The sequence below is a fragment of the Streptomyces lomondensis genome (genome assembly GCF_014651035.1).
Lineage (GTDB): Bacteria > Actinomycetota > Actinomycetes > Streptomycetales > Streptomycetaceae > Streptomyces > Streptomyces lomondensis.
This window is the reverse complement of record NZ_BMWC01000001.1, coordinates 1,305,600-1,362,514: the sequence shown is the minus strand read 5'-3', so window position 1 is coordinate 1,362,514 and position 56,915 is coordinate 1,305,600. Positions and strand designations below refer to the sequence as shown.

Sequence of the window (56,915 nt, the reverse complement as noted above, 5' to 3'; positions counted from 1 at the left end):
GCAGGTCGGGCAGGCCGGCCTCGGTGTCGTCGGCGGCGTTGAGGTAGTCGGCGCGGTGCCGCAGGGCGGTGAGGTCGCGTGTGTCCCGGACGGCGAGGAGGCCGGCGGCGACCGGTTGCCAGCCGAGTTTGTGCAGGTCGAGGGTGACGGTGTCGGCGGTGTCGAGGCCGGTGAGCCGGGTGCGGTGTTGGTCGCTGAAGAGGAGGCCTCCGCCGTAGGCGGCGTCGATGTGGAGCCGGGCGCCGTGGGCGGCGCAGCGGGCGGCGATCTCGGGCAGCGGGTCGATGAGCCCGGCGTCGGTGGTGCCGGCGGTGGCGGCGACGAGCGAGGGCCGGGGCAGGTGGGTGAGGGCTTCGTCGAGCCCGGCGGGGTCGAGTGTGCCGCCCGGGGCGGGTACGACGACGGGTTCGGGCAGTCCGAGCAGCCAGGCGGCGCGTGGCAGCGAGTGGTGGGCGTTCGCCCCGGTCACGAGCCGTACGGTGCCGCCGCACGCCTCGCGGGCGAGGAGCAGGGCGAGTTGGTTGGACTCGGTGCCGCCGGTGGTGATGAGGGAGTCGGGGGTTGCGGTCTGCCCGGTCTCGTAGATCTCCCTGGCCAGGGTCTGCGCGACCATCGTCTCCAGTTCCGAGGCGGCCGGGGCCTGGTCCCAGGAGTCCAGGGAGGGGTTGAGGGCGGAGGCGGCGAGGTCGGCGGCGGTGGCGACGGCGAGGGGCGGGCAGTGCAGGTGGGCGGCGCACAGGGGGTGTGCCGGGTCGGCGGCGCCCTCGGCGAACGCGTGGACCAGGGCGTGCAGGGCGTGCGGGTCGCCCTGGTCGGGCAGGATTTCCCCCACCGTCTCCCGCAGGCGCGCGGCGACCACGCCCGGCCCGCCCGCGGGCAGTGGCCCGCCCCGGGCCCGGGCGCCGGTGTCCAGCGCGTGGAGCACGGTGTCGAGCAAGGGCCGCAGGGCGCTCGGGCCTTGGGGTCCTGAGGCGAGGGGCGGCGTGCTCATGGGCTGTCCTCCGGGGCGCGGGGCGGTGCGCCCGGATAGCCCAACGACGGGACCCGGGTGGAGGTACGTCCGTACGGGGAAAACGTGTCGGAGCCGCGCGGCCGGTGCCCCGGGCGGGGTCTCCGGCCGCCGGTGTCGGTTCTCGGTTCTCGGTTCTCAGTTCTTGAAGTCGGCCGCGTGGTCGGCGGCCCAGGCCGCGAAGGGGCGGGCCGGCCTGCCGGTGATCTCCTGGACCGTGCCGGTGATCTCCGGGGGCTGTCCGACGGTGGCGGCGAAGGTCTTCAGCAGGTCCTGGAGCATGGCCGGCGGGACGTGCGGGAACAGTTCGGGGCCCGCTTCGTCCGGGGGCAGTTCGGTGAAGCGCAGGTCGCGGCCGAGGGCCCGGCCGATGGCGGCGACCTGCCCGGCGTTGGTGATCGCCGCGGGTCCGGTGAGGCGGTGGGCGGCGCCCTCGTGGCCGTCGTCGAGGAGGGCGCGTTCGGCGACGGCGGCGATGTCGTCCTCGTGGACGGGGGCGGTCCGGCCGTCGGCGAAGACCCCGCGGACGGTGTCGCCGGCGCGGATCTGCGGGGCCCACTGGAGGGCGTTGGTGGCGAATCCGCCGGGCCGCAGGAACGTCCAGGCCAGGCCGCTGTCGCGGACGTGTTGTTCGGCGGTGGCGTGCATGACGTGGATGGGGTGGTTCTCGTCGGCGCCCGAGTCGATGATCGAGGAGGACAGCAGGACCACGTGGCGCACCCCGGCGGCGCGGGCCGCCGCCAGCAGGCCGGGGGTGCGGTCGCCGCCCGCCTGGACGTACAGGAACAGCTGGGTGGCGCCTTCGAACAGGGCGGCCGGGTCGTCGTGCTGGAGTCGTACCGCCTCGGCGCCGGCGGGCAGGCGGGCCCGCTGCGGGTCGCGGGTCAGCGCCCGCACGGGCCGGCCGGCGGCGACGAGGCGTTCGACCAGGGCGCGGCCGACGTTTCCGGTGGGACCGGTCACTGCGATCACGAAGGGCTCCTCGGGCTTGATCGTCCACTCCGGCCCGAGGCTAGGAGGGGCGACCGGCCCGCCACATCGGCGTAAGGGACCAGTTGCCCCGCCCGTGCCCTACGCCTTCGGTCCTAGGGCCTGTCGTTTGGATCAGGTCGCAGGGAAGTGACGGTGCTGTTCAGTGCCGGTGAGCGGGGTCTGGTGCGTGCAGCTGCAAGGCGGAGGAGGGAGTCGACGCGGAGCGTCGGCAACCGACGACAACGCGGCAGATGCGCGTGCCAGACCCCGCGTCTGCGGCGTGATCCAAACGACAGGCCCTAGACCTCCCGGGCCCTTTGGACCCGCAACGCCCGTGCCAGGTCGTCGAGTTGGTCGACGAGCTTGCGGCGCAGCGCCGGTGTCGGTGCCGCGTCGCGCAGGCACTCCTCGCCGAGGCGGAGGTTGTCCTCGTCGACGGCGTGGGCGGGGAAGGCGTCCCGGCCGGCGGCCACGGCCATGGCGGGGCCGCGGCGGTCGGCGACGGCGACCGCGTCGGCGTAGTAGCGCGGCACGTACTCCCGTACCAGCTCGGCCTGTTCGGGCTGCCAGAAGCCGCGGGCGGTGGCGGCGAAGAGGTAGTTGGACAGGTCGTCGGAGCCGAACATCGCCTCCCAGGCGCGGGCCTTGGCCGCCGGGTCGGGCAGGGCGGCCCGGCAGCGGGCGGCGCCCTCCTGGCCGGTGGCGCTGGGGTCGCGGTCCAGTTCGGCGGCGATGGCGGCCTCGTCGGTGGCGCCGAGGACGGCGAGCCGGGCGAGCACGCGCCAGCGCAGCTCGGGGTCGAGCTCCGGGCCGCCGGGGACGGTGCCGTCGGCGAACCAGGCGGCGATGGTGTCGGGGTGGGCGGCCACGTCGATGCGGTGGCGTACGGCGATCAGGCGCAGGCCGGGGTTGTCGCCGTCCTCGGTGCGGCGGATGAGGTCGCGGCACAGCTCGGAGAGGGTGGCGAGCGCGGCGGGCCGCTCCTCGGGGGTGACGTAGCGGGCGGCGATGTAGGTGGACGCGAAGGCGAGGACGCCCTGGACGATCGCGAGGTCGGTTTCGAGCGGGAGGTGGGCGCGGGCGGTCTCCAGGTAGGCGCCGGGCGCGAGTTCGCCGTCGCGGACGGCGTCCCTGAGGGCGTTCCAGACGACCGCGCGGGTGAGCGCCTCGGGCAGGCCGGACAGGTCCTTGCGGACGGTCTCGAAGGACTCGGGGTCGAAGCGGACCTTGGCGTAGGTGAGGTCGCCGTCGTTGAGGAGGAGCAGGGCCGGTCGCTTGCCGATGGGGTGGGCGGCGGTCTGCGGCAGGTCCAGGTGGAGGCGTTCGCGCAGCACGAGGTGGCCGCCGTCGTCGCCGAGGTCCCGGTCGTACAGGCCGGCGGCGATGCGGTGCGGGCGGCTGCCGGCGCGGTCGACGGTGAGGGCGCAGGTGCCGTTCTCGCCGGGGGCGACGCGCGGGGTGAGGGTGTCGACGCCGGTGGTGCGCAGCCAGGCGTCGGCCCAGGCGTGGACGTCGCGTTCGGTGGCGCTCGCGAGGTTGTCGATGAAGTCGGCGAGGGTGGCGTTGGCGAACTTGTGCCGGGCGAAGTGGTTGTTGATGCCGGCGAGGAAGTCCTTCTCGCCGAGCCAGGCGACCAGTTGCCGCAGGGCGCTGGCGCCCTTGGCGTAGGAGATGCCGTCGAAGTTGAGCAGGGCGGAGGCGGTGTCGTCGACGGCTTCGGGGGCGACGGGGTGGGTGGAGGGGCGCTGGTCGGCGTCGTAGCCCCAGGACTTGCGGGTGACGCCGAAGTCGGTCCAGGTGTCGGTGAAGCGGGTGGCCTCGGTGAGGGTCTGGTAGCCCATGTACTCGGCGAAGGACTCGTTGAGCCAGATGTCGTCCCACCACTTGAGGGTGACGAGGTCGCCGAACCACATGTGGGCCATCTCGTGGGCGATGACCATGGCGCGGGTCTGGCGTTCGGTGTCGGTGACGGCGGAGCGGTAGACGAACTCGTCGCGGAAGGTGACCAGTCCGGGGTTCTCCATGGCGCCGGCGTTGAACTCGGGGACGAATGCCTGGTCGTAGGAGTCGAAGGGGTAGGGCTCGTCGAACTTCTCGTGGTAGCGGTCGAAGCAGGCGCGTGTGACGTCGAGGAGTTCGTCGGCATCGGCGTCCAGGTAGGGGGCGAGGGAGCGGCGGCAGTGCAGGCCGAAGGGCAGGCCGCGGTGCTCGGTGCGCACGGAGTGCCAGGGGCCGGCGGCGACGGCGACGAGGTAGGTGGAGATCAGCGGCGTGGGGGCGGCCCGCCATACGCCGTCGGCCCGTTCGGTGACGCTGTTGGCGAGGACGGTCCAGTCCTCGGGGGCCGTCACCGACAGCTCGAAGACGGCCTTGAGGTCGGGCTGGTCGAAGGCGGCGAAGACACGCTGGACGTCGTCCAGGAACAGCTGCGTGTAGACGTAGGTCTCGCCGTCGGTGGGGTCGGTGAAGCGGTGCATGCCCTCGCCGGTGCGGGAGTAGCGCATGGCCGCGTGCACGCGCAGTTCGTGCTCGCCGGCGGTGAGGTTCTTCAGGGGCAGCCGGTTGCCGTCGAGGGCTTCCGGGTCCAGGGGTTGTCCGTCGAGGGTGACGGAGTGCAGCTCGGCGGGCTTGACCTCGACGAAGGTGTCACCGTCCGCGCGGGCACTGAACCTGATCAGGGTGCGGGAGTCGAAGGTCTCGTCCCCGCCGTTCAGGTCGAGTTCGATCGTGTAGCGGTGGACGTCGAGGAGCTCTGCTCGGGTCTGCGCTTCGTCGCGCGTCAGTACGGACATGCAGGACATGCTGCCTGATGGCAAGGGCATGGCACAGAGGCGGATCGGTATGCGACCGATGTCCGGTCTACGTGCGGTCTTTTTCGAGCTCCCCGGCGTGCGCCCCCATGGGCCGCTGGGTTGGCACGCGGGCCTCCGGATGGGGCAGTCCGGGGCGCGGGGGGTGTGCGGGGGTCTCGGTGTGCTCCCGGACGGCGGCGCGCAGCCGGCGCACCTCCCGTTCGAGGGCGAGGTGGCGCCGGTGGGTGTCGTAGAGGTAGCGGACCTTGGTGCGCAGGGCCCAGGGGTCCACGGGTTTCAGGACGAGGTCGGCGACGCCGAGCCGGAAGGCGGCGGTGGTCAGTTCGTGGTCGGCGCCGAAGCCGGTGAGCAGGATGACGGGGATGTGCTGGGTCTGTTCGACGCGCCGCATGTAGCGCACCACCTCCAGTCCGCTGACGCCGGGCATGCGCACGTCGAGCAGGAGCAGGCCGACCTGGCCGCGCAGCACCTGCTTGAGTGCCTCGTCGCCGCTGGTGGCCCGGCCGAGCAGATAGCCCAGCGGGGCCAGGGCGCTCTCCAGCGCGTACAGCGTGTCCTCGTGGTCGTCGACGATGAGGATCCTGGTATCCGACGGCATGGCCCGACGCCCCTCCCTCGTGGAGGACCAGAGTAAGTGCGGGACACTGACGCGCAGTGCTCGTCAGCTGACATGCTGTGCACAGCGCAGCATGCCGGGCGCGGGCCGCCGTGTCACTCCCCCGAGGTCAGTTACCGGCGGTCGCGGAGCCGTTGAGTGCCTCGTCGGCGATGCGCTCGTGGTGGCGGATCACCTCGGCGACGATGAAGTTCAGGAACTTCTCGGCGAAGGCCGGGTCCAGTTTGGCGTTCTCGGCGAGGGCGCGCAGCCGGGCGATCTGGCGGGCCTCGCGGGCCGGGTCGGCGGGCGGCAGCTGGTGCCGCGCCTTGAGGTGGCCGACCTGCTGGGTGCACTTGAAGCGCTCGGCGAGCATGTGGACGACGGCCGCGTCGATGTTGTCGATGCTGTCGCGCAGCCGTGCGAGCTCCTCGCGGACGGCGGGGTCGACGTCACCGGTGGCGGTGTTGCTGGTGGTCATGAGGGGTCAGCCTAGAGGCTGGTGGCCGGGCGGCCGCAGGGCGTCTCACGCATCGGCCGGGCCGAGGCGCTTGTGGAAGTGGACGTCCTCGTGGCCGCCGGGCACGCCCTCGATACGGGCCCGTTCCCGGTAGCCGAGCCGGGGGTAGAAGGCGGGCGCCTGGAAGCTGTACGTGGAGACGATCATGTCCGTGCAGCCGCGCCGGACGGCCTCGGCCTCCGCGGCGCGCATCAGCCGGCTGCCCCAGCCGGCGTGCCGCTGGTCCTCGCGCACCCAGAGCATGTCCACCGAGCACAGGCTGCCCCAGGTCCAGGCGGTGAGGCCGCCGACCAGGTCGCCGGAGTCGTCGGTGGCGCGGACGGAGAGGGCCTCGATGGGGATGCCGTCCGTGGCGGCGGTGTTGAAGGCGGTGAGCTCCTCGTCGAGCCGCTTGTCGAGGTCGTCGTCCTCGCCGCCCACCTGGAGCGAGGCGGCGACGGAGCGCTGTTCACTGGTCACGGCCCGGATTCTGCCGGAGGTCCCGGGCGGTGACGACCGGTTTTCGCGGCGCTGCGGCGGGTCCGCGGCGTGGCACACCCTCGTACAGTGGAACCGGGTTCTGGGGCGTCTTGGGGGTGAGGCGTGGCGAACGACGGGCCGGTCGAGCACGGCTACCCGCATCTGGAGACGGTGCGGGCCGCCATCACGGCGCTGTACAAGCGGCTGTCGTACGACACGATCCAGACGTTCGCGACCAGTGTCCTCCCCGCCGACGTGGCGTTCTGCGACACCGACGACCTGTACCTGGGGGCGCAGCGAGTGGCGCGCGAGCTGGTGCGGCACTACCGGCTGCCGGACGCGCGGCTGATCGTGAGCTTCCGGGAGATGCGGCACGCCGCGAACGTCGAGCTGGCGGCCGGGCCCGAGTACTTCGTGGAGCTGAACGACCGGTTCCGTACGCATCGGCGGGACATCGGGGCGGCCCTCGCCCACGAGGTGATGCATGTGTACCTGCACCGCCTGGACCTGTCCTTCCCGGGCGTGCGGGACAACGAGATCCTGACGGACACGGCGACGACGTATCTGGGCGCGGGGTGGCTGCTGCTGGACGCGTACCGGGAGGACGGGGCGTCGTCGCAGAAGCTGGGGTATCTCACGCCGGAGGAGTTCGGGTACGTGCTGGCCAAGCGGGCGCTGGTGTTCGACGAGGATCCGTCGGTGTGGTTCACCAGTCCGCAGGCGTACACGGCGTACGTGAAGGGGAGGGAGCTGGCCCGCCGCGACGGTCAGCAGCCGCCGTTGACCGCGGCGGGGTGGGCGGGGCGGCGGCGGTACGCGCGGGACCGGCGGCATGCGGCGGCGGGGCCGCAGCCGGGTGTGCGCTACGCGTTCTCCCCCGACGGGGTCGGGCGGTTGCGGGTGTCGTTTCCCTGCCCCACGTGCCATCAGCGGATCAGGGTGCCGGTGACGGGGCGGGTCCGGGCGCGGTGCGCGCTGTGCCGGAGTGTGCTGGAGTGCGACACGTGACGGGCGCCGGGGACTCCGGCCCGGTCAGTGGTGGTGGTCGCCGCTGGTGATCTCCCGGTACTCCTCCACCGTCGGCTTCTCGATCCGCGCGTCGGGCCCGAACATGGCCTTCGCCAGCCGGGCGCGCAGCCGCTCGGAGCGCTTGACCTTGCGGCGGACGCCGCCCGCGTCGACCTCGGGCCCGACCTCGTACGGCGGGTTCTGCTCGTGCTGGGTGAGGGTGAACAGCTCGGCCTGCGAGAGGGGCTCGTGCACCTCGGTGTACTCGCCGGTCGGCAGCCGTTTGATGGTGCCCGTCTCCCTGCCGTGCAGGACTTTGGCGCGGTCGCGGCGCTGGAGGCCCATGCAGATCTTCTTGGTGACGATGAAGGCGACGACCGGCAGCACGAAGGCGCCGATCCGCACGAACCAGGTGATCACGTTGATGGACAGATGCAGATGGGTGGCGACGATGTCGTTGCCGCCGCCGATCAGCAGCACCGCGTACAGCGTCAGCCAGGCCACGCCGAGGCCGGTGCGCACGGGCACGTTGCGCGGCCGGTCCAGGATGTGGTGCTCGCGTTTGTCGCCGGTGATCCACGCCTCGATGAAGGGGTAGGCGCCGATGGCGAGCATGACCAGCGGGAAGAGCGCGAACGGGATGAACACGCCGAGCGCCAGCGTGTGGCCCCACAGGTTGATCTCCCATCCCGGCATCACCCGGATCAGCCCCTCGGAGAACCCGAGGTACCAGTCGGGCTGGGCGCCCGTGGTGACCAGGTCGGGGCGGTAGGGGCCGAACGCCCACACGGGGTTGATCTGGGCGATCGCGCCCATGATGGTCAGGACGCCGAAGACGAGGAAGAAGAAGCCGCCCGCCTTGGCCATGTAGACCGGCAGGAAGGGCATCCCGACGACCGTCCGCTCCTTGCGTCCGGGGCCCGGGAACTGGGTGTGCTTGTGGTAGAAGACCAGGATCAGATGGGCGGTCACCAGGCCCAGCATGATCCCGGGCAGCAGCAGCACATGGACCGGGAACAGGCGCGAAATGATGTCGTCGCCCGGGAACTCCCCGCCGAAGAGGAAGAACGCCACGTACGTCCCGACGATCGGGATGGACAGGATGGCGCCGTGCGCGAAGCGCAGGCCGGTGCCGGACAGCAGGTCGTCGGGGAGGGAGTAGCCGGTCAGGCCGGTGATGATGCCGAGCATCAGCAGGGTCCAGCCGAAGACCCAGTTCAGCTCGCGCGGCTTGCGGAAGGCGCCCGTGAAGAACACCCGCATCATGTGCACCATCATGCCGGTGATGAAGACCAGCGCCGCCCAGTGGTGGATCTGCCGTATCAGCAGCCCGCCGCGCACGTCGAAGCTGATGTCCAGCGTGGACTCGAACGCCCTGGACATGAGCACGCCGTTGAGCTCCGTGTAGGAGCCGTGGTAGACGACCTCCTGCATGCTCGGCTCGAAGAACAGGGTGAGGTAGACGCCGGTGAGGATCAGCACGATGAAGCTGTAGAGGGTGACCTCGCCCAGCATGAAGGACCAGTGGTCCGGAAAGACCTTGCGCATGTTGGCCTTGGCCAGCCCGTAGAGACCGAGCCGCCCGTCCGCCCAGTCGGCGAGCTTCTCGCCCTTGCCGGCAGGAGGCCTCCTGCGGGCGGATGCCGTCCCGTACACCCGTCGTGCGCCGTCGTCGCCCATGCGTCGTCGCCTCCCCGTCGGATCCTTCCCAGCGTGGCACGGCTGCGCGGCGGTGCAAACGGGGCGTGGGGGCGGCTGGGCCAAGGGGGCGAGCGGACGGCTCAGCGGCTGCCGGGATCCCGCACGATCCCCTGGGCCCTGGCGGCCGCCAGCCACTGGGGGAACTCCCCCACCAGCCGGTCGTACAGCTCGGCGTCCGAGACCTTCGTCGGCTCCTGGCCCGCGTGGAAGAACCCGGCGTTGTCGACGGCCCGCTTGTCGGGCACGGCCAGCTCGTCCAGCTTGCGCAGGAAGTCGAACTGCTTGCTGCCCGGGTCGCCGAAGCCGATGAACTGCCAGAACAGCGGGAGCTTCGCCGCCTTGCACAGATACCGTTCGGCGGCGAGCTTGTTGATCGGCCCGCCGTCGGTCTGGAAGACCACGAGGGCCGGCTCGGCCGTCCCGCTGTCGAGGTAGTGGTCGATGACGGCGTCCATCGCCAGGTGGTAGCTGGTCTTCCCCATGTGCCCGAGCCCGGCCACGATCCGGTCGATCCGGCCCTGGTGGCCGGCCAGGGCGATCTCGGTCTCGGCGTCGACGTCCGTGGAGAAGAACACGACCGGCACGCTGCCGTCGTCGTCGAGATGCGCCGACAGCCCGAGCACCCGGTCGGCCAGCGCCTGCACGCTGCCGTCCTTGTAGTACGGCTTCATGGACCCGGAGTAGTCGACCACGAGGTAGACGGCGGCGCGCATGCCGTCGAGGCCGTGCTTCGTGAGGGAGGCCCCGGCGCTCTTGTAGAGGTTCACCAGCGCGGGAGCGGTCTCCTCGACCTTGCTCAGACTGATCGCGACCATGGCCCCCACCCTCTCACCCCTCGACGACCACTCCGTCGCTCAGCTCCAGCACGCGGTCGGCAAGGCCGAGGAGTTGGGGGTCGTGGGTGGCGACGAGGGCCGTGACGCCCTCGCTGCGGACCACGGCCCGCAGCAGTTCCATCACCGCCAGGCCGGTGGCGGCGTCGAGCTGGCCGGTCGGCTCGTCGGCGAGCAGCAGGGCCGGGCGGTTGGCGAGGGCCCGGGCGATGGCGACGCGCTGCTGCTGCCCGCCGGAGAGCTCGGCGGGCCGCTGCCTCTCGTGGCCGGTGAGTCCCACAGGGCCAGCAGCAGCGCCACCCGCTCCTCCCGTGCGCGCGGCTCGGCCCGGCGCAGCCGCAGCGGCACGCCCACGTTCTCGGCGGCGGTGAGGATGGGGATGAGCCCGAAGGACTGGAAGACGAAACCGATCCGGTCGCGGCGCAGTGCCAGCAGCTCGCTCTCGCTCAGCGCCGACAGGTCGGTGCCGCCGACGACGACACGGCCGCGCTGCGGGGTGTCGAGGCCGCCGATCAGGTGGAGCAGCGTCGTCTTGCCGGAGCCCGAACGGCCTTTGAGGGCGACCAGTTCACCGCGCCGGACGGCGAAGGAGGCCCCGCGCAGCGCGTGCACGGCCGCGGCGCCCGTGCCGTAGGAGTGGTGCACGTCCGCCACCCGCAGCATCGGCTCACCGGACGCGTCGTCGGCGAGGGCGGCACCGGGCCCCGGGCTGGTGTTCTCGGTCATCACCGCATCCCATCCGGAACCGGTCCGGACGGTCAAGAGCGGAACGACCCGGGTTCGAACGCGTGTGCCTGGCGGTTAACTCCGTGATATGCATGCCGAGTTGGGGCAAGAGGGCTCGGCCGACGGGGTGGGGGCGGAAGAGTGACGGGGTTACTGCTGCTGCGCCTGCGGGCGCATCGGCTGCTCCTCACGGCCGCCCTGCTCGCCGTCCTGCTGACCGCCTCGGTGCTCGCCGCCCTCACGGCCTTCTCCGGCTCCGTCGGGGACGCGGCGCTGCGCACCACCCTGGGCGGCCGGGCCGCGGCCTCGGCCTCCCTCGTCGTCGAGGCGGACGTGCCCCGGCAGCGGCGGGACGCGGCCCAGCGGGCCGTGGTGCGCGGGGCGCGGGAGGCGTTCGGCGGACTGCCGGTGACCGTGCGGAGGCTGGAGCGGTCCGGGCCGTACGCCCTGCCCCGTTCCCTCCAGGACGCCGACGCCCGCGCCGGGGAACCCGACCTCACGCACCTCGCCGCCCTCGACCGGTCCCGGATCCGGCTGGTCTCAGGCACCCTGCCGGGGGCGGCCCCGGCCGCCCGCACCGCCGCCGTGCCCGTCGCCCTGCCCGAGACGGCCGCCGAACGGCTGAGGCTCCGGCCCGGAGCGCGCCTCACGCTCACCGACCGGCTGGGCGGCGAGCCGCTCCGGGTGCGGGTGACGGGCGTGTACCGGGCGGCCGACAGCTCCGATCCCTACTGGCAGGCGGACACGCTCGGCGGCCAGGGCGTGCGCACCGTCGCCTTCACCACGTATGGGCCGCTGCTGGCCGATGGGTCGGTGCTCGCCTCCGGCCGCACCTCCGGGGACGGCACCGGCTGGGTGGCGACGGCCGACTACCGGACCTTCACCACCGACGGCATCGGCGCGCTCCGCGCGGCGGCCCTGCGCGCGGCCGGGGCGCTGCGCGCGGACCCGGCACTCGGGGGCGAGGCGGACGTGCGCACCGCGCTGCCCGAGGTGCTCGACCGGACCGGGCGGGCCCTGCTGGTGTCCCGGTCCACCCTGGTGATCGTCTCCGTGCAGCTGGTGCTGCTCGCCGGCTACGCGCTGCTGCTGGTGGCCCGGCTGCTGGACGGCGAGCGGGCGGGCGAGACCGAGCTGCTGCGGGCCAGGGGCGCGGCGCGCGGCCGGATCGCCGCACTCGCCGCGCTGGAGGCGCTGCTGCTGGCGGTGCCCGCCGCGGTCGGTGCCGCGTTGCTGTCCGGCCCGCTGGCCCGGCTGCTGGCCCGGTGGTCCTCGCTCGACCGGATCGGGCTGCGGCTCGACGCCGCCCCGTCGGGCCCGGTCTGGCTGGTCGCCGCCGGGGTGGCGGTGGCGTGCGCGGCGGCGGTCGTGGCGCCCGCGCTGGCGGCTGCGGCGGGCACTGCCGTGAGGCTGCGTCGGGTCCGGGCCGCCGCGTCGGCCGTGCCCGTGCGCGCCGGAGCCGATGCCGGGCTGCTGCTGATCGCGGGCGTGGCGTACTGGCAGCTCGACCGGCAGGCCGGCGCCACCGGCGGTGGGGTGCTCAGCCGGGACCGGGCCGGGCAGCTGGGCATCGATCCGCTGCTGGTCGCGGCGCCCGCGCTGGCGCTGCTGGCGGGCACGGTGCTGACACTGCGTCTGCTGCCGCTCGCGGCCCGGCTCGCCGAGCGGCGGTCCGCGCGCGGGCGGGGGCTGCCGGCGGCGCTGGCGGGCTGGCAGTTCAGCCGGCGCCCGCTGCGCGGGGCGGGGCCGGTGCTGCTGCTGGTCATCGCCGTGGCGACCGGGATGCTGGCGATCGGGCACGGCGCGTCCTGGGACCGGTCGCAGGACGACCAGGCCGACTTCCGGACGGGCGCCTCCGTGCGGGTCCTCGACCACCGGCCGGGCAGCCCCGGGCAGACCGGCCTCTACACCGCGCTGCCCGGGGCCCGGGACGCCGCTCCCGCGCACCGCGCCGCCCTGGGTCTGTCCGGCGGCCGCGAGGCGACGGTCCTCGCCCTGGACACGGCCCGCGTCGGGAACGGGATGCTGATGCGCGGCGACCTCGCCGACGAGCCCCCGGCGAAGCTGCTGCGGGCCCTAGCGCCGCCCGCGCAGGACAAGGACCGGCCCGTGCTCCTTCCCGACGGCACCCGGCGGCTCGCCCTCGACGTGCGGATCACCGACGTACGGCCCCGGACGGGACGTTCCCCCTCCGGCCGCGCGCCCCTGCTCACCGTGGTCGTCGAGGACCGGTACGGCATCGCCTACCGGCTGGGGGCCGGGAACGTCCCGGTGGACGGCCGGGTCCACCGCACCACGCTCGACCTGGACATGACGGCGACGGGCCGTCGTGCCGCCCCGGCCGGACCGCTGCGGCTGACCGGACTTCAGCTCGACGACACCTCCCCCGTCGGCCGTCCCGAGGGACACCGGTTCACCGTCGAACGGCTGCTCGCCACCGGCCGCGACGGCTCCGCGCGGACCGTCGCGGTGCCCGCCGGGACGCGCTGGCGGGGCGACCGGACCGTGACGGAGAACGGCACCGTCCTCGCCCGTACGGCCGCGCAGCCCGCCGTGTCGGGGACCGCGCCGCTGACCGTTTCGTACGGCACCGGCGCCGGCAGCGACGACGGTTACGGCGCGGCGCCGATCTACACCGTCCGCGTCACCACCGCCGGGGACGGGCCGCCGCCGCGCCTGTCCGCCGTAGCCACCCGGGACTTCCTGCGGGCGGCCGGGGCCCGGCCCGGCGACACCGTCGACGTACCGCTGTCCGGGGAGGAGCTGCGGGTGCGGATCGTGCGGTCGGTGGAGGAGCTGCCGACCACCGCCGCCGGCCCGGACGGAGAGACCGTGGCCGGTGGGGCGCTGCTGCTCGATCTGCGGGCCGTCGACGCCGTGCTGGCCCAGCGGGCCAGTGCGCCGCTCGCCCCCACCGAGTGGTGGGTGAGCGCCGCCCCCGGCAAGGCCCCCGAGGTCGCCGCGGCGCTGCGGGCGCGCCCGGATCTCGGACCGCAGCAGGTGCTGGTGCGGGACGAGACGGCGGCCGAGCTGCTGCGGGATCCGCTCGGCGCCGGACCGCGCTCGGCGCTGACGGCGGTGGCGGTGGCCGCCGCGGCCCTCGCCGCCGGGGGTTTCGCGGTGAGCGCCGCCGGGGCGCGGCGGGAGCGGGCCGCGGAGTTCGCGGTACTGCGCGCCCTGGGCACGCCCCGCCGGGACCTCGCCCGGCTGGTCGCGACGGAGCAGACCCTGCTCATCGGCGCCGGTCTGCTCGCCGGGCTCGCTCTCGGCACCGTCCTGACGCGGGCCGTCGTCCCGCTGATCGTGCTGACCTCCGATGCGGCGCGGCCGGTCCCGCCGGTCCTCGTCGACCTCCCGGTGTCCCGGGTGGCCCTGCTGCTCGTGGGGGTGGCCGCCCCGCTCCTGCTGATCACCGCCGCGTCGGCGCTGCGCCGTGCCGAGCCGGCGGTCGCGCTCCGCCACCAGGGGGAGGACTGAGATGCCGCCGAACGCGCAGGGCGCGCCATGGGTGCGGACCCGGCTGCGGACCGCGCCCTGGTCCACCGTCGCCTTCGGCGTGCTGGTGCTGGTCACGGCGTTCCTCGCGGCCGTCCTGCCGCGGGCGGTCGAGGCGTACGAGACGGACGGGCTGCGCGAGGCCGTCGCGGCGGCATCCGCCGAGTCCACCGTGCTGGAGCTGAGGGCGCCGCAGCCCGGTCTCGAACTGCCCGACGAGGCCCGTGCGGACGCGGTGCGGCCGGAGGCGCTGGCGGCGGTCGACGGCAAGGCGCGGGCGCTGCTGCCCGAGCCGCTGCGGGCGGACCCGGCCCAGTCGGCGTACGGGGTGCGGACCGCCAAGAGCCTGGAGGCACAGGACCCGTCGCTGCCCCGGCCGGACGGGCTGCCGCCCCGCTTCACCCTGGTCACGCAGTCGGGAGCGGCCCGCCACGCCACCGTGCGGGAGGGCCGGCTGCCCACCGCCGGCACACCGGTGACCGTGGACACCAGGGTGGTGGAAGGCGCCGTGACCACCGAGACCGCCCGCACGCTGCGGTTGCGGACCGGCGCCACGCTCACCCTGGCCGGCTTCCCGGACGGACCGCTGACCGTACGGATCACCGGCATCCTCGAACCCCGGCAGCCGCGGCGGAGTTACTGGTCCGCCGAACCGGTCCTGCGCACCCCTGCCCTGGCCGACACCAGCGGCCGGCCGCCGCAGTTCTACTGGGAGGCGGGCGTCCTGCTGGCGCCCGGGGCCGCGCCGGCGCTGCTCGGCGGCCAGGGCGAGCCGGAGAAGTACTGGCGGTTCGCGCCGGCGACCGGGCGGCTCACCGGGGCGGACACCTCGGCGCTCGTCGAGGCGGTCGCCTCCCTGGAGGACGGGCCGGGGCTGGTGCGGATGCGCGGGGCCGCCGGTGCGACGGCGCAGCTGTCCACCGACCTGGATCAGGTCGTCGCCTCCCACACGGAGACCCGTGACGCGATCGCGCCCGTGGTCGCCGTCGCGGCCTTCGGAATGGCCGCGGTCGCCGTCGTCGTCCTGGTCATGAGCGGTGGTCTGGCCGCCGCCCGCCGCGACGCCGAACTCGCCCTGCTGCGGGCCCGGGGCGGCTCCCTGCGCGGCATCGCCGGGCGGCTGCTGGCCGAGACGGCGGTGCCCGCGGTGCCCGCGGCGGCGTGCGGCCTGCTGCTCGCCGTGCTCGTCGTGGACGAGGCCCGGCCGCTGCCCGCCGTGGTCGGGGCGGGCGCCGTGGCCTTGCTCGCCTGTGCCGCGCTGCCGGTACGCGCGGTCGTGGCGCACCGCAGGCCGCGGGCGCACCGCGAGCGCGACGACCTCGCCCGCGCCAGGCCCGGCGGGCGCCGCACGGTCGCCGAACTGACCGTGCTGGTACTGGCCGTCGGCTCGGTGGCGGCGCTGCGCCGCCGCGGTACGGACGGGGCGGGCGATCTGCTGGTGAGCGCCGCCCCGGTGCTCGTCGGGCTGGCCGCCGCGCTGGTCCTCGTCCGGCTGTACCCGCTGCCCCTGCGGTGGGCCGCCGGCCCGGCCGGGCGGCTGCGCGGGCTGGTCGGGTTCCTGTCGCTGGCCCACGCGGGCCGCTCACCGGCGGCGGTCGCCACACTGCCGCTGCTCGCCCTGCTGACGGCCCTGACGACGGCCGCGTTCGGAGGGTCCGTGCTGAAGGGCGTGGCCGACGCCCGGGACCGGGCCGCGCTGCTGGAGACGGGCGCGGACGCGCGGATCTCCACGACCGACGGCAGCCCCCTCCCGGCCGGACTGGTGCGTGCGGTACGGGCTGTGGCGGGCGTACGGCAGGTCACGGCCGTGGGCCTCACGTACGCCTCGGAGCGCGCCTCCGACGAGACGCGATCGCTGCCCGTGGCCGGGGTCGAGCCGGACACCTACGCGGAGCTGGCCCGGCGGATGGGCCTCGGGGGTTTCCCGGCCGACCGGTTGGGGGCCGGGGGCGGGGCGCTGGACGCCGTCGCCTCCCCCGGGGTCGCCGAGCGGCTCGGGCGGGCGCCGCGCCGGATCGTGACGGAGGACGGAGCCGTCACGGTGCGGATCACCACCGTGCTCCCCCACACCCCGGCCGTCCCCGAGGGCGAGTTCCTGCTGGTCGACGCGGCGGGCCTGAAGGGCTCCGGCGGTCCCACGACCCTGCTGGCGGCCGGTGCCGGACTCGACACGCGGGCACTGCGGGCGGCCGTGCGCGGCGCCGGGCCCGGCCTCTCCGTGACACTGCGCGCCGAGGAACGCGCGGCGCTGTCCGACTCACCGCTTCAGGCGGGCGCCGAACGGATCTACGTCTGGGCCGTCGTCGCGGGCGCGGGGTACGCCCTGCTCGCCCTGGTGCTCGGCCTGCTGCGGTCCGCGCCGGAGCGGACCGCGCTGCTGGCCCGGCTGCGCGCCCTGGGCCTGACGAGCCGCCAGGGGCGTCACCTGCTCGGCCTGGAGGCGCTGCCGCAGGCGCTGCTCGCGGCCGGCGGGGGCACGGCCGTCGGCTGGGCCACGGTACGGCTGCTCGCCCCCGGCATCGACCTGGACCGGCTCGCCCTGGCCGGCGCGTCCGGCGGCACGGGGCCGGAGGGGGCCGTGCTGCGGGCCGACGTGTGGTCGCTGGCCCTGCCGGCCGCGGGCGCGGTGCTGCTGGCGGGGTCGGTGGCCGTCGCGCAGGCCTGGTGGGCGGGACGCCGGACACCGATCACTCACCTCAGGGCGGGAGACATGCGATGAGCGGTACGACGGAGTCGCTCACGGAGCTGGAGCGGCGGGCGGCGCGGCATCGCGACCGACCCGCGTACGGGCACGACGCCCTGATCTCCTGCGACCGGCTGGTGCGGATCTTCGCCAAGCGCGGTGGCGGGGACGCCATCGAGGTGCAGGCGCTCCAGGGGCTCGATCTCCTGGTGCGCCAGGGCGAGTTGATGGCCCTGGTGGGGGCGTCCGGCAGCGGCAAGTCGACGTTGATGAACATCCTCGCGGGCCTCGACGTCCCGACCGCGGGCGCCGCGAAGGTCGCGGGCCACGATCTGCTGACGATGGACGCGAAGGCGCGGTTGCGCTACCGGCGTGAGGTGGTCGGCTTCGTCTGGCAGCAGACGGCACGCAATCTGCTGCCGTATCTGACGGCGGCGCAGAACGCCGCCCTGCCCATGCAGTTGGCGGGCCGCTCGCGGCGGAAACGGGCCGGACGGGCGGAGGAGCTGCTGTCCCTGCTCGGCGTCGCCGACTGCCGGGACCGGCGGCCGCAGCAGATGTCCGGCGGCCAGCAGCAGCGCGTCGCGATCGCCGTCGCCCTCGCCAACACCCCCGCCGTGCTGCTCGCCGACGAGCCGACCGGCGAGCTGGACTCGGCGACGGGGCAGCAGGTTTTCGCGGCGTTCCGCCGGGTCAACGAGGAGCTGGGCACGACGATCGTCATCGTCACGCACGACCAGACGGTCGCCGGCGAGGTCCGCCGCACGGTCGCGATCCGCGACGGCCGCACCGCGACGGAGGTGCTGCGCCGCACCGAGGTCGACGAGACGGGCCGGGAGTCCCTGGTGGCCCGTGAGTACGCGATGCTCGACCGCGCGGGCCGCTTCCAGCTGCCGGCCGAGTACACGGCGGCTCTGGGCATGCGGGACCGGGTGCTGCTGGAGCTGGAGGAGGACCACGTCCAGGTGTGGCCCGACGGGAGCGGGGGCGGCCGCAACGACGGCTGAGGACATGCGACGGCGCCTGCCCGTTCGTCCGGTCGGGGACAAGGGACAGGCGCCGTCTGTGTTCCGCACGCCTTTGTGCGGGACGTATCGGGGGTGCGCGTCAGACCATCAGCGCACGGTCCGTCGGGCGGATCGGCGCCGGCAGCTCGCTGGCGCCCGTGAGGTGGCGGTCCACCCCGCGCGCCGCCGAGCGGCCCTCGGCGATCGCCCACACGATGAGCGACTGGCCGCGGCCGGCGTCACCGGCGACGAACACGCCCGGCACGTTGGTCTGGTAGTCGTCGTCGCGGACGATGTTGCCGCGCGCGTCGAGCTCCAGGCCGAACTGGTCCACCAGGCCGTTCTCGCGGTCCGTGCCCGTGAAGCCCATCGCCAGCGTCACCAGCTGGGCGGGGATCTTGCGCTCGGTGCCCGGCTTCGGCGTCAGCTTGCCGTCGATGAACTCCACCTCGGTGAGGTGCAGCCACTGGACGTTGCCGTCCTCGTCGCCCTCGAAGTGGGTCGTCGAGACCGAGTAGACGCGCTCGCCGCCCTCCTCGTGGGCCGAGGTGACCTTGTAGAGCATGGGGAAGGTCGGCCAGGGCTGGTTGACCGGGTGCCGCTCGTCGTTCGGGCGGGGCATGATCTCCAGCTGCGTGACGGAGGCCGCGCCCTGGCGGTGGGCGGTGCCCACGCAGTCCGCGCCGGTGTCGCCGCCGCCGATGACCACGACGTGCTTGCCCTCCGCCGAGATGGGGGGCGCCACGAAGTCGCCCTCCTGGACCTTGTTGGCCAGGGGCAGGTACTCCATGGCCTGGTAGATGCCCTTGAGCTCGCGGCCGGGCACCGGCAGGTCACGGGCCGTGGTGGCGCCGACGGCCAGGACGACCGCGTCGTAGCGCTTCTTCAGGTCCGTGGCCTTCAGGTCGCGGCCGATCTCGATGCCCGTGCGGAAGCGGGTGCCCTCCGCGCGCATCTGCTCGATACGGCGGTTGATGTGCCGCTTCTCCATCTTGAACTCGGGGATGCCGTAGCGGAGGAGGCCTCCGATGCGGTCCGCGCGCTCGTAGACGGCGACGGTGTGGCCGGCGCGGGTCAGCTGCTGGGCGGCGGCGAGGCCCGCCGGGCCCGAGCCGACGACCGCGACGGTCTTGCCGGACAGGCGCTCCGGGATCTGCGGGGCGACGTCCCCGGTCTCCCACGCCTTGTCGATGATCGAGACCTCGACGTTCTTGATGGTGACCGGCGGCTGGTTGATGCCGAGCACACACGCCGACTCGCACGGGGCCGGGCACAGGCGGCCCGTGAACTCCGGGAAGTTGTTCGTCGCGTGCAGCCGCTCGGAGGCGGCGGACCAGTCCTCGCGGTAGGCGTAGTCGTTCCACTCGGGGATCAGGTTCCCCAGCGGGCAGCCGTTGTGGCAGAACGGGATGCCGCAGTCCATGCAGCGGCTGGCCTGCTTGCTGATGATGGGCAGCAGGGAGCCGGGGACGTAGACCTCGTTCCAGTCCTTGACGCGCTCCTCGACGGGGCGGGACTTGGCGACCTCGCGCCCGTGGTTCAGGAAGCCCTTCGGGTCAGCCATTGATCGCCGCCTCCATCATCTTCTCGTGGGTCTCGGTCTCGGAGAGACCGGCTCGCTCGGCGGCGTCCTTGGCGGCGAGCACTGCCTTGTACGTGCTGGGGATGATCTTGCTGAAGCGCTCGACGGCGGTGTCCCACTCGGCCAGGAGCTTCTCGGCGACGGTGGAGCCCGTCTCCTCCTGGTGGCGGCGGACCACGTCGTGCAGCCACTGCCGGTCGGTGTCGTCCAGCGCCTCGATCGCGTCCAGGTTGCCGACGTTGACGTTGTCCCGGTCCAGGTCGATCACGTACGCGATACCGCCGGACATGCCGGCCGCGAAGTTGCGGCCCGTCTCGCCGAGCACCACCGCGTGCCCGCCGGTCATGTACTCGCAGCCGTGGTCGCCCACGCCCTCGGAGACGACCGTCGCGCCGGAGTTGCGGACGCAGAACCGCTCGCCGACCTTGCCGCGCAGGAACATCTCGCCGCCGGTGGCGCCGTAGCCGATGGTGTTGCCGGCGATGACGCTGTACTCGGCGAGGTGGTCGGCCGCGCGGTCCGGGCGGACGACGATCCGGCCGCCCGAGAGGCCCTTGCCGACGTAGTCGTTGGCGTCGCCCTCCAGGCGCAGCGTGACGCCGCGCGGCACGAACGCGCCGAAGGACTGGCCGGCGGAGCCGGTGAAGGTGATGTCGATGGTGTCGTCGGGCAGGCCCGCGCCGCCGAACTTCTTCGTCACCTCGTGGCCGAGCATGGTGCCGACCGTGCGGTTGATGTTGCGGATCTGCACCTGGGCGCGGACCGGCTGGGCCTCGGTGGCGTCGGAGGCGGCCAGGGCGTCCGCGGCGAGCTTGATCAGCTGGTTGTCGAGCGCCTTCTCCAGGCCGTGGTCCTGCGCGATCAGCTGGTGGCGCACCGCGCCCTCGGGCAGCTCCGGCACGTGGAACAGCGGCTCCAGGTCCAGGCCCTGCGCCTTCCAATGGTTCACCGCGCGGGTGACGTCGAGGGCCTCGGCGTGGCCGACGGCCTCCTCGATGGAGCGGAAGCCCAGCTCGGCGAGGATCTCGCGGACCTCTTCGGCGATGTACTTGAAGAAGTTCACGACGTACTCGGCCTTGCCGTTGTACCGCTCGCGCAGCACCGGGTTCTGCGTGGCGATGCCGACCGGGCAGGTGTCCAGGTGGCAGACGCGCATCATGACGCAGCCGGAGACGACGAGCGGCGCGGTCGCGAAACCGAACTCCTCGGCGCCGAGCAGCGCGGCGATGACGACGTCACGACCGGTCTTCAGCTGGCCGTCCGTCTGGACCACGATCCGGTCGCGCAGGCCGTTGAGCAGCAGGGTCTGCTGAGTCTCGGCGAGACCGAGCTCCCAGGGGCCGCCGGCGTGCTTCAGCGACGTCAGCGGCGAGGCGCCCGTACCGCCGTCGTGGCCGGAGATGAGCACCACGTCCGCGTGCGCCTTCGACACACCCGCGGCGACCGTGCCGACGCCGACCTCGGAGACCAGCTTCACGTGAATCCGCGCCTGCGGGTTCGCGTTCTTCAGGTCGTGGATCAGCTGGGCGAGGTCCTCGATGGAGTAGATGTCGTGGTGCGGCGGCGGGGAGATCAGGCCCACGCCGGGCGTCGAGTGCCGCGTCTTGGCGACCCACGGGTAGACCTTGTGGCCGGGCAGCTGGCCGCCCTCGCCGGGCTTGGCGCCCTGGGCCATCTTGATCTGGATGTCGTCGGAGTTGACCAGGTACTCGGAGGTCACACCGAAGCGGCCGGAGGCGACCTGCTTGATGGACGACCGGCGGGCCGGGTCGTACAGGCGCTCCGGGTCCTCGCCGCCCTCACCGGTGTTGGACTTGCCGCCCAGCTGGTTCATGGCGATGGCGAGGGTCTCGTGCGCCTCCTGGGAGATGGAGCCGTACGACATGGCGCCCGTGGAGAACCGCTTGACGATCTCGGAGACCGGCTCGACCTCGTCGATGGAGATCGGCTGCCGGTCCGACTTGAAGCCGAACAGGCCGCGCAGCGTCATCAGCCGCTCGGACTGCTCGTTCACGCGCTCGGTGTACTTCTTGAAGATGTCGTACCGGCCGGCGCGCGTGGAGTGCTGGAGGCGGAAGACCGTCTCCGGGTCGAACAGGTGCGGCTCGCCCTCGCGGCGCCACTGGTACTCGCCGCCTATGTCCAGCGCGCGGTGCGCCGGGGCGATGCCGGAGGCCGGGTAGGCCTTGGCGTGCCGGGCGGCGACCTCCTTGGCGATGACGTCGATGCCGACGCCGCCGATCTTGGTGGCCGTGCCGTTGAAGTACTTGTCGACGAAGGCCTCGTCGAGACCGACGGCCTCGAAGACCTGCGCGCCGCGGTAGGAGGCGACGGTCGAGATGCCCATCTTGGACATGACCTTCAGCACGCCCTTGCCGAGGGCGTAGATGAGGTTCCGGATGGCCTTCTCGGGCTCGATACCGGGGAGGAACGTCCCTGCGCGGACCAGGTCCTCGACGGACTCCATCGCCAGGTACGGGTTGACGGCGGCGGCGCCGTAGCCGATGAGCAGGGCGACGTGGTGGACCTCGCGGACGTCGCCGGCCTCGACCAGCAGGCCCACCTGGGTGCGCTGCTTGGTGCGGATGAGGTGGTGGTGGACGGCCGCGGTGAGCAGCAGCGACGGGATCGGCGCGTGCTCGGCGTCCGAGTGCCGGTCCGACAGGACGATCAGGCGGGCGCCGTTGTCGATGGCGGCGTCGGCCTCGGCGCAGATCTCCTCGATCCGGGCGGCCAGGGCCTCGCCGCCGCCGTGCACCCGGTACAGGCCGGAGAGCGTCGCGGCCTTGAAGCCGGGCATGTCGCCGTCGGCGTTGATGTGGATGAGCTTGGCCAGCTCGTCGTTGTCGATCACCGGGAAGGGCAGCAGGACGCTGCGGCAGGACGCGGCCGACGGCTCCAGCAGGTTGCCCTGGGGGCCCAGCGAGGAGCGCAGGGAGGTGACCAGTTCCTCGCGGATGGCGTCCAGCGGCGGGTTGGTGACCTGCGCGAACAGCTGCGTGAAGTAGTCGAAGAGCAGCCGCGGGCGGTCCGACAGCGCCGCGATCGGCGAGTCGGTGCCCATCGAGCCGATCGGCTCGGCGCCGGCCTTGGCCATCGGCGCGAGGATGACGCGCAGCTCCTCCTCGGTGTAGCCGAAGGTCTGCTGGCGGCGGGTGACCGAGGCGTGCGTGTGCACGATGTGCTCGCGCTCGGGCAGGTCGGACAGCTCGATCTCGCCGGCCTCGACCCACTCCGCGTAGGGGTTCTCGGCGGCGAGCTCGGCCTTGATCTCGTCGTCCTCGATGATGCGGTGCTCGGCGGTGTCCACGAGGAACATGCGGCCGGGCTGGAGGCGGCCCTTGCGGACGACCTTCGCGGGGTCGATGTCCAGGACGCCGACCTCGGAGCCGAGGACGACGAGGCCGTCGTCGGTGACCCAGTAGCGGCCGGGGCGCAGGCCGTTGCGGTCGAGGACCGCGCCGACCTGGGTGCCGTCGGTGAAGGTGACACAGGCCGGGCCGTCCCAGGGCTCCATCATCGTGGAGTGGAACTGGTAGAAGGCGCGCCGGGCCGGGTCCATGGAGTCGTGGTTCTCCCACGCCTCCGGGATCATCATCAGCACGGAGTGCGGCAGGGAGCGGCCGCCGAGGTGCAGGAGTTCGAGGACCTCGTCGAAGGAGGCGGAGTCGGACGCGTCGGGCGTGCAGATCGGGAAGATCCGGTCGATCTTGTCCTGGCCGCCGAACAGGTCGGAGACGATCTGGGACTCGCGGGCCGCCATCCAGTTGCGGTTGCCCTTGACGGTGTTGATCTCACCGTTGTGCGCGACGAAGCGGTAGGGGTGGGCCAGCGGCCACGACGGGAACGTGTTCGTGGAGAACCGGGAGTGCACGAGCGCGATCGCGGAGGCGAACCGGCGGTCGGACAGGTCCGGGAAGAAGGGCTCCAGCTGGCCGGTGGTCAGCATGCCCTTGTAGACGATGGTCCGCGCGGACAGCGACGGGAAGTACACGCCGGCCTCGCGCTCGGCGCGCTTGCGCAGCACGAAGGCCTTGCGGTCGAGGTCGATGCCCTGCGAGACGCCGTCGCTGACGAAGATCTGCCGGAACAGGGGCATGGTCGAACGGGCGGTGGCCCCCAGCAGCTGGGGAGCGACCGGCACCTCGCGCCAGCCGAGCACGGTCAGGCCCTCGTCGGACGCGATCGTCTCGATCTGCGAGACGGCGTCGGCGGCGGAGTCCTCCGGCAGGAAGGCGATGCCGACCGCGTAGGCACCGGCCTCGGGGAGTTCGAATCCGGCCACGTCACGGAAGAAGGCGTCCGGGACCTGCGAGAGGATGCCGGCGCCGTCGCCGGAGTCCGGCTCGGAGCCGGTGGCACCGCGGTGTTCGAGGTTGCGCAGAACGGTCAGAGCCTGCTCGACCAGGGTGTGGGACGCCTCGCCGGTGAGGGTGGCGACGAAGCCGACGCCGCAGGCGTCGTGCTCGTTGCGGGGGTCGTACATACCCTGCGCAGCAGGGCGAGCATCCATGAACGACCAGTTCTGGCCATTCGCGGAATGCTGGGACGGCTGGCGCGGCGTACGCATCGGCTCTCCCGTCGTCTGTGGCATGTGCATGGTGCCGAGGGACGACGTTGGCCCTCTGCGTGATCGCAAAATTTCGTGCAGGTTACATGATGGAACGGTTCTCGGGTACCGGGACAACCCGTTCCAACATGCGGACACCGCTGGTTCGCGGCGGGGGTACCGCGCCCGCGGTGGAAGCTATGGGGGGCCAGCACGGAACGACCGGGTGAGATCGATGCCCGTCGGGCCCGAGGGCGGAACGGGCGCCTTCGCCCACTCCGCTGGATGCGCGGCGGGCCTCGTTGCCCGCAGCGCTTACGGCTCATGCCCCGTGGTTGCACATTCGAAACCAGCGAGTAACGGCTACTTATGCGGCCCATCGCATAAGTCCGAGCCGAGCTATCCTACGGCCGTTCCGAACAGTGTGCCCAGGGCGTACGTCACACCAGCCGCCGCGCCTCCCAGGAACAGCTGCCGCAGCCCGCTGTACCACCAGGTCCGCGCCGTCACCTTGGCCACCACCGCACCGCACAGGAAGAGCCCGAGCAGTGCCAGCAGCACGGCCGGCCACAGACTGCTCGCACCCAGCAGATAAGGCAGGACGGGGACCAGTGCCCCCAGCGCGAAGGAGCCGAAGCTCGACACGGCGGCCACGGTGGGCGAGGGCAGATCGCCGGGGTCGATGCCCAGCTCCTCCCGGGCGTGGATCTCCAGCGCCTGCTCAGGGTCCTTCGACAGCTGCCGGGCGACCTCGCCGGCCAGCCGCGGCTCGACCCCTCTGGCCCGGTAGAGCGCGGCGAGCTCGGCCTCCTCGCACTTCGGGTGCTTGCGCAGCTCTCGGCGCTCCACGTCCAGCTCGGCCTCGACGAGCTCGCGCTGCGAGGCCACGGAGGTGTACTCGCCGGCGGCCATGGAGAAGGCACCGGCGGCCAGGCCCGCGAGCCCGCTGAGGACGACGGTGTGCTGGCTGACCGACCCGCCCGCGACACCGGTCATCAGGGCGAGGTTGGAGACGAGACCGTCCATCGCACCGAACACCGCGGGACGCAGCCAGCCGCCGTTCACGTCCCGGTGCGTGTGGTTGTCCCGGTGCGCCTCGTGCAGCGCCGCCTCGGTCTCGATGATGGCCATGGAAGATCCGCTCCCCTTGTTTGGACAAGTTCCAGATTTTTACAACACACAAACTACGCCCTGGATTCCGCCCTCGCCAGCAAGGAAAGGCTGCGCTAACCTGCGGTTTTACCCTTCTCCGCTCACTTGATCATGGGGGCGCGCAGCTGTCGACCGGGTGATGCTGGGGCTCCTGAGGCTCGGGCCGGCCGCCCCGGTGGGACACATGCCGTATGGCATCGATCGCCTGCATCCCCTCCGTCCCGGCGCCCGGGGACGCCGCCGAACTCCGCGCACGGGCCCGCGGCGCACTGCTGGGCCTGGCCATCGGTGACGCCCTCGGGGCCCCGGCCGAGAACATGAAACCCTCCGAGATCCGCGCGCGGTGGGGCCGTATCACCGGCTACGTCGCCGAGAACCCCGCCGGCACGGACGACACCGAGTACGCGATCTTCTCCGGCCTCCTCCTGGCCCGGCACGGCTCCGCCCTCACCCCGGCCCATGTGGAGGCGGCCTGGCACGAGCTGATCGCCGACCGCGACGAGGGCCCCTTCCGGGGCGCCGGCTTCAGCGAGCGCGGCACGCTGGAGAACCTGCGCCGGGGCCTGGCCGCCCCCATCTCCGCCCAGCACCGGCACGCCTGGAGCGACGGCCTGGCCATGCGCGCGGCCCCCTTCGGGGTGTTCGCGGCGGGCCGCCCTGCGGAGGCGGGCCGGCTGGTCGCGATCGACGGCTCGGTGAGCCACGACGGCGAGGGCATCTACGGCGGCCAGGCGGTGGCGGCGGGCGTGGCGGCGGCGATGGCCGGCGCCCCGCCGATCGCGGTCGTGGCCGCCGCGCTCGCGGTCGTGCCCGACGACTCCTGGACGGCCCGGTGCCTGCGCCGCGCCGTGGCGGTGGCCCACCGCGGCGAACGCGCGGTCCGCTCCGCGGTCGTCATCGGCGGCTACCCCTGGACCGACCTGGCCCCCGAGGCGGTCGCCCTCGCCTTCGGCGCGTACGCGGCGGCCGACGGCGACTTCGAGCAGTCCGTCCTGACCGCGGTGAACATGGGCCGGGACGCGGACACCACGGCGGCGGTGGCGGGGGCGCTGGCGGGTGCGACGCGGGGCGTGTCGGCGATCCCGGCGCCGTGGGCCGCGGCCATCACGCCGGCCCGCGGCTCATGCCTCCCCGCGATGGCCGGCTACCACGTCCTGGACGTGGCGGACCTGCTGACACCGGCACCACGCGGCACGGAGCCGGAACCGACGGACTTCGTCCTGGCGGTCGACGGAACGGAGACCCCCTCATGACGACACACGAACCGTCAGCCGCCGACGGCGAAGGCGCCCCACGGGAGACCAGGACCCCTCGGGAGACAGTTACGGGCGGTGCGCGGGCGGGAGACAAAAAGGCCGAAGGCCTCCTGCTCGGACTCGCAGCCGGCGACGCCGCAGGCTGGCCGGCGGCCCGCCACAGAGCCGCCCGCATGCCCGACTGGACCCGCCGCCTCACCCGCGAACTCGACACCTTCGCCGAACACAACGCGACGACCACCCTCCCCGTCCCCATCGCCCTGAACCAGCCCCCCGAGCCCCTCCGCCTAGGCCCCTCCGACGACGCCGAATGGGCGGCCTTCGCCGCGGAAGCCCTCCTCCGCGCCGGCGACGACACCGTCCTGAACGACCTCAGCCGAGACCGCCGCACCCGAGCCGCGATCGACCTCACCTGGAACGCCGTCGCCAGCGAGGTGGCCGCCGCCGCGGACCGCGCCCCGGAGATCGAGTCCGCCGTCCTCCCCCTGCGCGCCCGCATCTCCGTCCGCGCCGGCCTCGGCAACCTCGCCACCGGCCTGCGCCCACCCGCCACCGGCCACGACAACCCCCACTACTTCGACGACGCCGCCTGCGTACGGGCCTGCGTCCTGGCCGTGGCCCACCCGGGCGACCCCCGGCGGGCCGCCGATCTCGCCGAGTTCGACGCCCGCTACACCCAGGACGGCGACGGCGTCCACGGCGCCCGCGCCATGGCGGCAGCGCTCGCCCTCGCCCTGGCCGGCGCGCACGTCGACGCCTGCGTCACCGCGGCCCTCGCCGAACTCCCCGAGGAGACGGAGATCGGCCGCAACGCCCGGCACGCACTCAAGCTCGCCGCCGCCGCGGACAGCGCCTTCGCCCTGGTCCCGCCCCTGGAGCACCAGATCGTCGACCACGTCTACAGCTACGGCATCGCCGCCGCCGAGACGGTCCCGGTCGCCCTCGCCCTGGCCACCGCGGCCGGCGGCCGTATCGCCGAGGCGATCCCCGCGGCGGCCTGCCTGTCCCGCGTCGCGGACTCCGCCCCGGCCCTGGTCGGCGCCCTCACCGGCGCCCTCGGCGGCGGCGCGTCGATCCCGGCCTCCTGGCGGGAGACCTGCCGCACGCTCTCCGGCTGCGTCCTGCCCCGCCTCACCGGCACGGACCTCGTGGAACTCGCCGGACTCCTGGAAGCCGCACAACCGGCCCGCCCGGGTGGATGATGCGGCCATGCAGCCCAAACCGCACCAAAACGCCTCGCTGGACGAGAGGATCACCGGAGCCCTGGTCGGAGCGGCCGTCGGCGACGCCCTCGGCGGCCCCGTCGAGGGCTACTCGCCGGAGCAGATCCTCGAACGCCACGGCGGCCGGGTCCACGGCATCGTCGGCCCCTGGCACGGCGACGACTGGCGCACGGCCCGCCCCCTCGCCCCGTACCACAAGGGCGACGGCCACGTCACCGACGACACCCTGATGACGCACGCCCTGGTCCGCGTCTACGCCCGGGTCCGCGACCACCTCGACGCCTACGCGATCGCCGACCACCTGGTCCCGGACCTGATGACCGAACCCCGGTGGATCCCGGAACTGGAGACCGAGGCCCTGCCCCTCCAGCGGATCTTCCTCGCGGAGAAATGGCTCGTGACCCGCCTCCACTACGGCCATGCCGACCCGCGCGAGGCCGGCACCGGCAACATCGTCAACTGCGGGGCGGCGATGTACATGACCCCGGTCGGCCTGGTCAACGCGGCCAACCCGCCGGCGGCGTACGCCGAGGCCCTCGACGTCGCCGGCGCGCACCAGTCGTCGTACGGCCGGGAGGCGGCGGGCGTCCTGGCCGCTGCGGTCGCGGCGGCGTGCACCCCGGGCGCGACGCCCGACTCGATCGTCTCGACGTGCCTCTCGCTCGCGAAGGACGGCACCCGCACGGCGATCGAGCGGGTCTGCGAGGAGGCGAGCCGCCACCCGGACTTCGAGTCGGCGCTGCGCCCGCTGCGCGAGGCGGTGGCCCCCTACGACACGGTGGGCCCCGACTACCGCGCCCCGTCCCTGGGCGCCCGGCGCCCGTCCCGCCTCCACGCGATCGAGGAACTCCCCGTCGCCCTGGGCATGTTGCTCGTCGCACAGGGCGACTACCGCCACGCGGTTCTCGGCGCCGTGAACTACGGCCGCGACTGCGACTCCATCGCCACGATGGCGGGCGCCCTGGTCGGCGCCCTCGGCTCCCCGGTCCCCGAGGATTGGGCCAAGACCGTGGCGGAGGCGAGCCGCCTGGACCTCTGGGAACCGGCGACCACGCTCACCGCCGTCACGCGCGAGATCTTCGCCCGGGACGTGACCCGCCGCCGCACCCACGAACAGGCCTTCGCGTCCCTCGGAGGCCAGGAATGCTCCGACTGACCTGGGTCCAGCCGGAGGACCTCATCGGCCACGAACTCCGCCAGGCGACCCAGGACGGCCGAGAACCGTCGAGGATCGCGTCCCGCTGGCGAGCGGCAGGCGGCCCGGAGGCCCCCACGACGGCAGGCGCGTCCCCCACACCGACGTCCCGCTACCTCCGCCAACTGGCAGAAGACCTCCTGGACGAACTGGCGGACCTCCCCAGCACGTTGGCCGACGACGAACCGACGGACCTGGGGAAGATCAGGGCTGCATGCCCTGAGTGGCCACCGTCTGCGGGCAGCCGAAGTCCGCACCCCGCGCAGTCGCACCTCGAAGCCGCCTGGCTCGGCCGAGCCACCGGCTGCCTCCTCGGCAAACCAGTCGAGATACTCCCCCTCGACGCCATCCGCCAACTGGCCAAGTCCACCGGCAACTGGCCCCTCACCACCTGGTTCACCGAACGCGGCGTCCCCAGCGAACTCCTCGCCGCACACCCCTGGAACCGCCGCTCGGCGAAAACCTCCCTCGCCGAGAACATCGACGGCATGCCCGAGGACGACGACCTCAACTACCCCCTCCTCAACCTCCTCGTCCTCCAACGCCACGGCAAGGCCTTCACCACCACGGACGTGGCCCGCACCTGGCTCGACGAACTCCCCGCCGGCCGCACCTTCACCGCCGAACGCATCGCCTACCGCAACCTCCTCACCGGCCTGGAACCCCCGCACACCGCCCGCCACCGCAACCCGTTCCGCGAATGGATCGGCGCCCTGATCCGCGCCGACGTCCACGGCTGGACCAACCCGGGCGACCCGGCCGCCGCCGCAGAACAGGCCCACCGCGACGCCACCCTCACGCACACCGCCAACGGCGTCTACGCGGCGATGTTCGCGGCGGCCACCATCGCGACCGCCGCGACAAGCGAACACGACATCCACGCCTGCCTGCGCACCGGCCTCACCGTCGTCCCGCCCCGCTCCCGCCTCGCCCGAGCCGTCCGCCACGCCATCGAACTGGCCCACGAGCACGCCGACTTCGACACGGTCGTCGACGAACTCCACGCCGCCCACGCCGCCACCCACCACTGGGTGCACGCCGTCCCCAACACCGCCCTGATCGCCGCCGCCCTCACCCACGCGCACGGCGACTTCTCCGGCTCCATCTGCCGTGCGGTGAGCGGCGGTTGGGACACCGACTCCAACGGCGCGACCGCCGGCAGCATCGCCGGCCTGCTGGCCAAGGACCCCGCGGCCCTGCCCGACCGCTGGACGGCCCCCCTGAAGAACCGCCTGACCACCTCCATCAGCGACTTCAACGGCATCGGCTTCGACACCCTCGCCCACCTCACCCACCGGGAGACCCACCGCTCATGACCGCGCCCCAGCCCGCGCCCCTCACCGGCCTCCGCGTCCTCGACCTCGCCACCCTCTTCGCCGGCCCGATGGCCGCCACCCTGCTCGGTGACTTCGGCGCGGAGGTCATCAAGGTCGAGCACCCGAGGAAACCGGACCCCTCCCGCGGCCACGGCCCCTCGAAGGACGGCGTGGGCCTGTGGTGGAAGATGCTCGGCCGCAACAAGCGCACCATCACCCTCGACCTGTCGAAGCCGGGCGGCCGCACCACCCTCCTGCGCCTGGCCGCCACCGCCGACGTGATCGTCGAGAACTTCCGCCCGGGCACCCTGGAGAAGTGGGACCTGGGCTGGCCGGAGCTGTCGGCCGCCAACCCCCGCCTGGTCCTGGCCCGCGTCACCGGCTTCGGCCAGTTCGGCCCCTACGCGCACCGCCCCGGCTTCGGTACCCTCGCCGAGGCGATGAGCGGCTTCGCCGCGATCACCGGCGAACCGGACGCGCCCCCGACCCTGCCACCGTTCGGCCTGGCCGACGCCATCGCGGGCCTGACCACGGCATACGCGGTGCTGACGGCCCTGGCCGCCCGCGACCGCACCGGCGAGGGCCAGGTCGTCGACATGGCCCTGATCGAACCGATCCTGGCCGCCCTCGGCCCCCAGCCGCTCTGGTACGACCAGCTCGGCCATGTCCAGCCGCGCACCGGCAACCGCTCCCCCAACAACGCCCCGCGCGGTGTCTACCGCACCGCCGACGGCACCTGGGTCGCCGTCTCCACCTCGGCCCAGTCGGTCGCGGAACGCGTGATGCACCTGGTCGGCCGCCCGGACCTGGTCGACGAGCCGTGGTTCGCCACCGGCGCCGACCGCGCCCGCCACGCCGACGTCCTGGACGAGGCGGTCGGCGGCTGGATCGCCGAGCGCACCCGCACCGACGTCCTGGCCGCCTTCGAGAAGGCCGAGGCGGCAGTGGCCCCGGTCCAGGACGTCCGGGACGTGATGGCGGACCCGCAGTACCAGGCCCTGAACACCATCACCACCGTCGACGACCCGGAACTGGGCCCGCTGCGCATGCAGAACGTCCTCTTCCGCCTCTCCGCCACGCCCGGCGCGATCCGCTGGGCCGGCCGCCCGCACGGCGCGGACACCGAGGAGGTCCTGACCGAGCTCGGCCTGTCCCCGGCCGACCTCACGGCGCTGCGCGCGGAGGGCGCCCTGTGACGGCGCCCCCGCTCACCTGGCTCTACGCCCCGGGCGACCGCCCCCACGTGGTGGCGAAGGCCCTCGCCTCCGGCGCCGACGTCGTCGTCGTCGACCTGGAGGACGCGGTCGCCCCCGACCGGAAGGAGTACGCCCGCGCCGCCACCGCCGAGCTGCTCGGCGACCCGCCCGCGGTCCCGGTCCACGTCCGCGTCAACGCCCTGGACAGCCCCTGGGCGGAACAGGACATCGCCACCCTCGCGAAGGCCCCGGGCCTGTCCGGACTGCGCCTGCCCAAGGTGACCTCCCCGGCCGAGATCACCGACATCGCCCACCGGACCACCGTCGGCCTGTACGCCCTGCTGGAGACGGCCCTCGGCGTGGAACAGGCGTACGCCGTCGCCACGGCCCACCCGCACCTGCGCGGCATCGCGCTGGGCGAGGCGGACCTGCGGGCCGATCTCGGCGTACGTGCCGACACGGGCCTGGACTGGCCCCGCTCCCGGGTGATCACGGCCGCCCGGGCGGCGGGCCTGCCCCCGCCGGCGCAGTCCGTCCACCCGGACCTCCGCGACCTGGACGGGCTGGCCGCCACCTGCGCGCACGGCCGCGCCCTGGGCTTCCTGGGCCGCGCCGCGATCCACCCCCGGCAGCTCCCGGTGATCGAGCGCGTCTATCTGCCCACCGAGCAGGAGATCGAACAGGCGGAGACGATCATCAAGGCGGCCGCGACGGACCAGGGCGCCCAGGCCCTCCCGGACGGCCGCTTCATCGACGCGGCGGTGGTGACGGCGGCACAGCGCACGCTGTCCCTGGCGCGCCGTCGTTAGACGCGGCGAGGGGCGCCCGGACCGTTCCGGGCGCCCCTCGCCGCGTACAGCCGACCGTCAGGTCTTCTTCGCCGACCCGGCCTCGTTCTTGGCCTCGTCCTCGGCGTCGCCGTCCTTGCCCTCGGCGTCGGTCTTACCCTCGTCGTCCGTGGCGGCTCCACCGTCGGAGGCACCGGGCTCCACGACCTCTTCCCGGCCGGGCCGCTTCTTCGACGACAGCACCAGGTACGTGACCGCGAGCAGGAACACGAGGATGGCGGTCCAGACGTTCAGCCGGACGCCCAGGATGTGGTGGGCGTCGTCGACGCGCATGTACTCGATCCAGCCGCGCCCCGAGCAGTACGCGGCGACGTACAGCGCGAACGCCCGCCCGTGCCCCAGCCGGAAGCGGCGGTCCGCCCAGATGACCAGGACCGCGACGCCGATGCACCACAGCGACTCGTACAGGAACGTCGGGTGGTACGTGCCCGGCACCCGGCCGTCCGCCGAGGACGTGATCTCCAGGGCCCACGGCAGGTCGGTGGGCTTGCCGTACAGCTCCTGATTGAACCAGTTGCCCCAGCGGCCGATCGCCTGCGCGAGGGCGATGCCCGGCGCGACGGCGTCGGCGTACGCGGGCATCGGGATGCCGCGGCGCCGGCAGCCGATCCAGGCGCCCAGCGCGCCGAGCGCGATCGCGCCCCAGATGCCGAGGCCGCCCTCCCAGATCTTGAAGGCGTCCACCCAGTCACGGCCCTCGCTGAAGTACAGCTCGTAGTCCGTGATCACGTGGTAGAGCCGGCCGCCGACGAGGCCGAAGGGGACGGCCCAGACAGCGATGTCGGCCACCGTGCCGGCCCGCCCGCCCCGGGCGATCCAGCGCTTGTTGCCGAGCCAGACGGCAACGAAGACGCCGATGATGATGCAGAACGCGTAGCCGCGCAGCGGAATGGGGCCGAGGTACAGCACCCCGCGCGACGGGCTGGGAATGAAGGCAAGTTCCATGGCAAGGTCGACGCTACCGTGCCGAACCGGGCCCGGGGCAGGCGGCCCGGCTACGGGTCCATAACAGGGGCGTGAGAAAACTCTTTACCCCTTGTTCGCCTCCTGCACCATCTGCTTCAGCTTCGCCGGGGTCATCGTCCGGTCCTGGTAGATGTCCTTGCCGTTGAACAGCACGGTCGGCGTGCCCGAGAAGTCGCCCTTGTCGAAGGCCTGGTGGGACTTGGCGACCCAGGAGTTGTGCTTGCCGTCCTCGACGCAGCTGCGGAAGGCCGGGGTGTCCAGGCCGTCGACCTTGCCGGCGAGCTCGATCAGCCTGTCGTTGTCCGCGTAGGCGTCGTCGATCTCCGGGGGCTGGTTGTCGAAGAGCACGTCGTGGTACGCGGGGAACTTGCCGGCGTCCTGGGCGCAGGCGGCGGCGTTGGCCGCGTTGCGGGAGCCGCTGCCGCGCATGTTGCCGTCGATGAGGGTGACCAGGTGGTACTCCACCTTCAGCTGGCCGGCGTTCGTCAGCTCGTGGATCACCGGCCGGTACGCCGTCTCGAAGGACTTGCAGGCCGGGCAGCGGAAGTCCTCCCACACCGTGAGCGTCGACTTGGCGCTGTCCTTGCCGACCGGGATGGCCAGGCCGTCCTTGCCCTGGGCTCCCGAGGGGGCCACGACCGGGCCCGAGGCCTCGCTGTCGTCATCCTTGCCGGCGTTGGCCGCGACGACGCCGATCACCGCCGCGAGTCCGAGGACGGCGACGACGGCCCCGCCCACGATCAGCGCGCGCCGGCGCTTCTCCGCGGACTTCTGCTTCTCACGCTCGACCGCCAGCTTCTCGCGGGCGGTGCGCTTTCCCTCACGGTTCTTCTCGCTCACACCCCGGAAACGAACCGGGGAGGCGCACCGCGCCTCCCCGGCCCCAGGTCCACCCGTACGAGGGACCCGTATGACTTCCCGCTTTCTTACGCCTGTCCGCGCACGCCCTTGGCGAGGTCACCGGCGAGCGCCCGGACGGCCTCGACACCGGCCGCGTCGTCCGGGGCGTCCAGCATCGCCTTGACGAACGCCGAGCCGACGATCACGCCGTCGGCGAAGCCGGCGACCTCGGTGGCCTGGGCGGCGTTGGAGACGCCGAGGCCGACGCAGACCGGCAGGTCGGTGCCGGTGGCCCGGGTGCGTTCCACCAGGTCCTGGGCCTGCGAGCTGACCGTCGCGCGGGTGCCGGTGACGCCCATGAGGGAGGCGGCGTAGACGAAGCCGCTGCCCGCCGCGGTGATCCGGGCGAGCCGCTCGTCCTTGCTGCTGGGCGCGACGACGAAGACGGTGGCGAGGCCGTGCTTCTCGGCGTGCTCCCGCCACAGCGCCGACTCCTGCACGGGCAGGTCGGGCAGGATGCAGCCCGCGCCGCCCGCCTCGGCCAGCTCGGCCGTGAACCGCTCGACGCCGTAGCGGTCGATGGGGTTCCAGTACGTCATGACGAGGACGGGCTTGCCGGTGGCCTCGTGGGCCTCGCGGACCGTGCGCATCACGTCGGCGATCTTGACACCGCCGCGCAGGGCGATGTCGTCGGCGGTCTGGATGACCGGGCCGTCGAGGACGGGGTCGCTGTGCGGCAGGCCCACCTCGACGACGTCCGCGCCGCCGTCGAGGGCGGCCTTGATCGCCTCGATGCCGCCGTCCACGGTCGGGAACCCGGCCGGGAGGTAGGCGATGAGGGCGGAGCGGCCCTCGGACTTCGCCGTGGCGAGGGTGTCGCTCAACAGCTGGATGTTGCCGCTCACTTGGCGTCCCCCTCGATCTCGGCGGTGTCGGTGTCCGCGTCGGCGGCGACCTCGGCGTCGGTGTCGTAGAGGCCGAAGTAGCGGGCGGCGGTGTCCATGTCCTTGTCGCCGCGGCCGGACAGGTTGACCACGATCAGCCCGTCCCTGCCCAGCTCCCTGCCGACCTCCAGGGCGCCGGCCAGGGCGTGGGCGCTCTCGATGGCCGGGATGATGCCCTCGGTGCGGGACAGCAGGCGCAGGGCCTGCATGGCCGCGTCGTCGGTGACCGCGCGGTACTCGCCGCGGCCGGAGTCCTTGAGGTAGGAGTGCTCGGGGCCGATGCCCGGGTAGTCCAGGCCGGCCGAGATCGAGTAGGGCTCGGTGATCTGGCCCTCGTCGTCCTGGAGGACGTAGGAGCGCGAGCCGTGCAGGATGCCGGGCTCGCCGGCGCTCAGGGTGGCCGCGTGCTCGCCGGTCTCGATGCCGTGCCCGGCGGGTTCGCAGCCGATGAGGCGGACGTCCGGGTCCGGGATGAAGGCGTGGAAGAGGCCGATGGCGTTGGAGCCGCCGCCGACGCAGGCGACGGCCGCGTCGGGCAGGCGGCCGGCGCGCTCCAGGAGCTGACGGCGGGCCTCGACACCGATGACCCGGTGGAAGTCGCGGACCATGGCCGGGAAGGGGTGGGGTCCGGCGACGGTGCCGAAGAGGTAGTGGGTGTGGTCGACGTTGGCGACCCAGTCGCGGAAGGCCTCGTTGATGGCGTCCTTCAGCGTGCGGCTGCCGGACTTCACGGCGATGACCTCGGCGCCGAGCATGCGCATGCGGGCGACGTTGAGGGCCTGGCGCTGGGTGTCGATCTCGCCCATGTAGATCGTGCACTCGAGGCCGAAGAGGGCGCAGGCCGTGGCCGTGGCGACGCCGTGCTGGCCGGCGCCGGTCTCGGCGATGACGCGGGTCTTGCCCATGCGCTTGGTGAGCAGGGCCTGGCCGAGGACGTTGTTGATCTTGTGGGAGCCGGTGTGGTTGAGGTCTTCCCGCTTCAGGAAGACCCGGGCGCCGCCGGCGTGCTCGGCGAACCGGGGCACCTCCGTGAGCGCGGAGGGGCGGCCGGTGTAGTTGACCAGGAGGTCGTCGAGTTCCTTGGCGAACTCCGGGTCGTGCTTGGCCTTGTCGTACTCGACGGCCACCTCGTCGACTGCGGCGACGAGGGCCTCGGGGATGAACTTGCCGCCGAACGCTCCGAAGTAGCCTTCGGAGTTGGGGGTTTGCCCCTCGGGGTCGGGGATGAAGAACTGGCTGGGCATGCGGAAACCTTCACGGTGAGTGTGTGGGATGCACTAGTCGCCGTGGGGGCGGGGATCGTCTGTTGGCTGCGGGCCGTGTGTGGCTTGTCGCGCAGTTCCCCGCGCCCCTAGAAACCCTGCCATCGCATGCCGTTGACCTGCCCGGGTTCGTCACCGATGACGTAGCGGACCCGGCGGCCGTGGACGCGGCGCGCGGGGGCTCGGCAGCCGCGGGGGCGGCAGCCGCGCGCGAGGCGGGCGTACCGGTCCACGGTCGTCATGGTGAGAGTCATCGGGGCAAGCCTAGCGGGTGATCAGCTCCGGCCGTGCCGGAGTGCGGGGTGTTCGCCCGCCGCCACCAGGTCGGAGACCGCGGTCTTGGGGTCCTTGCCGGTGACGAGGGACTCGCCGACCAGGACCGCGTCGGCGCCGGCGTTGGCGTAGGCGATGAGATCGTGCGGGCCGCGGACGCCGGACTCGGCGACCTTGATGACGCGGTCGGGGATCTCCGGTGCCACGCGCTCGAAGGTGCCGCGGTCGACCTCGAGGGTCTTGAGGTTGCGGGCGTTGACGCCGATCACCCGGGCGCCGGCGTCCACCGCGCGCTCGACCTCGTCCTCGTCGTGCACCTCGACCAGGGGCGTGAGCCCGATGGACTCGGCGCGCTCGATGAGGGACTCCAGGGCGGGCTGGTCGAGGGCCGCGACGATCAGCAGGGCGAGGTCGGCGCCGTAGGCCCGGGCCTCCCACAGCTGGTACGACGTGACGATGAAGTCCTTGCGCAGGACCGGGATGTCCACGCGGGCGCGGACCGCCTCCAGGTCGGCGAGCGAGCCGCCGAAGCGCCGCTGCTCGGTGAGGACGGAGATGACGGCCGCGCCGCCCGCCTCGTAGTCCGCGGCGAGGCCGGCCGGGTCGGCGATCGCGGCCAGCGCGCCCTTGGAGGGGCTGGAGCGCTTGACCTCGCAGATGACCTTGACGCCGTCGCCGCGCAGTGCGGCCGCGCCGTCCTTGGCCGCGGGAGCCTTCGCCGCGCGCTCCTTGAGCTCGTCGAGGCTGACGCGCGCCTGCCGCTCCGCGAGGTCGGCACGGACTCCGTCGATGATCTCGTCGAGCACACTCACGCGAGCGGCCCCCTTCCAGACTCTTGAAGTTCCAGCGACCGATCGAAAACCGATGGTCACTGCGATGGTATCCGCAGCGGGGCGTAGGCCTCGCATCCGGTTGACGGCGGTCCCACTACCTGGACATCCGCCAGTTGATCAAGGATGGAGCCAGCCACCGAAGGGCAGGTTCCGGACAACCGTGAAGACCAGCAGCAACGCGCCGAGGCTCCACACCAGCCCTGGGCGGGGGTCGATCCGCAGCGGGCGCCCGCGGACGGCGTGGACCACCCATACGGTCCACAGCGCGGCGAAGGCCAGATAGCCGAGGACGGCGAGGGCGTTGGCGTGCAGGGCCGCCGGGAGGTCGCCGTGGACGAACGCGTGCGCGCTGCGCAGTCCGCCGCAGCCGGGGCAGTACAGGCCCGTGTAGCGCAGCAGCGGGCAGACGGGGTAGTGGCCGGGTTCGTTGGGGTCGACCGCGCCCACGTAGGCGAAGGCGGCGGCGACGGCCGCGAGGACCCCGGCGGGGACGGCCAGGCGGCCCGGGAGGGTGGGCGTCGCCCTTCGGCTGTCGGCGTTCACACAGGCATTGTGCCCCGCACGCGCGTGAGGGGCGGTCCCGGCACCCCAGTGCCGGCCGCCCCTCCCGCGACCACGCGGTCGCGCTGATCAGCCCTTGGCGCCGGCCGGCTCGCGGTCGCCCGTCATCCGGTGCGGCTGGTGCAGTTCCTTGGGCTGGCCGAGGCCCATCATCCGCATGATGCCGCCGACGACACCGCCGAGCAGCACGACGACCATGCCCGCCCAGAAGCCCAGCGGCTGGTCCATCACCATGAACGCGCCCGCGACGCAGAAACCGATGAAGGCGATGATGACACCGGTCCAGGCGGCCGGGGTGTGACCGTGGCTGCTGCCCGCCATTGCTTGCTCCTCGTTGCTGTGTGCGTGTCTGAGCAGGACGCTCGCGCCCATTGTCCCGCACGCGCGCGTGCGGGGTGAGCGGGGGTGCGTCTGGAGTACCCCCGGTCCCCCGTGTGGACTCAGGCCCCGGTCGGGTCCTCGCCCCGGTCCAGTGCCTTCCACAGGTCCTCGGGCCGGTCGGGGTCGACGGCGGGGGCCTTGCGGCGGGGCTGGGGCGTGCCGCCCCGCTCGTAGCGGCCGGACATCGCGGGCCACAGCCGGCCGTACCGCAGGGCGAGCAGTCCGGCCAGCAGGAGCAGGACGCCGCCGACGGCCGCGACGTACGGCCAGGCGGTGTGGCTGAGGGAGTACACCGCGGCGGAGGTGTCGCCGGAGGCCTGTGCGGCCTTCTCGTCGAGCGCGGAGCTGTCGGAAGCGCCGAGGAGGGCGGCGGCGACGGTGCCCGCGCCGGACAGCGCCAGCAGCAGGGCCACGACGACCCGGCCGGCCCGGCGGACGGCGAAGACGGCGACGAGCGCGGCGAGGCCCACTATGGCGAGCGCCGCGGGGACGCCCGTGACGTCGCTGCCGTTGGCGGTCAGGGGAAACGCGCCCCCCGCGACCGTCGCGGTGCCCTCCGCCCATTGCTGCCGGGTGGCGAGGAGCGCCACGGCCGCGCCGAGCGCGCCGCACAGCAGCGCGACGGCGAGGCTCAGACGGCCGGCCCGGGCGGATCCGGCGGCTTCGGAACGGGGGTGAGGTGCAGCAGTCACGTACCAACTATCGCCTGAACCCCGGGCGAACCGTCACCCGGGGTGCATCTCAGGCCTTTCCCAGGCGGTTCGCCGTATGGACCGCCCGCAGGACCGCCGCCGCCTTGTTGCGGCACTCGGTGTCCTCGGCGACCGGGTCGGAGTCGGCGACGATGCCCGCGCCGGCCTGGACGTACGCCGTGCCGTCCCGGAGGAGGGCCGTGCGGATGGCGATGGCGGTGTCGGAGTCGCCGGCGAAGTCGAGGTAGCCGACGCAGCCGCCGTACAGCCCGCGCCGGGACGGTTCCAGTTCGTCGATGATCTGCATGGCGCGGGGCTTCGGGGCGCCGGACAGGGTGCCGGCCGGGAAGCAGGCGGTGAGGACGTCGAAGGCCGTGCGCCCGGCCGCCACGCGGCCCGTCACCGTCGAGACGATGTGCATGACGTGCGAGTACCGCTCGACGGACATGAAGTCGACGACCTCGACCGAGCCGGGCTCGCAGACCCGCCCCAGGTCGTTGCGCCCCAGGTCGACGAGCATGAGGTGCTCGGCGCGCTCCTTGGGGTCGGCGAGCAGTTCCTCGGCGAGGGCCTGGTCCTCCTGCGGGGTGGCGCCGCGCCAGCGCGTGCCGGCGATGGGGTGGACCATGGCCCGGCCGTCCTCGACCTTGACCAGGGCCTCCGGGGAGGAGCCGACGACGTCGAACCCGTCGAAGCGGAACAGGTACATGTACGGCGACGGGTTGGTGGCCCGCAGGACCCGGTAGACGTCCAGCGCGCTCGCCGTGCACGGCGTCTCGAAGCGCTGGGAGGGGACCACCTGGAAGGCCTCGCCGGCCCGGATGCGCTCCTTGATGTCCTCGACGGCCTCCTGGAAGTCGGGGCCGCCCCACAGCGCCGTGTACTCGGGCAGCTCGGAGGGCGGGAGCGCCGCCGGGGGCTGGGCGACCGGGCGGGAGAGGTCGGCCTGCATGGCGTCGAGACGGGCGACGGCGTCGGCGTAGGCCTCGTCGACGCCCGCCTCCAGGTCGTTGTGGTTGATCGCGTTGGCGATCAGCAGGACCGAGCCCTCCCAGTGGTCCATGACGGCCAGGTCGCTGGTGAGCAGCATGGTCAGCTCGGGCAGCTTCAGGTCGTCCCGCTCGCCGGGGCCGATCTTCTCCAGGCGGCGGACGATGTCGTAGCCGAGGTAGCCGACCATGCCGCCGGTGAAGGGCGGCATGCCCTCCTGGTGGGGGGTGTGCAGGGCCTCGATGGTGGCGCGCAGCGCGGCGAGAGGGTCGCCGTCGACCGGGACGCCGACGGGCGGGGCGCCGAGCCAGTGGGCCTGCCCGTCGCGCTCGGTGAGCGTGGCGGCGCTGCGGACTCCCACGAACGAGTAGCGGGACCAGGAGCGGCCGTTCTCCGCGGACTCCAGCAGGAAGGTGCCGGGGCGCTCGGCGGCGAGCTTGCGGTAGAGCGCCACCGGCGTGTCGCCGTCGGCGAGGAGCTTGCGGGTGACCGGGATGACCCGCCGGTCGGTGGCGAGCTTGCGGAACGTCTCGAGGTCCATGGCGGCTGACCTTACTGATCCGTGGCGGAGGGGTCGGAACCGCCGTCCTTGAGGAGCACGTCCTCGTCGAAGCAGGTGCGGGCGCCGGTGTGGCAGGCGGCGCCGACCTGGTCGACCTTGACCAGCACGGTGTCGGCGTCGCAGTCCAGGGCGACGGACCTGACCCACTGGAAGTGGCCCGAGGTGTCGCCCTTGACCCAGTACTCCTGGCGGCTGCGCGACCAGTACGTGCACCGGCCGGTGGTCAGGGTGCGGTGCAGCGCCTCGTCGTCCATCCAGCCGAGCATCAGCACCTCTCCGGTGTCGTACTGCTGGGCGATGGCGGGCAGGAGGCCGTCGGCGCTGCGCTTGAGGCGCGCGGCGATCGCCGGGTCGAGGCGGCTGGGCGTGCTGGTCATGCCGACCATTGTGCCGCGCGCCACTGACAGCGCAGGTGCCGTGTCCACTGGGCGGACCCCGAAGCCGGTCGTAGGCTGGCTCCATGTCGACCCATGCCAAGCGTGAACGACTTCTCCTCGCCAACCTGTTGGAGACCGCGGGCCCGGACGCGCCCACCCTGTGCGAGGGCTGGACCACCCGGGACCTCGCCGCGCACGTGGTGGTGCGCGAGCGCCGCCCGGACGCCGCCGGCGGGATACTGATCAAGCAGCTCGCGCCGCGCCTGGACCGGGTGATGGCGGAGTACACGGACAAGCCGTACGAGGAGCTGATCCAGCTGATCCGTACGGGCCCGCCGCGTTTCTCGCCCTTCTCGCTCAAGCCGGTCGACGAGATGTCGAACATCATCGAGTTCTACGTCCACGCGGAGGACGTCCGGCGCGCCCAGCCCGACTGGTCGCCGCGCGAGCTCGACCCGGTCTTCCAGGACGCCCTGTGGTCCCGGCTGGAGCGGACCGCCCGCCTCATGGGCCGCGGTGTCCCGACGGGCCTGGTCCTGCGCCGCCCGGACGGCCAGACGGCGGTCGCCCAGCGCGGCACGCCGGTGGTCACGGTCACCGGCGAGCCGTCCGAGCTGGTCCTGTTCTCCTACGGCCGGCAGAGCGCGGCCAAGGTCGACCTGGACGGCGACGAGAACGCGATCGCGAAGCTGCACGAGGCCAAGCAGCTCGGGATCTGAGGACACGGAGGAGCCCCGGCCGCGGCATGCGACCGGGGCTCCTGGGCAAAGGCGTCACCGCACCGGGTGGCCCGCCTCGCGCAGGGTCTCCTTGACCTGGCCGATCCGCAGGTCCCCGAAGTGGAACACCGACGCGGCCAGCACCGCGTCCGCGCCCGCCGCGATGGCCGGCGGGAAGTCCGCCAGCTTGCCCGCGCCGCCGGAGGCGATGACCGGGACGGTGACGTGCTTGCGCACGGCCCGGATCATCTCCAGGTCGTAGCCGTCCTTGGTGCCGTCGGCGTCCATCGAGTTGAGGAGGATCTCGCCGGCGCCCAGCTCGGCGGCCCGGTGCGCCCACTCGACGGCGTCGATGCCGGTGCCGCGTCGGCCGCCGTGGGTGGTCACCTCGAAGGTGCCCGACTCGGTGCGGCGGGCGTCCACCGACAGGACCAGGACCTGGCGGCCGAAGCGCTCCGCGATCTCGCGGATCAGGTCCGGGCGGGCGATCGCGGCCGTGTTGACGCCGACCTTGTCGGCGCCCGCCCGCAGCAGCTTGTCCACGTCCTCGGCCGTACGGACGCCGCCGCCGACCGTGAGCGGGATGAACACCTGCTCGGCGGTGCGGCGCACCACGTCGTAGGTCGTCTCGCGGTTGCCCGACGAGGCGGTGATGTCCAGGAACGTCAGCTCGTCGGCGCCCTCGGCGTCGTACACCTTGGCCATCTCGACGGGGTCGCCCGCGTCGCGCAGGTTCTGGAAGTTGACGCCCTTGACGACCCGGCCGTTGTCCACGTCCAGGCAGGGGATGACTCGGACCGCCAGGGTCATGAATCCACGGCTCCTCTGTATGCCTCTAGTTCCACCGACACCAGGACGCGCGGGTCGACGAAGCCGTCCACCACGAGGAAGGTCGCGACCGGGCGCACGGAGTCGAACAGCTCCTTGTGCGCCCGGCCCACCTCGTCGAGATCGCGCGTGTGTGCCAGATACATCCGCGTACGGACCACGGACCCGATGCCGAGCCCGAACTCGCCGATCGCCTCGACGGCGCTGGTGAAGGCCGCCTTGGCCTGCTCGTACGGATCGCCCTCCCCGTACAGCACATCGCCCTTGAAGGGTGTCGTGCCCGCCACCAGCACTCGATCACCCGCCGCCACGGCGCGCGCGAAACCGAAACTCTCTTCCCAGGGACTTCCGCTCTGCACCCGCCGTACGGCTTCGGACGTCATGACGACACAGCCTCCAAGGCTTCTTCCAGGGTGAACGCCTTCGCGTACAGCGCCTTCCCTACGATCGCGCCCTCGACACCGAGGGGCACGAGGTCGGCGATGGCCCGGAGGTCGGCCAGCGAGGACACGCCGCCGGAGGCGACGACCGGGCGGTCCGTGGCCGCGCAGACGTTCTTCAGCAGCTCCAGGTTGGGGCCCTGGAGCGTGCCGTCCTTGGCGATGTCCGTGACGACGTAGCGGGCGCAGCCCTCCTGGTTGAGGCGCTCCAGCGTCTCGTAGAGGTCGCCGCCGTCGCGGGTCCAGCCGCGGCCGCGCAGGGTGGTGCCCCGGACGTCCAGGCCGACGGCGATCTTGTCGCCGTGCTCGGCGATGACCTTGGCGACCCACTCCGGGGTCTCCAGGGCGGCCGTGCCGAGGTTGACGCGGGTGCAGCCGGTGGCGAGGGCGGCGGCGAGGGTGTCGTCGTCGCGGATGCCGCCGGACAGCTCCACCTTGATGTCCATGGCCTTCGCGACCTCGGCGATCAGCTCGCGGTTGTTCCCGGTGCCGAACGCGGCGTCCAGGTCGACCAGGTGCAGCCACTCGGCGCCGGAGCGCTGCCAGGCGAGGGCGGCCTCCAGCGGGGAGCCGTAGGAGGTCTCCGTGCCGGACTCGCCGTGCACCAGACGGACCGCCTGGCCGTCGCGGACATCGACGGCGGGGAGGAGTTCGAGCTTGCTCACAGTGTTCCGATCCAGTTGGTGAGGAGCTGGGCTCCGGCGTCGCCGGACTTCTCGGGGTGGAACTGCGTGGCCCACAGGGCGCCGTTCTCGACGGCCGCGACGAACGGCTTGCCGTGCGTGGACCAGGTGACCTTGGGGGCCTCCATCGCCGGGTTGTGGGTCTCCAGCGACCAGTCGTGGACGGCGTAGGAGTGCACGAAGTAGAAGCGCGCGTCGGCGTCCAGGCCGGCGAACAGCTGCGAGCCGGGCGCCACGTCCACGGTGTTCCAGCCCATGTGGGGCACGATCTCGGCCTGGAGCGGCTCGACCGAGCCGGGCCACTCGTCGAGGCCCTCGCTCTCCACGCCGTGCTCGATGCCGCGCGCGAAGAGGATCTGCATGCCGACGCAGATGCCCATGACGGGGCGGCCGCCGGAGAGCCGGCGGTCGACGATCCAGTCGCCGCGCGCCTCGCGCAGGCCCTTCATGCAGGAGGCGAAGGCGCCGACGCCGGGCACGAGCAGGCCGTCGGCGTTCATGGCCTTGTCGTAGTCACGGGTTATCTCGACGTCGGCTCCCGCGCGGGCGAGGGCGCGCTCGGCGGAGCGGACGTTGCCGAAGCCGTAGTCGAAGACGACCACTTTCTTCCGGGGGGCGCTCAATTCCACACCTCCAGCCTCAGGACGCCGGCGGCCAGGCACATCGCGGCGCCGATCGACAGCAGCACGATCAGGCCCTTGGGCATCTTCTGCTTGACGAAGGAGTAGATCCCGCCGACGAGGAACAGGCCGACGACGATCAGCAGGGTCGAGATGCCGTTCACAGGGCGCCCTTCGTGGACGGGAGGATGCCGGCCGCGCGCGGGTCGCGCTCGGAGGCGTACCGCAGGGCCCGGGCGAGCGCCTTGAACTGGCACTCCACGATGTGGTGCGCGTTGCGCCCGTAGGGCACGTGCACGTGCAGCGCGATCTGGGCCTGGGCCACGAAGGACTCCAGGATGTGCCGCGTCATCGTGGTGTCGTACTCGCCGATCATCGGCGCCATCTTCTCGGGCTCGGTGTGCACGAGGTAGGGGCGGCCGGAGAGGTCGACGGTGACCTGGGCGAGGGACTCGTCCAGCGGGACCGTGCAGTTGCCGAAACGGTAGATGCCGACCTTGTCGCCGAGGGCCTGCTTGAACGCGGCGCCGAGCGCGAGGGCGGTGTCCTCGATGGTGTGGTGCGAGTCGATGTGCAGGTCGCCCTCGGTCTTCACGGTCAGGTCGAACAGACCGTGCCGGCCGAGCTGGTCGAGCATGTGGTCGTAGAAGCCGACGCCGGTGGAGATCTCCGTCTTGCCGGTGCCGTCGAGGTCGATCTCGACGAGGACCGACGTCTCCTTGGTCGTCCGCTCCACGCGTCCTACACGGCTCATTGACTCTGCTCCTTCTTCAGTGCACGAACCGCGTCGAGGAACGCGTCGTTCTCTTCGGGGGTTCCGGCCGACACGCGCAGCCACCCGGGGATGCCGTTGTCCCGGACCAGCACGCCGTGGTCGAGGATCTGCCGCCAGGCCGTGTGCGCGTCCTCGAACCGGCCGAACTGCACGAAGTTGGCGTCGGACTCGACGACCTCGTAGCCGGTGGCGCGCAGTTCGCGCACCAGGCGGTCGCGTTCGGCCTTGAGCTGCTCGACGTAGCCGAGCAGGGTGTCGGTGTGCTCCAGGGCGGCCAGGGCGGTCGCCTGGGTGACGGCCGACAGGTGGTAGGGCAGCCGGACCAGCTGGACGGCGTCGACGACGGCCGGGTGCGCGGCGAGGTAGCCCAGGCGCAGGCCCGCCGCGCCGAACGCCTTCGACATCGTGCGGGAGACGACGAGGTGCGGGCGGCCTTCCAGCAGCGGCAGCAGCGAGTCGCCGTGGCTGAACTCGATGTACGCCTCGTCGACCACGACCATCGACGGCTTCGCCGCCTGCGCGGCCTCGTACAGCGCGAGGACCGTCTCGGGCGGGACCGCGTTGCCCGTGGGGTTGTTGGGGGTGGTGACGAAGACGACGTCCGGCTGGTTCTCGGCGATGGCCTTCCGGGCGGCGGCGAGATCGATCGTGAAGTCGTCGCCCCGGGGGCCGGAGATCCAGCCCGTGCCGGTGCCGCGCGCGATGAGCCCGTGCATCGAGTACGAGGGCTCGAAACCGATCGCGGTGCGGCCCGGGCCGCCGAAGGTCTGGAGCAGCTGCTGGATGACCTCGTTGGAGCCGTTGGCCGCCCAGACGTTGGCCACGCCGACCTCGTGGCCGGACGTGTCCGTCAGGTACTTCGCCAGCTGCGTGCGCAGCTCGACCGCGTCCCGGTCCGGGTAGCGGTTGAGGTTCCGGGCCGCCTCACGGACCCGCTCGGCGATCCGCTCGACCAGCGGCTCGGGCAGCGGGTAGGGGTTCTCGTTGGTGTTCAGCCGTACGGGGACGTCCAGCTGGGGCGCGCCGTAGGGGGACTTGCCGCGCAGCTCGTCCCGTACGGGGAGATCGTCGATACGTACGCCGTTCACTTGCTCTCGGGCACCTTCCAGCCGAACCTCGCCTTGATCGCCGCGCCGTGCGCGGGCAGGTCCTCCGCCTCCGCCAGCGTCACCACGTGGTGCGCGACCTCGGCCAGCGCGTCCTTCGTGTAGTCGACGATGTGGATGCCGCGCAGGAAGGACTGGACGGACAGGCCGGAGGAGTGGCAGGCGCAGCCGCCCGTGGGCAGGACGTGGTTGGAGCCGGCCGCGTAGTCGCCGAGCGAGACCGGGGCCCAGGGGCCGATGAAGATCGCGCCGGCGTTCTTGACCCGGCCGGCCACCGCGGCGGCGTCGGCCGTCTGGATCTCCAGGTGCTCGGCGCCGTACGCGTCGACCACCCTCAGGCCCTCGTCGATGCCGTCGACCAGGACGATCGCGGACTGCTTGCCGGACAGGGCCGGGACGATCCGGTCGTCGATGTGCTTGGTCGCGGCGACCTGGGGCTCCAGCTCCTTCTCCACGGCGTCCGCGAGCTCGACGGAGTCCGTGACCAGGACGGCGGCGGCCAGCGGGTCGTGCTCGGCCTGGCTGATCAGGTCGGAGGCGACGTGCACCGGGTCGGCCGTGTCGTCGGCGAGGACCGCGATCTCGGTCGGGCCGGCCTCGGCGTCGATGCCGATCTTGCCGGTGAAGTAGCGCTTGGCGGCGGCGACCCAGATGTTGCCGGGGCCGGTGACCATGTTCGCGGGCGCGCAGGACTCGGTGCCGTAGGCGAACATCGCGACCGCCGTGGCACCGCCGGCCGCGTACACCTCGTCGACGCCGAGCAGCGCGCAGGCGGCGAGGATCGTCGGGTGCGGCAGGCCGCCGAACTCTGCCTGGGCGGGCGAGGCGAGCGCGATGGACTCGACGCCGGCCTCCTGCGCGGGCACCACGTTCATGATCACGGAGGACGGGTACACCGACCGGCCACCGGGCGCGTACAGCCCGACCCGCTCGACCGGCACCCACTTCTCGGTCACGGTGCCGCCGGGCACGACCTGGGTGGTGTGCGGGGCGCGGCGCTGCTCGCGGTGGACGATCCGGGCGCGGCGGATGGACTCCTCCAGCGCCGCGCGCACGGCCGGGTCGAGTTCCTCCAGCGCGCGCGTGAGCGCGGCGGCCGGGACCCGGACCTGGTCGAGCCTGACCCCGTCGAACCGCTCGGCGGAATCGATCAGCGCCGCGTCGCCCCGATGATGCACGTCCTCGCAGATCGGACGCACCTTCTCCAGGGCGGCCTGAACGTCGAACTCGGCTCGGGGCAGCAGGTCACGCAGGGCGGGGCCCTCGGGAAGGGCGTCGCCGCGCAGATCGATTCGGGAGATCACGGGCTCAATTCTCTCAGACCCGGGTCACGCACCGTGCGCGCGTATCAATGGCTGATACAGCGCGTCGCAGGAATCCGGAAGATCACCGTCACGTCCTGCTTTCGGGGCGTCACTCAGCGGGCATGAACAGTTGTACGAAGGAACGAACCCGCGAGTACCCGGGGAGGAAGGAAGAGCTGTGACCGAGGGGGCCGGCGTCCGCGCCGGAGATCTGCCCGACGACCTGACCGCGGCCGAGGCCGGCATGTGGCAGGCGTTCCGCAACGGCACGGTGTACGACCTGAGCAGCGGCGACGCGGTGGTGGACGATCCGCACGGCGGCCACCCCTGGGGCGAGGACCGGACCGTGCGGGCCCGGATCGTGTGCTGGCTGCTCCTCGACGGCCCGCCCGCCCTGGCCGGCCGCGTGTCGTCGCTGAAGCTCGTCGGCGTGCAGGTCAGCGGCTCCCTGGACCTCGCGGGCGGCACGGTCGTGCCGTACGTCGAGATGCGCCAGTGCCGGTTCGAGCAGGACGTGCTGCTGCCGGAGGCCCGCTTCACGACCGTACGGATGGTGGACTGCTCGGTGCCCCGGCTGGAGGCGGCCCGGGTGCACACCGAGGGCGATCTGCATCTGCCGCGCTGCCGGTTCCACCGCGGCATCCGGCTCACGGACGCGCAGATCGGCACGGACCTGATGCTCAACCAGGCGATCGTGCACCGGGACCGCAGCGGCCGGTCGATCGCCGGGGACGGCATCACCGTCGGCCAGGACTTACAGGCCGAGCTGCTGGAGTCGCACGGCGAGCTGAGCCTGCGCGCCGCGACCATCGGCGTCTCCCTGAGCCTGCGCGGCGCGCGCCTGTCCAACCCCTACGAGCGGCTCGCGCTGAACGCACCGCAGCTGACCGTCGAGCGCAGCCTGTATCTGACCCCGGCGGGCGTCGGTGCCCAGGCGATGAGCGGGATGACCCCGGCGCGCGGCACGCGGATCCAGCGGTTCGCGTGCGAGGGCGGGATCCGGCTGGACGACGGCCGGTTCGGCGACGCCGTCGACTTCGAGCAGGCCCGGTTCACCCTCACCGACGACCAGGAGCTGTCGCTGCGCCGGGTGCAGACGCCGGAGCTGCGGTTCCTCGGGGAGCAGCCGGCGCGCGGGCGGGTGGTGCTGTCGGGGGCGAAGATCATCAACCTGATGGACCGGGCGGACGCCTGGCCCGGCCCCGGGCGGCTGCACATGGGCGGCTTCGCCTACGAGAACCTGGTGCCGCGCGGGCCGTTCAGCCTGGCCGAGCGGCTGGAGTGGGTGGCGGCGGCGACCGCCGAGTACAACCCGGAGCCGTACGAGCGGCTCGCGGCCGTGCTGCGGGCCGGCGGCGAGGACGAGGACGCCCGCGAGGTGCTGCTCGCCAAGCAGCGCCGGCACCGCGAGAGCCTGCCGCTCGCCGCCAAGCTGTGGGGCTACGCGCAGGACTGGACGGTCGCCTACGGATACCGGCCGGGCCGGGCCGCCATATGGATGGCGGTGCTGTGGGCCGCGGGCTCCCTCGCCTTCGCGCAGGCGGGCCATCCACCGCTGAAGCGGGGCGAGCATCCGGAGTGGAACCCCACGCTCTTCACCCTCGATCTGCTGCTGCCGGTCATCGACCTGGGCCAGGTGGGCTTCTGGCAGCTGCGCGGGGGCTGGCAGTGGCTGGCGACGGCGATGATCCTGCTGGGCTGGGTCCTCGCGACGACCGTGGCGGCGGGGGCGACCCGGCTGCTGCGGCGCAACTGATGGTGCTCTTGTGACCAGGGTTGTTGAACTGTCACGTTTTTGCACTCTCTTGACCATCGGGCGTACAACTTTCCGCAGGTTCGATGAACACTCTGGCGCCGCTGTGACCAGCGGACTTTCAATGGTCGGCACCATGGCAATGCAGCTGCCGTTCATCCGCGCGAGCCGGATGACAAGGACCACTTCGCACCCCGCCGGCGAGCCGTGCGCCGACGACGAGGTGCTGCTCGACGCGCCCGACGCGCGGCTGAGCCCCGCGCTGGTCGCCGCCGCCCGGGGCGACCACGGACCGGCCGCGGGGCTGCTCCTGGCCACCCGTGCGGCGGCCGAGTGGGAGCGCCGCGACCGCTACGTGACGCGGCTGGCCGCCTTCGCGCGCTCGCGCCCCGAGTGGCTGGACGCCTGGCTCGCCACCGCCCCGCAGGACCCGGACGCGCTGCTGGTCGGGGCGCAGCTGGCGGTGGACCGCGCCTGGCAGTCACCGGCCCGGGCCGAGGTGCTGCGCGAGGTGAGTCCGCTGATCACGGCGGCGGCCCGGGGCGACCAGCGGGACCCGGTGCCGTGGCGGCTCGCGCTCGACCACGCCCGGGGCGCGCAGGCCGGGCACAAGTACTTCGAAGAACTGTGGGCGGCGGCCGTACGCCGTGCCCCACACCACTACGGCTGTCATGTGGCGGCCCTGCGCTACCTGGCCACCTCCTGGCACGGCTCCCACCACGAGTGCTTCGACTTCGCCGACCGGGCCGCGCAGGACGCGCCCGCCGACGCGCTCGTCCAGGCGCTCGGGGTGCGGGCGGCCTTCGGCTACCTCACCGACGGCTGCGGGCCCGAGGTGCCGCGCGAGCGGCTGGACGCGGCCGCCGACCGGGCGATCGCGCTGTCCCCGCGGCTGCCGGCGGCCGACCCCTGGCCCGCCCGGATGCGGAACCTGCTCATCTTCGTCCTGGTGCGCCTGGAGCGCTGGCCGGACGCCGCCGAGCAGCTGCGCCTGAACGGCCCGTACGCCACCTCGTTCCCCTGGGACCAGGTGTCGGACGACCCGCTCGGCCACTTCCTCCGGATCCGCGACGACGTCCGCGCCGCGGCCGCCGGCGAGCCCTCCGGGCATCCACGGAGTGAACGGGGCGGACGTGTCCGCTCCGGCGACCATTAGGCTTTTGCGTCGTGACCACCGTCCGGCTCCCCCTCTTCCCACTGAACTCGGTGCTGTTCCCGGGGCTCGTGCTCCCGCTCAACGTCTTCGAGGAGCGGTATCGCGCCATGATGCGCGAGCTGCTGAAGACCCCGGAGGACGAGCCGCGCCGGTTCGCCGTCGTGGCGATCCGCGACGGCCACGAGGTGGCCCCGAGCGCCCCCGGCATGCCCGACCCGACTGCCCTGCCCGAGCGGGGGCCGCTGGCCGGTTTCGGCACGGACCCGGCCAAGGCGTTCCACAAGGTGGGCTGTATCGCGGACGCGGCGACGATCCGCGAGCGCACCGACGGCTCCTTCGAGGTGCTGGCGACCGGCACGTCCCGGGTGAAGCTGCTGTCGGTGGAGGCGTCCGGCCCCTTCCTGACGGCCGAGCTGGAGCCGCTGCCGGAGGAACCCGGCGACGAGGCGGCGCCGCTGGCCGAGGGGGTGCTGCGATCGTTCCGCCAGTACCAGAAGCGCCTGGCGGGCGCGCGGGAACGGTCCCTGACGACCGGTACGGAACTGCCCGACGAGCCGGGCGTGGTGTCGTACCTCGTGGCGGCGGCGATGATGCTGGACACCCCGACCAAGCAGCGCCTGCTCCAGGCCCCCGACACGGCGTCCCGCCTGCGCGACGAGCTGAAACTCCTTCGCTCGGAGACGGCGATCATCCGTAGTCTGCCGTCGTTGCCGGCGTCGGATCTGACGCGCGGCCCGACGAGCCTCAACTGAGCGGACGCATGGCGAAGAAGTCGAAGAAGCAGCAGCCGGGCGGCACCCCGGCGACGGTGGCCCTCACGGCGGCCGGCACGGCGTACACGGTCCACGCCTACGACCACGACCCCTCCCACCCCTCCTACGGCGAGGAGGCGGCCGAGGCGATGGGCGTCTCCCCGGACCGCGTCTTCAAGACCCTGGTCGCGGACGTCGACGGCACACTGACGGTCGCGGTGGTCCCGGTGGCGGGCCAGCTGGACCTGAAGGCCCTGGCAGCGGCGGTCGGCGGCAAGCGCGCGACCATGGCCGACCCGACACTGGCGGAACGCACGACGGGGTACGTCCGGGGCGGCATCTCGCCCTTGGGCCAACGCAAGAAACTCCCGACGGTCCTCGACGCCTCGGCCTCGGCGCACCCGACGATCTGCGTGTCGGCGGGGAGGAGGGGCTTGGAGGTGGAGCTGGCTCCGGAGGACTTGCAGAAGCTGACGGAGGCCGTGTTGGCCCCGATCGGCCGCGCCTGACTGCACCTAGGGCCTGTCGTTTGGATCACGCCGCAGACGCGGGGTCTGGCACGCGCATCTGCCGCGTTGTCGTCGGTCCCCGACGCTCCGCGTCGACTCCCTCCTCCGCCTTGCAGCTGCACGCTCCCCCAAGCTCTCGGCTGCGCTCGAGCAGGGAGGTACCCCCATGACCCCGCTCACCGGCACTGAACAGCACCGTCACTTCCCTGCGACCTGATCCAAACGACAGGCCCTAGCTGCGGGCAATCGTGCCGCTAAGGGCGGCACCCGTCCCAAAGAGAGCGGCACCCCGCTACGCCGGGCTGCGCACCCACCCGCCCTCAGCACCCACGCCGGATTCTTAAGCAGCCGGCGGTGACTGATAAGCCCCGTCCGCGAACTCCGGCTCAGGATCCCGAGGCCCGAACAACGCCATGAGCCCGAGGTGCAGCACCAGCGCGGCAAGCGGCCAGGCCAGCAACGCCCCCTTCGCGCCCAACTTCAACGGCGCCGAGAACGTCACCCCCCTGCCCACCTCCCGCGCATGCGCGACCACGTCCTCCGCGGGCCCGAGCCACACCCCGACCCGCCAGGCGAGCAGCGACCCGAGCAGCCCCCCGAGCGCCAGCCCCACCACCAGCGGCACACCCCCACGCCGCCGCAGCAGGAAGACGACCAGCGCGCTCACGACCCCGAGGCCCAGCCCGAGCAGGGTGAACGTGCCGTCCACCCCCACGGCCTGCTCCCCCTCGGTGTCCTTGAGGTAGACGACCCAGTTGCCCTCCGCCACGTCACCGACCAACGGCACGTGCGGCGCGAGCCACCACCACAGCACGCCCAGCAGCACCCCGCCGAGCGCCACGGCCAGGGCGACCACACCGGCCTCCCGCGCTTCCGTCCGCATCCCGGGGCCGTCCTGCCCGTACCAGCCGTGCCCGGCGTACTCGGCATGCTGGACCCCGGGAGCCGGAGCCCCGGACGCCTCGGCCGGCGGCTGCCACGAACCCTGTGCGGAATGTTCATGCGGTGGCGGTGGCGGAGTCAGTGGTGCGGTCACCCTGCCATCGTGCCAGGCGCGCCTGTGCGCCGCGTCACCGGACGACCCCTCCCCGCTCACCGGACGGCCGCCCGGCGGTACGCCCAGGTCGCCACGCCCAGCGAGACGACGCCCACGACCCCGCACACGGCGAGGTCACCGAGCACGAAGGCCCAGTCGGGACGCGGCCCGAACGTCCGCGCGAAGGCCTCCACGCCGTACGTCGACGGCAGCAGGTCCCGCGCGAAGCGGACGGCCTCCGGCATCCGGTCCGCCGGCAGCACACCCAGCAGCAGCGCCGCCGACATGCCCAGCTGCCCCAGCAGCGTGGCCAGCTCCGGCCGGGGCGCGAGCAGCCCGAGCGCCGCCCCGAGCCCGGCGAGCGCGGCGCCCGCCAGCGGGATCACGGCCACCAGGACCCACAGGTGGGCCAGCGGCAGCCCGAACAGCACACAGCCGAACACCGCCGTCACGACGGTCCCGGGCACGGTGAACGACGCGTACGCGCCCGCCGCGCCCAGCACCACCGCGGCGGGCGGCACCGGCAGGGTCGCGTAGTGGTCGAGCCCGCCGCTGGCCCGCAGCTGCCCGAAGTACTGCGCGAGCAGGTTCAGCGCGACGAACGCGACCACCAGCACCGACGACCCGGCGACGACGGCCTGCGCCTCCGCCCCGTCGTCCACGACCCCGCGCATCAGGACCATGATCCCGACCGACTGGAAGGTCGCCACGAACAGCAGCGGGATCCGCGCGACCCGCGCCCGGGACAGCTGCGCCCGGTACACGGCCGCCAGCGAAGGCCACAGCCGCGCCCGCGGTCCGAGCTCGGCCGCGCACGCGGCGGGCTCCTCCACGGCCAGGGCACCGCCCGGCAGGACATCGGCGGGTACGACACTCACGTCGCGCTGCTCCCCTTCGTCGGGTCCACTGCGGCAGTCGCCCTGTTCGGTACGTACGCGGCGGCCCACGCACTCAAGGCCTCGGTGTTCCTCACGTTCCTCACACCTTCACCAGCCCCTGCTGTACCGCACCGCCCAGCGCCAGGTACACGTCCTCCAGGCTCGGCGTGGCCAGCGTGAAGTCGTCCAGCGCGGCGAAGGCGGCCCCGCCGGTGACGGTCGCGACGACCGCCCGGGCCTCCTCGGGCCCGAGCCGGAGCGTCCAGCGGCGGCCCGACTCCACGGCCCGGTCCCGCAGCGCGGCCACCTCGGGGACGTGCAGCGGCGCCGTGTCCCGCCACACCAGGTCGACCCGCACCTCGCCGGCGACCTGCTCCTTCAGCCCGGCCGGGGTGTCGCAGGCGATCACCCGCCCCCGGTCGAGCACGGCCACCCGGTCCAGCACGGTCTCGGCCTCGATGACGTTGTGGGTGACGAGCAGCACGGTCGTCCCGCGCTCGGCCCGCCGCCGGTCGACCGCGGACCACACGGCCCGCCGCGCCACCGGGTCCATGCCGGTGGTCGGCTCGTCGAGCACGAGCAGCGGCCGCTCCCCCACCAGCGCCGCGGCGAAGCACGCCAGGCGCCGCTGGCCCCCGGAGAGCTTCTTCAGCGGCCGCCCGGCCAGCGGAGTGAGCCCCAGCTCGTCGAGGACGGCGTCCCGCTCGGCCCGCGCCCGCCGGACGTCCAGGCCGCGCAGCCGACCGGTGGTCTCGGCGGCGAGCGACACGGTCAGCTCGTCGAGGGCGGTCGACTCCTGGCCGAGGTAGGCGAGGATGCGCGCGGCCCGCTCCGGGTGGCGCACGATGTCGTGCCCGAGGATCTCCACGCTGCCGCCGTCCGGCCGCATCAGCCCGGTGAGCTGTCGTACGAGGGTGGACTTGCCGGCGCCGTTCGGCCCGAGCAGGCCGAAGATCTCGCCGCGGCGGATGTCCAGCGTCACGTCGTCCGTGGCCCGGACCTCGGGGGTTCCGGGCGCGCCGCGCCGGCCCCGGACCGCCGGATAGGTCTTGGTCAGCCCGCGCACCGCGCACACGACGCCACCATCGTGCCGAAATGCCTGTGCCGCGCGCGTACTCACAAGGGACGAGACTACGGGGTCGGCGGCCCCGGTCCGCCCTCGGGTCGGTCCAGGACGGGAAATCCGTCGGCAAAGTCCTCAGTCGCCGACAGGGGTGTGCTCCACGCCCGTGCGCACGCCGATCTCCTTCCAGAAGCCGGCCCGGATGGCGTAGCGGTCCCGCTCGTCGATCTGGTCGTCCTTGTGGGCGAGGAGGCCGAAGCGGGCGGCGTAGCGCAGCAGCTCGCCGTCGACGCGGTGCGGGATGCGCGGGTACATCCCGGACAGTTTCTGCAGGTGGCCCTGGTCGCCGAGGCGTCCCACCCAGCGCCGCGCGAAGACCTGCCCCACCTCGAAGGGGTCGCCGCCGACGGTGGTGATGTCCTCCTCGCGGTCGGCCCACCGCTGCTCCGCGGTGGTCAGCTGGGCGAGCGTCGGCATCGAGGCGGCCTCGGGGGGCTCGGCCGCGGGCCGGTCGACCCAGCCTTTGTCGGAGGACCAGCGGAGGGTGGCGGAGGCGGGGGGCTGGGCGGGCTGGGTGCCGGGGGCGCGCAGGGCGGCCAGGTCTTTGGGCGTGGGGACCCCTTTGGCGGCGGGCACCCGCTCGTCGGTGCCGTTCGGCCCGGGGCCGGCCGCCGGGTGCTGGGGCTGCGGGGCGGGCCGCTCGGGCGGGGCGGCGAGGGCGGAGTCGGGCAGGGGCGCGGAGAGGATCGCGGCGATCTCGGGCCGGGGCGCGGGCTGCGGGGCGCACACGCCGGTGTGCTCCTTGGCGCGGACGGCCTTGGTGATCCACGCGCGGTCCAGGACGCGCCGCTCGTCCGCCTCGGCGACCAGGTCCTCGGACTGGTTGTAGTCGCCGTCGGCGGCCTGCACGGCCCACAGGTGGACGGCGACGCCGTGCTCCTTCGCGGCCATCATGCCGGGCAGCAGGTCGCCGTCGCCGGTGACGAGGACGACGTCGGAGCAGGCGCGGTTGCGGGCCAGCTCGGTGAGCTCGGCGTGCATGGCGGCGTCCACGCCCTTCTGCGCCCAGCGGCCGTCGCTGCGGGTCAGGGCGCCTAGCCGGACGGTGACCCGGGGCATCACGCGCAGCCTGCGGTGCTCGGGCTGCGGGACGCGGTCGGGGGCGCCGTCGAACCAGTAGATGCGCAGCAGCGGCTGCTGCGTGTCGGACTCGGCGCGCTCGCGCAGCCCGTGGATGAGGGCTGTGTGGTCGACGGTGATGCGGGACCGTGAGGGCTCCCCGGCGAGGAGACTCGCCGCGGCTCCCAGCAGATACCCAGCGTCCACCAGGACGATGCAGCGGTCCACGCGACTCACCCTCTTCCCAGGAGGTTTGCTTCGGGCTTGCTTCGAGTCTGCCCGACGGCGCGGAGGTTAACGGCCGGAACTCGATCTTCGGCGTGGCGTTTCGCGCCACCCTGCTCCGACTCCCCCTGTCACGCAGGGTAATTGTCCGACATGCGATCGTTGTCTGCCTGTGTGAATCTGGTCCCGGCCCTGGCCCCTAGATCCCCCACAGGAGGCATCACCATGGCCAAGAACAAGAACCGTGAGCGTAAGCAGCAGCGTCCGACCGAGCGTGGTCAGCGAGCGGACCGCCGTCCCACGGCGGAGACGGAGCCCCAGCCCGAGGTCGAGTTGACCCCCGGTGACGTGGCGTCCCGCAAGCGGAAGCGCAGCTTCGGCCACAACTGACATCGGTGTGACGGGTCGTTGAGACCCACGCGCATGTAAGAGGGGCGTACCCAGGTACCGGGTACGCCCCTCACGCGCATCAAGAGCCGTCCGCGTCCTGCCTCGTCATCCCGCCAGGCAGGACGGCCCGAGCAGCACCTTCAGGTCACCGAAGAGGGCCGGGTCCGGCTTCACGCGGTGCCTGTCCAGGCGCAGCACGGTCGTCTTGGTCGGTCCCTGGAGCCTGATCCGGACCTCGCTGTCGCCCTTGTGGTGGCTGAGGACCTCGCCGAGGCGGCTGACCAGCGGCGGGGTGACCCGGGTGGCCGGGATGGTGAGGACCACGGGCGCGTTGGTGCCCGCGTTCGACAGGTCCGGCACCATCAGCTCCATCGCGACCAGCCGCGGCACGTCCTCGCGCTTGTCGAGGCGGCCCTTGACGAACACCACGGCGTCCTCGACGAGTTGGGTCGAGACGAGCTGGTACGTCGCGGGGAAGAACATGCACTCGATCGAGCCGGCGAGGTCCTCGACGGTGGCGATCGCCCAGGCGTTGCCCTGCTTGGTCATCTTGCGCTGCAGGCCGGAGATGATGCCGCCGATGGTGACGACCGCGCCGTCCGCGTGCTCACCACCGGTCAGCTGGGAGATGCCCGCGTCGGCCTTGTCGGACAGGATGTGCTCCAGGCCGAACAGCGGGTGGTCGGAGACGTACAGACCGAGCATCTCCCGCTCCTGGGCGAGCAGATAGGTCTTGTCCC

Annotated in this window: 51 protein-coding genes and 1 pseudogene (2 of these 52 cut by a window edge); 16 read left to right on the top strand and 36 right to left on the bottom strand. The window is 73.0% G+C overall.

Annotated features, from left to right (window positions below; all coding sequences use genetic code 11):
* The 6 genes from IE255_RS05880 to IE255_RS05855 all read right to left on the bottom strand — a co-directional run.
* Window positions 1–991, bottom strand: partial view of a pyridoxal phosphate-dependent decarboxylase family protein gene (locus IE255_RS05880; RefSeq protein ID WP_190049020.1) — the 5' portion only. 410 nt of this gene lie to the left of the window's left edge; only the first 991 of its 1,401 coding nucleotides appear in the window; its start codon is at window positions 989–991; its stop codon lies off the left edge, out of view.
* Between the two features lie 156 nt (window positions 992–1,147).
* Window positions 1,148–1,981: an NAD(P)H-binding protein gene (locus IE255_RS05875; RefSeq protein ID WP_190049019.1), complete on the bottom strand. Its 834-nt coding sequence runs from the start codon at window positions 1,979–1,981 to the stop codon at window positions 1,148–1,150.
* Between the two features lie 299 nt (window positions 1,982–2,280).
* A complete protein-coding gene (pepN, locus tag IE255_RS05870) occupies window positions 2,281–4,773 on the bottom strand; it encodes an aminopeptidase N (protein ID WP_190049018.1) in 2,493 nt (830 codons plus the stop codon).
* 67 nt (window positions 4,774–4,840) lie between these two features.
* A complete protein-coding gene (locus IE255_RS05865; protein WP_190049017.1) occupies window positions 4,841–5,392 on the bottom strand; it encodes a response regulator in 552 nt (183 codons plus the stop codon).
* Window positions 5,393–5,519: 127 nt separating this feature from the next.
* A complete protein-coding gene (locus IE255_RS05860) occupies window positions 5,520–5,870 on the bottom strand; it encodes a chorismate mutase (protein ID WP_031115660.1) in 351 nt (116 codons plus the stop codon).
* Between the two features lie 45 nt (window positions 5,871–5,915).
* The gene (locus IE255_RS05855) at window positions 5,916–6,368 is read right to left on the bottom strand and encodes a GNAT family N-acetyltransferase (protein WP_229906286.1); all 453 of its coding nucleotides are present in this window, start codon (window positions 6,366–6,368) and stop codon (window positions 5,916–5,918) included.
* 123 nt (window positions 6,369–6,491) lie between these two features.
* Between IE255_RS05855 and IE255_RS05850 the strand changes: the two genes are divergently transcribed.
* Entirely contained in the window at window positions 6,492–7,376 is an 885-nt protein-coding gene (locus IE255_RS05850; protein WP_190049015.1) for a hypothetical protein, read from the top strand.
* A gap of 24 nt (window positions 7,377–7,400) precedes the next feature.
* Here the strand turns inward: IE255_RS05850 and qcrB are convergent, their stop codons facing one another.
* The 3 genes and pseudogenes from qcrB to IE255_RS05835 form a co-directional block, all read right to left on the bottom strand.
* Window positions 7,401–9,056, bottom strand: coding sequence for a cytochrome bc1 complex cytochrome b subunit (gene qcrB / locus IE255_RS05845; protein ID WP_190049014.1), 1,656 nt, complete (start codon window positions 9,054–9,056; stop codon window positions 7,401–7,403).
* Between the two features lie 101 nt (window positions 9,057–9,157).
* Entirely contained in the window at window positions 9,158–9,892 is a 735-nt protein-coding gene (locus tag IE255_RS05840; protein ID WP_190049013.1) for a vWA domain-containing protein, read from the bottom strand.
* A 13-nt stretch (window positions 9,893–9,905) separates the two neighbouring features.
* Window positions 9,906–10,636: pseudogene (locus IE255_RS05835) on the bottom strand (ABC transporter ATP-binding protein).
* 141 nt (window positions 10,637–10,777) lie between these two features.
* Here IE255_RS05835 and IE255_RS05830 point away from each other — a divergent pair.
* From IE255_RS05830 to IE255_RS05820, 3 genes are read left to right on the top strand one after another with little or no spacing between them, the layout of a single operon-like run.
* Complete coding sequence (locus IE255_RS05830) at window positions 10,778–14,113, top strand: FtsX-like permease family protein (protein WP_190049012.1); 3,336 nt, start codon at window positions 10,778–10,780, stop codon at window positions 14,111–14,113.
* 1 nt (window position 14,114) lies between these two features.
* Window positions 14,115–16,850 carry a thioesterase domain-containing protein gene (locus IE255_RS05825; RefSeq protein WP_190049011.1) on the top strand — a complete coding sequence of 912 codons (2,736 nt, stop codon included), beginning with the start codon at window positions 14,115–14,117 and terminating at the stop codon, window positions 16,848–16,850.
* Window positions 16,847–17,821: an ABC transporter ATP-binding protein gene (locus tag IE255_RS05820; RefSeq protein ID WP_190049010.1), complete on the top strand. Its 975-nt coding sequence runs from the start codon at window positions 16,847–16,849 to the stop codon at window positions 17,819–17,821. The genes IE255_RS05825 and IE255_RS05820 overlap by 4 nt, the downstream gene beginning before the upstream one ends.
* 100 nt (window positions 17,822–17,921) lie before the next feature.
* Here the strand turns inward: IE255_RS05820 and IE255_RS05815 are convergent, their stop codons facing one another.
* The 3 genes from IE255_RS05815 to IE255_RS05805 form a co-directional block, all read right to left on the bottom strand.
* Complete coding sequence (locus tag IE255_RS05815) at window positions 17,922–19,385, bottom strand: glutamate synthase subunit beta (protein ID WP_190049009.1); 1,464 nt, start codon at window positions 19,383–19,385, stop codon at window positions 17,922–17,924.
* The gene (gene gltB, locus IE255_RS05810; protein WP_190049008.1) at window positions 19,378–23,973 is read right to left on the bottom strand and encodes a glutamate synthase large subunit; all 4,596 of its coding nucleotides are present in this window, start codon (window positions 23,971–23,973) and stop codon (window positions 19,378–19,380) included. Before gltB ends, IE255_RS05815 begins: the two co-directional genes overlap by 8 nt.
* A 378-nt stretch (window positions 23,974–24,351) precedes the next feature.
* Window positions 24,352–25,083, bottom strand: coding sequence for a VIT1/CCC1 transporter family protein (locus IE255_RS05805; protein WP_190049007.1), 732 nt, complete (start codon window positions 25,081–25,083; stop codon window positions 24,352–24,354).
* Between the two features lie 212 nt (window positions 25,084–25,295).
* Here IE255_RS05805 and IE255_RS05800 point away from each other — a divergent pair, with 212 nt between their 5' ends.
* From IE255_RS05800 to IE255_RS05775, 6 genes are read left to right on the top strand one after another with little or no spacing between them, the layout of a single operon-like run.
* Window positions 25,296–26,357: an ADP-ribosylglycohydrolase family protein gene (locus IE255_RS05800; protein ID WP_190049006.1), complete on the top strand. Its 1,062-nt coding sequence runs from the start codon at window positions 25,296–25,298 to the stop codon at window positions 26,355–26,357.
* Entirely contained in the window at window positions 26,354–27,562 is a 1,209-nt protein-coding gene (locus IE255_RS05795) for an ADP-ribosylglycohydrolase family protein (protein WP_190049005.1), read from the top strand. The genes IE255_RS05800 and IE255_RS05795 overlap by 4 nt, the downstream gene beginning before the upstream one ends.
* A gap of 7 nt (window positions 27,563–27,569) precedes the next feature.
* Window positions 27,570–28,739, top strand: a complete 1,170-nt coding sequence (locus IE255_RS05790) for an ADP-ribosylglycohydrolase family protein (protein WP_190049004.1) — start codon at window positions 27,570–27,572, stop codon at window positions 28,737–28,739.
* Window positions 28,727–30,094 carry an ADP-ribosylglycohydrolase family protein gene (locus tag IE255_RS05785; RefSeq protein ID WP_190049003.1) on the top strand — a complete coding sequence of 456 codons (1,368 nt, stop codon included), beginning with the start codon at window positions 28,727–28,729 and terminating at the stop codon, window positions 30,092–30,094. The genes IE255_RS05790 and IE255_RS05785 overlap by 13 nt, the downstream gene beginning before the upstream one ends.
* Complete coding sequence (locus IE255_RS05780; RefSeq protein WP_190049002.1) at window positions 30,091–31,290, top strand: CaiB/BaiF CoA transferase family protein; 1,200 nt, start codon at window positions 30,091–30,093, stop codon at window positions 31,288–31,290. The genes IE255_RS05785 and IE255_RS05780 overlap by 4 nt, the downstream gene beginning before the upstream one ends.
* Window positions 31,287–32,099 (top strand): HpcH/HpaI aldolase/citrate lyase family protein, encoded by an 813-nt coding sequence (locus IE255_RS05775; RefSeq protein WP_190049001.1) that lies wholly within the window; start codon window positions 31,287–31,289, stop codon window positions 32,097–32,099. The genes IE255_RS05780 and IE255_RS05775 overlap by 4 nt, the downstream gene beginning before the upstream one ends.
* Before the next feature lie 57 nt (window positions 32,100–32,156).
* Here IE255_RS05775 and lgt read toward each other — a convergent pair whose 3' ends face one another.
* From lgt to hisI, 11 genes are all read right to left on the bottom strand, one after another.
* Window positions 32,157–33,083 (bottom strand): prolipoprotein diacylglyceryl transferase, encoded by a 927-nt coding sequence (gene lgt, locus IE255_RS05770; protein WP_190049000.1) that lies wholly within the window; start codon window positions 33,081–33,083, stop codon window positions 32,157–32,159.
* Between the two features lie 84 nt (window positions 33,084–33,167).
* On the bottom strand, window positions 33,168–33,944 hold the full coding sequence (locus IE255_RS05765) for a DsbA family protein (RefSeq protein WP_190048999.1): 777 nt from the start codon (window positions 33,942–33,944) through the stop codon (window positions 33,168–33,170).
* An 86-nt stretch (window positions 33,945–34,030) separates the two neighbouring features.
* Window positions 34,031–34,849, bottom strand: coding sequence for a tryptophan synthase subunit alpha (trpA, locus tag IE255_RS05760; RefSeq protein ID WP_190048998.1), 819 nt, complete (start codon window positions 34,847–34,849; stop codon window positions 34,031–34,033).
* Entirely contained in the window at window positions 34,846–36,132 is a 1,287-nt protein-coding gene (gene trpB / locus IE255_RS05755; protein WP_190048997.1) for a tryptophan synthase subunit beta, read from the bottom strand. The genes trpA and trpB overlap by 4 nt, the downstream gene beginning before the upstream one ends.
* Window positions 36,133–36,239: 107 nt before the next feature.
* On the bottom strand, window positions 36,240–36,404 hold the full coding sequence (trpM, locus tag IE255_RS05750) for a tryptophan biosynthesis modulator TrpM (RefSeq protein ID WP_020271442.1): 165 nt from the start codon (window positions 36,402–36,404) through the stop codon (window positions 36,240–36,242).
* 21 nt (window positions 36,405–36,425) lie between these two features.
* Window positions 36,426–37,235 (bottom strand): indole-3-glycerol phosphate synthase TrpC, encoded by an 810-nt coding sequence (trpC, locus tag IE255_RS05745; RefSeq protein WP_190048996.1) that lies wholly within the window; start codon window positions 37,233–37,235, stop codon window positions 36,426–36,428.
* Between the two features lie 138 nt (window positions 37,236–37,373).
* Window positions 37,374–37,799: a DUF2752 domain-containing protein gene (locus IE255_RS05740; protein WP_190048995.1), complete on the bottom strand. Its 426-nt coding sequence runs from the start codon at window positions 37,797–37,799 to the stop codon at window positions 37,374–37,376.
* Between the two features lie 87 nt (window positions 37,800–37,886).
* Window positions 37,887–38,138 carry an HGxxPAAW family protein gene (locus IE255_RS05735; protein WP_190048994.1) on the bottom strand — a complete coding sequence of 84 codons (252 nt, stop codon included), beginning with the start codon at window positions 38,136–38,138 and terminating at the stop codon, window positions 37,887–37,889.
* Between the two features lie 119 nt (window positions 38,139–38,257).
* Window positions 38,258–38,890, bottom strand: coding sequence for a TIGR02234 family membrane protein (locus tag IE255_RS05730; protein WP_190048993.1), 633 nt, complete (start codon window positions 38,888–38,890; stop codon window positions 38,258–38,260).
* A 49-nt stretch (window positions 38,891–38,939) separates the two neighbouring features.
* Window positions 38,940–40,421: an anthranilate synthase component I gene (locus IE255_RS05725; RefSeq protein ID WP_190048992.1), complete on the bottom strand. Its 1,482-nt coding sequence runs from the start codon at window positions 40,419–40,421 to the stop codon at window positions 38,940–38,942.
* Between the two features lie 11 nt (window positions 40,422–40,432).
* Window positions 40,433–40,819 carry a phosphoribosyl-AMP cyclohydrolase gene (hisI, locus tag IE255_RS05720; protein ID WP_190048991.1) on the bottom strand — a complete coding sequence of 129 codons (387 nt, stop codon included), beginning with the start codon at window positions 40,817–40,819 and terminating at the stop codon, window positions 40,433–40,435.
* Between the two features lie 83 nt (window positions 40,820–40,902).
* Between hisI and IE255_RS05715 the strand changes: the two genes are divergently transcribed.
* Entirely contained in the window at window positions 40,903–41,538 is a 636-nt protein-coding gene (locus IE255_RS05715) for a TIGR03085 family metal-binding protein (RefSeq protein WP_190048990.1), read from the top strand.
* Between the two features lie 54 nt (window positions 41,539–41,592).
* Here the strand turns inward: IE255_RS05715 and hisF are convergent, their stop codons facing one another.
* From hisF to hisD, 8 genes are read right to left on the bottom strand one after another with little or no spacing between them, the layout of a single operon-like run.
* Window positions 41,593–42,348: an imidazole glycerol phosphate synthase subunit HisF gene (gene hisF, locus IE255_RS05710; RefSeq protein ID WP_190048989.1), complete on the bottom strand. Its 756-nt coding sequence runs from the start codon at window positions 42,346–42,348 to the stop codon at window positions 41,593–41,595.
* Window positions 42,345–42,749 (bottom strand): RidA family protein, encoded by a 405-nt coding sequence (locus tag IE255_RS05705; protein ID WP_190048988.1) that lies wholly within the window; start codon window positions 42,747–42,749, stop codon window positions 42,345–42,347. Before IE255_RS05705 ends, hisF begins: the two co-directional genes overlap by 4 nt.
* On the bottom strand, window positions 42,746–43,471 hold the full coding sequence (gene priA, locus IE255_RS05700) for a bifunctional 1-(5-phosphoribosyl)-5-((5-phosphoribosylamino)methylideneamino)imidazole-4-carboxamide isomerase/phosphoribosylanthranilate isomerase PriA (protein ID WP_190048987.1): 726 nt from the start codon (window positions 43,469–43,471) through the stop codon (window positions 42,746–42,748). The genes IE255_RS05705 and priA overlap by 4 nt, the downstream gene beginning before the upstream one ends.
* A complete protein-coding gene (hisH, locus tag IE255_RS05695) occupies window positions 43,468–44,112 on the bottom strand; it encodes an imidazole glycerol phosphate synthase subunit HisH (protein ID WP_267974267.1) in 645 nt (214 codons plus the stop codon). The genes priA and hisH overlap by 4 nt, the downstream gene beginning before the upstream one ends.
* Entirely contained in the window at window positions 44,109–44,273 is a 165-nt protein-coding gene (locus IE255_RS05690) for a CG2302 family histidine operon protein (RefSeq protein ID WP_031115716.1), read from the bottom strand. The genes hisH and IE255_RS05690 overlap by 4 nt, the downstream gene beginning before the upstream one ends.
* The gene (gene hisB / locus IE255_RS05685; protein ID WP_059416503.1) at window positions 44,270–44,863 is read right to left on the bottom strand and encodes an imidazoleglycerol-phosphate dehydratase HisB; all 594 of its coding nucleotides are present in this window, start codon (window positions 44,861–44,863) and stop codon (window positions 44,270–44,272) included. Before hisB ends, IE255_RS05690 begins: the two co-directional genes overlap by 4 nt.
* Window positions 44,860–45,972: a histidinol-phosphate transaminase gene (locus tag IE255_RS05680; protein ID WP_190048985.1), complete on the bottom strand. Its 1,113-nt coding sequence runs from the start codon at window positions 45,970–45,972 to the stop codon at window positions 44,860–44,862. Before IE255_RS05680 ends, hisB begins: the two co-directional genes overlap by 4 nt.
* A complete protein-coding gene (gene hisD / locus IE255_RS05675; protein ID WP_190048984.1) occupies window positions 45,969–47,294 on the bottom strand; it encodes a histidinol dehydrogenase in 1,326 nt (441 codons plus the stop codon). The genes IE255_RS05680 and hisD overlap by 4 nt, the downstream gene beginning before the upstream one ends.
* 178 nt (window positions 47,295–47,472) lie before the next feature.
* On the opposite strand from hisD, the gene IE255_RS05670 reads away from it, so the two are divergent.
* From IE255_RS05670 to ybaK, 4 genes are all read left to right on the top strand, one after another.
* On the top strand, window positions 47,473–49,050 hold the full coding sequence (locus tag IE255_RS05670; protein ID WP_190048983.1) for an oxidoreductase: 1,578 nt from the start codon (window positions 47,473–47,475) through the stop codon (window positions 49,048–49,050).
* A 121-nt stretch (window positions 49,051–49,171) separates the two neighbouring features.
* Entirely contained in the window at window positions 49,172–50,203 is a 1,032-nt protein-coding gene (locus tag IE255_RS05665; RefSeq protein WP_190048982.1) for a hypothetical protein, read from the top strand.
* A gap of 11 nt (window positions 50,204–50,214) precedes the next feature.
* Window positions 50,215–50,955 (top strand): LON peptidase substrate-binding domain-containing protein, encoded by a 741-nt coding sequence (locus IE255_RS05660; RefSeq protein ID WP_190048981.1) that lies wholly within the window; start codon window positions 50,215–50,217, stop codon window positions 50,953–50,955.
* A gap of 8 nt (window positions 50,956–50,963) precedes the next feature.
* Window positions 50,964–51,464: a Cys-tRNA(Pro) deacylase gene (ybaK, locus tag IE255_RS05655; protein WP_190048980.1), complete on the top strand. Its 501-nt coding sequence runs from the start codon at window positions 50,964–50,966 to the stop codon at window positions 51,462–51,464.
* Window positions 51,465–51,804: 340 nt separating this feature from the next.
* On the opposite strand, the gene IE255_RS05650 is transcribed toward ybaK, so the two are convergent.
* From IE255_RS05650 to IE255_RS05635, 4 genes are all read right to left on the bottom strand, one after another.
* Complete coding sequence (locus IE255_RS05650; RefSeq protein WP_190048979.1) at window positions 51,805–52,500, bottom strand: AAA family ATPase; 696 nt, start codon at window positions 52,498–52,500, stop codon at window positions 51,805–51,807.
* Between the two features lie 56 nt (window positions 52,501–52,556).
* Window positions 52,557–53,378, bottom strand: a complete 822-nt coding sequence (locus IE255_RS05645; RefSeq protein WP_190048978.1) for an ABC transporter permease — start codon at window positions 53,376–53,378, stop codon at window positions 52,557–52,559.
* A 100-nt stretch (window positions 53,379–53,478) separates the two neighbouring features.
* On the bottom strand, window positions 53,479–54,453 hold the full coding sequence (locus IE255_RS05640) for an ABC transporter ATP-binding protein (protein WP_190048977.1): 975 nt from the start codon (window positions 54,451–54,453) through the stop codon (window positions 53,479–53,481).
* A 123-nt stretch (window positions 54,454–54,576) separates the two neighbouring features.
* Entirely contained in the window at window positions 54,577–55,788 is a 1,212-nt protein-coding gene (locus IE255_RS05635) for an NYN domain-containing protein (protein ID WP_190048976.1), read from the bottom strand.
* 222 nt (window positions 55,789–56,010) lie between these two features.
* Here IE255_RS05635 and IE255_RS05630 point away from each other — a divergent pair, with 222 nt between their 5' ends.
* Entirely contained in the window at window positions 56,011–56,175 is a 165-nt protein-coding gene (locus IE255_RS05630) for a hypothetical protein (protein WP_229906285.1), read from the top strand.
* Between the two features lie 105 nt (window positions 56,176–56,280).
* Here the strand turns inward: IE255_RS05630 and dnaE are convergent, their stop codons facing one another.
* On the bottom strand, window positions 56,281–56,915 hold the final stretch of the coding sequence (gene dnaE / locus IE255_RS05625; RefSeq protein ID WP_190048974.1) for a DNA polymerase III subunit alpha. It continues 2,905 nt past the right edge of the window; 635 of the gene's 3,540 nt are visible here — the last part of the coding sequence; its start codon lies beyond the right edge, outside the window; it ends in the stop codon at window positions 56,281–56,283.

Coding starts and splice junctions, on each gene's coding strand:
- trpB (WP_190048997.1), bottom strand. CDS start 36,132: ATGCCCAGCCAGTTCTTCATCCCCGACCCCGAGGGGCAAACCCCCAAC.
- IE255_RS05815 (WP_190049009.1), bottom strand. CDS start 19,385: ATGGCTGACCCGAAGGGCTTCCTGAACCACGGGCGCGAGGTCGCCAAG.
- IE255_RS05780 (WP_190049002.1), top strand. CDS start 30,091: ATGACCGCGCCCCAGCCCGCGCCCCTCACCGGCCTCCGCGTCCTCGAC.
- IE255_RS05715 (WP_190048990.1), top strand. CDS start 40,903: ATGTCGACCCATGCCAAGCGTGAACGACTTCTCCTCGCCAACCTGTTG.
- IE255_RS05825 (WP_190049011.1), top strand. CDS start 14,115: ATGCCGCCGAACGCGCAGGGCGCGCCATGGGTGCGGACCCGGCTGCGG.
- pepN (WP_190049018.1), bottom strand. CDS start 4,773: ATGTCCGTACTGACGCGCGACGAAGCGCAGACCCGAGCAGAGCTCCTC.
- IE255_RS05790 (WP_190049004.1), top strand. CDS start 27,570: ATGCAGCCCAAACCGCACCAAAACGCCTCGCTGGACGAGAGGATCACC.
- gltB (WP_190049008.1), bottom strand. CDS start 23,973: ATGCGTACGCCGCGCCAGCCGTCCCAGCATTCCGCGAATGGCCAGAAC.
- IE255_RS05840 (WP_190049013.1), bottom strand. CDS start 9,892: ATGGTCGCGATCAGTCTGAGCAAGGTCGAGGAGACCGCTCCCGCGCTG.
- lgt (WP_190049000.1), bottom strand. CDS start 33,083: ATGGAACTTGCCTTCATTCCCAGCCCGTCGCGCGGGGTGCTGTACCTC.
- IE255_RS05805 (WP_190049007.1), bottom strand. CDS start 25,083: ATGGCCATCATCGAGACCGAGGCGGCGCTGCACGAGGCGCACCGGGAC.
- IE255_RS05705 (WP_190048988.1), bottom strand. CDS start 42,749: ATGACGTCCGAAGCCGTACGGCGGGTGCAGAGCGGAAGTCCCTGGGAA.
- hisI (WP_190048991.1), bottom strand. CDS start 40,819: ATGACCAGCACGCCCAGCCGCCTCGACCCGGCGATCGCCGCGCGCCTC.
- IE255_RS05795 (WP_190049005.1), top strand. CDS start 26,354: ATGACGACACACGAACCGTCAGCCGCCGACGGCGAAGGCGCCCCACGG.
- IE255_RS05800 (WP_190049006.1), top strand. CDS start 25,296: ATGGCATCGATCGCCTGCATCCCCTCCGTCCCGGCGCCCGGGGACGCC.
- qcrB (WP_190049014.1), bottom strand. CDS start 9,056: ATGGGCGACGACGGCGCACGACGGGTGTACGGGACGGCATCCGCCCGC.
- IE255_RS05785 (WP_190049003.1), top strand. CDS start 28,727: ATGCTCCGACTGACCTGGGTCCAGCCGGAGGACCTCATCGGCCACGAA.
- ybaK (WP_190048980.1), top strand. CDS start 50,964: ATGGCGAAGAAGTCGAAGAAGCAGCAGCCGGGCGGCACCCCGGCGACG.
- hisB (WP_059416503.1), bottom strand. CDS start 44,863: ATGAGCCGTGTAGGACGCGTGGAGCGGACGACCAAGGAGACGTCGGTC.
- IE255_RS05865 (WP_190049017.1), bottom strand. CDS start 5,392: ATGCCGTCGGATACCAGGATCCTCATCGTCGACGACCACGAGGACACG.
- IE255_RS05630 (WP_229906285.1), top strand. CDS start 56,011: ATGGCCAAGAACAAGAACCGTGAGCGTAAGCAGCAGCGTCCGACCGAG.
- IE255_RS05820 (WP_190049010.1), top strand. CDS start 16,847: ATGAGCGGTACGACGGAGTCGCTCACGGAGCTGGAGCGGCGGGCGGCG.
- hisF (WP_190048989.1), bottom strand. CDS start 42,348: ATGACCCTGGCGGTCCGAGTCATCCCCTGCCTGGACGTGGACAACGGC.
- IE255_RS05735 (WP_190048994.1), bottom strand. CDS start 38,138: ATGGCGGGCAGCAGCCACGGTCACACCCCGGCCGCCTGGACCGGTGTC.
- trpM (WP_020271442.1), bottom strand. CDS start 36,404: ATGACTCTCACCATGACGACCGTGGACCGGTACGCCCGCCTCGCGCGC.
- IE255_RS05860 (WP_031115660.1), bottom strand. CDS start 5,870: ATGACCACCAGCAACACCGCCACCGGTGACGTCGACCCCGCCGTCCGC.
- IE255_RS05665 (WP_190048982.1), top strand. CDS start 49,172: ATGGTCGGCACCATGGCAATGCAGCTGCCGTTCATCCGCGCGAGCCGG.
- IE255_RS05725 (WP_190048992.1), bottom strand. CDS start 40,421: ATGGACCTCGAGACGTTCCGCAAGCTCGCCACCGACCGGCGGGTCATC.